Origin of the sequence: Streptomyces sp. NPDC006551, assembly GCF_040611675.1 — a bacterium.
GTDB lineage: Bacteria > Actinomycetota > Actinomycetes > Streptomycetales > Streptomycetaceae > Streptomyces.
The window spans coordinates 1-43,583 of record NZ_JBEXOT010000054.1 but is presented as its reverse complement, the minus strand read 5'-3'; the positions used below and the strand labels follow the sequence as shown (position 1 = coordinate 43,583).

The window sequence follows — 43,583 nt, the reverse complement described above, 5'->3', positions numbered from 1 at the left end:
TCGGTGGGGGGTTGTCTATTTCTCTTTCACCCCCCCCCCGGGGGTGGCCCTTCCACCCCCCCCCCCCCCCCCCACCGGCATATCCGCTTACGTTCTTCCCGCTGAAGCGTCGCCGGACCGAAGGCGGCGGCCGTCAAGGGAGATCGGGGGTGCACTCATGCGGATCGGACTGCTCACGGAGGGTGGCTACCCGTACGCCACGGGTGAGTCCAGGCTCTGGTGCGACCGGCTCGTGCGCGGGCTCGCCCCGCACGAGTTCGAGCTCTACGCCCTCAGCCGCAGCGCCCGCCAGGAGGACGGCGGCTGGGTCGACCTGCCCCCGCACGTCCGGCGCGTCCGCACCGCGCCCCTATGGGCCCCCGAGGACGACGGCCACAGTTACGGACGGCGCGACCGGCGGCTCTTCGAGGAACACTTCCGCGCCCTCGCCACCGGCCTCTGCGCCGAGCCGGACGACGGGGACGAGAACGGCGAGGAGTGCGCGGACGACTTCGCCGAAGGGCTCTACGGCCTCGCCGAACTCGCCCGCGAGCGCGGCGGACTCCACGCCGCCCTCCGCTCCGAACTCGCCGTCCGCACCCTCGAGTCCGCCTGCCGAGCCCCCGGCGCACGCCGCACCGTGGCCGCCGCCACCGTCCCGGACCACCTCGCCTTCGTGGACCAGCTGGAGCGCGCCCTGCGCCCGCTCTCGCTCGACTGGTACGGCGACGACGGGCTCGGCGCGGTCGACCTCTGCCACGCCGCCTCCGGCGGGACCGCGGCGCTGCCCGGCCTGTTGGCCAAACGCTTCTTCGGCACCCCGCTGCTGGTCACGGAGTACGGCGTACAACTGCGTGCGCACTACCTCACGGCGCCCGACGCGCCGCTCTCCGCGCCCGTCCGCGCCCTGCTCGCCGCCTTCCAGGGCCGGCTCGCCTCCGAGATCTACCGCCAGGCCGCGCTCCTCACGCCCGGCAACACCCACGCCCGCCGCTGGCAGGAGAGGTGCGGGGCCGACCGCGCCAAGATCCGCACGGTCTACCCCGGCATGGAGGCGGAGCGGTTCGCCGAGGTCGGTGAGGACGAGGAGAGCGGCGACCCGGCCACGCTCGTCTGGGTCGGCCGGGTCGAACCCGCCAAGGACCTGATCGCGCTGCTGCACGCCTTCGCCGAGGTGCGCAAGGCGCAGCCCGACGCCCGGCTGCGGATCATCGCCGCGCCGGTGCGGGAAGCGGGCGCCGAGGCGTACCTCGCGCACTGCAGGGGGCTCGCGGCCCAGCTCTTCCCCGACGAGGCCGCCGGGGCGCACGCCGTCGGCGAGAACCCGGTCGCCTTCGAGGAGATCGGCGGCCCGGAGGCGCCGACGCTCGCCGACGCGTACGGGGCGGGCGCGGTCGTGGTGCTCTCCAGCGTCGTCGAGGGCTTTCCGATCAGCCTGGTCGAGGCGATGTTCTGCGCCCGGGCGACGGTCTCGACGGACGTCGGCGCGGTCGTCGAGGTCATCGGCGGCACAGGGCTCGTCGTACCCCCGCGCAATCCGCGGGCGCTCGCCGACGCCTGCCTCGCGCTCCTGCGCGACCCGGAGCGCCGCTACCGCCTGGGCGCCGCCGCGCGCGCCCGCGCGCTCGAACTCTTCACGGTCGAGCAGAACCTGGCGGCGTTCCGCGGCATGTACCTGGAGCTCCTCTCCCACGCCCCGGTGCGCCGCCGCGCCGACGAGGGCGTTCCCTTCGGACACCCGGCGGAGGCGTACGTCCCCGGTGTCTGGGCGGATCAGCCGGTGACCGCGACCGCCGGCGCGGGAGACCACGATGCCTGAAGGAGGCACCCCCATGCGCGGCCCCGCCGCCCCCACGAGCCCCGGACCCTGGGACTCCCACTCCGAGGCGCTGCTCGAGGCGAAGGCCCTGACGACCGAGGAGCCGTCCGCCCCACAGGCCGACGGGCTCTCCAGGGGTCCGGCGGACTCCGCCACCCGCCCGCGGGCCGATGTCGCTCCCAGGCCCGCCCGGCGCGGGCCCGCCGACCCGGTCAAGGCGCTCATGCACCGGCATCGGGAGCTGTGCGAGCGGGCCGTCGACGCCTTGGAGATCGCGGCCGGGCTCGAGGCCCACGGAGTCACCGACCGGACCGCCGCGCGGTTCCGGCACCGGGACGTCTTCTCGCTCGCCGAGGAGCTGTACGTGCGCGTGCCCCGGGGCGGCGAGCCGCCCGCGCGCCCCGCGCGGGAGACCGGCGTGCGCGCCGGCTGGGCGGGGTGGACGCTGCGCGCCCTCGCGCCCGGGGCCGTCGCCGCCCTCGCCGCCGCAGGACTCGCTCTCACCGAAGGACCCGTGCGCCTCGCCGTCGGCGCGGCCGGGGTCCTCGGCCTGGCCGTCGCGCTCGCCGTCGCCGTCCGGCGCGGCCCCCTGCGCGCCGCCGGCCGCACCGTCCCCGCCGCCCGCGTCTGGACCCTCTGGCTCCTCGCGTACGCCGTCGGCGGGGACGGTCTTCTCCACGAGACGCTGACCGGCGGGCCCGACGAGACCTGGGACCTCACCCCCGGCCCGCTCGTCGGGCTCGCCCTCGCGGTCGCCCCCGGCGCCTGGTGCGCCCACCTCTTCGCCACCCGGGCCCGGCGCAGGCTCGCCGCCAGCCGGGGCCTGGAGGAGTTCGCCGCCGGCACGCGCCCCCTCCTGGTCGTCACCGTCGCGCTCCACACGGCCGCCGTGGCCGCCCTGCTGAGCCTGACCGGCTTCGCCTACGGCGCCCTCGCCCTCGGTGTCCTGCTGCTGCTCGCCCGGCTGCTCACCGTCCACGGCTTCCCGGAGGCCGCCGCGAACGGCCTCGCCGCCGCCTGCGCCGCGGAGGCGTTCGCCGTCGCGACCGTCCTGGCCGCGCGGATCCCCGGCCTCGACGTCCTCGCGGAGCCCGTCCGCACCCTCGTCGACCACTGGGGCCCCGGCGCCCTCCCCACCCTCGTCTGCGGCGCCGCGGCCGCGGGCCTCCTGGCCCGCGCCACCGTCGCCCTCTCGCGGGCCTCGGCCCATGCCACCCCCTAGCGCAGGCCCCGCTCGCCGATCTCCCCGATCGGCACGACCCCAGAACCCCGGCGCACCCGCGGAGCCGACGCCGCGGGCGCGCCCACCGCGCAGGACCCTCATCCCAAGGAGACGAAAGAGACATGACCTCCCAACACCCAGCAACGGCCGGTCGGCACGAAGGGGCCGCACGATGAGGGTGCTGCTGCTCGGAGCCAATGGATTCATCGGCCGTTTCGTCGCCGACCGGCTGCTCGCCGACCCGGCCGTCCACCTCACCGCCCTCGGGCGCGGCGACGACGCCGACGTACGGTTCGACCTCGCCGGCGGCAGCCCCGGCGCCCTGACCCGGTTCCTGGACGCCGTCCACCCGGGTGTCGTCGTGAACTGCGCCGGCGCCACCCGCGGCGGCGCCCGCGACCTGACCCGGCACAACACCGTCGCCGTCGCCACCGTCTGCGAGGCCCTGCGCCGCAGCGGCTGCGGCGCCCGGCTGGTCCAGCTCGGCTGCGCCTCCGAGTACGGGCCCTCGCAGCCCGGCTCGTCCACCGCCGAGGACGCCGTGCCCCGCCCCGGCGGCCCGTACGGCGTCTCCAAGCTCGCCGCGACCGAGCTGGTCCTCGGTTCCGGACTCGACGCCGTGGTGCTGCGGGTGTTCTCCCCGGTCGGCCCGGGCACCCCCGCGGGCTCCCCGCTCGGCCGCCTCGCCGAGGCCATGCGCCGGGCCATGCAGGCCGGCGACGGCGAGCTCAAGCTCAGCGGCCTCGGCGTGCAGCGCGACTTCGTCGACGTACGGGATGTGGCCCGCGCCGTCCACGCGGCCTCGCTCTCCGCCGCCCAGGGCGTCGTCAACATCGGCACCGGACGGGCGGTCAAACTCCGCGACGCCGCCGCCGTCCTCGCCCGGGTCGCCGGATACGCCGGAACCCTGCACGAACTCGACGGACCGCCGCAGCGGCCGGTCATCGGCGCGCCCCGCACCGAGACCATCGCCGAACAGCTGGCCGCCGCGCCCTACCCGTACCCCGACGGCTGTGGCGGCTGGCAGCAGGCCGACGTCCGCACCGCCCGCGACCGGCTCGGCTGGCGGCCGCGGATCAATCTCGAAGAGTCCCTCGCCGACATCTGGATGGAGGCGGCATGCCGCATCTGACGACGGGCACGACCGGGGCCGTACGGGAGATGGGCGTCGGCGTCCCCGGTTACGCCCATCCGCTGCTGGCCCCTGTGGAATGGGCCGAACTGACCCGCCCCGGCACCCCTCTGCACTGGGCCGTACTGAACGTCGCCCAGGGCCCCGGGGCCCGCCCCGACCCGCACTGCCTGGAAGCGGCCGGCAGGCTGCGGAACGCCGGGGTCAAGGTGCTCGGGCATCTGGACCTCCGCCACGGTTCCCGGGCCTTCGGCGAGATCGTCTCGGACGCCCACCGCTTCCTCGACTGGTACAAGGTCGACGGCTTCTACCTGGACCGCTGTCCCACGGACCGGGCGGACCTGCCCGAGGTGCGGCGGGTCGCGGCCACGCTGGAGGCGGTGCTCGACGGCGAGGCGCATCTCGTCCTGGGCCATGGCACCCAGCCGTACCCCGGCTATGCCGACGTCGCCGACCAGCTGGTCACCTTCTCCGGCCCCTGGGCGGATTACCGCTGGTCACAGGTGTCCGAGTGGACCGCCGACCATCCGCCGGAGAAGTTCGTCCATCTCGTCCACGGAGTGCCGCGCGGCCATCTCGACGAGGCGATGCGGATCGCCCGCTGGCAGGGCGCCGGGACGATCTTCTTCACCGACCGCGGTGGGCGGTCCGGACAAAACGACCCATTCCAAACACTGCCCGGCTACTGGGACGAAATCGTCTCGCGCATTGGACCAGGTGTCTCGGAATGAGAAGGGGCGTGGCAGTGTTACGGGGAGAACAACCGTACTGACATACCGACCAACGGAGCCCCCGTGTCGCTGCCACCCCTGGTCGAGCCGGCTGCCGAGCTCACCGTAGACGAGGTCCGCAGGTACTCCCGCCACCTGATCATCCCGGATGTCGGGATGGACGGGCAGAAGCGGCTGAAGAACGCCAAGGTGCTGTGTGTGGGCGCCGGTGGCCTCGGTTCGCCGGCCCTGATGTACCTCGCCGCGGCCGGCGTCGGCACGCTCGGCATCGTGGAGTTCGACGAGGTCGACGAGTCGAACCTGCAGCGTCAGATCATCCACAGCCAGGCGGACATCGGCCGGTCCAAGGCGGAGTCCGCGAAGGACTCGGTCCTCGGCATCAACCCGTACGTGAACGTGATCCTCCACGAAGAGCGGCTCGAGGCCGACAACGTGATGGACATCTTCAGCCAGTACGACCTGATCGTCGACGGCACCGACAACTTCGCCACGCGCTACCTGGTCAACGACGCCTGCGTACTGCTCAACAAGCCGTACGTCTGGGGTTCGATCTACCGCTTCGACGGCCAGGCCTCCGTCTTCTGGTCCGAGTACGGCCCCTGCTACCGCTGCCTCTACCCGGAGCCCCCGCCGCCGGGCATGGTCCCCTCCTGCGCCGAGGGCGGCGTCCTGGGCGTGCTCTGCGCGTCCATCGGCTCCATCCAGGTCACCGAGGCCATCAAGGTCCTCGCCGGTGTCGGCGACCCGCTGGTCGGCCGGCTGATGATCTACGACGCCCTGGAGATGCAGTACCGCCAGGTCAAGGTCCGCAAGGACCCGAACTGCGCCGTCTGCGGCGAGAACCCGACCGTCACCGAGCTCATCGACTACGAAGCCTTCTGCGGCGTCGTGTCCGAGGAGGCCCAGGAGGCGGCGCTCGGCTCGACGATCACTCCCAAGCAGCTCAAGGAGTGGATCGACGAGGGCGAGAACATCGACATCATCGATGTCCGGGAGATCAACGAGTACGAGATCGTCTCGATCCCCGGCGCGCGTCTGATCCCGAAGAACGAGTTCCTGATGGGCAACGCCCTCCAGGACCTGCCGCAGGACAAGCGGATCGTCCTGCATTGCAAGACGGGTGTACGCAGTGCGGAAGTCCTCGCGGTGCTCAAGTCCGCGGGCTTCGCGGACGCGGTGCACGTCGGCGGCGGCGTGATCGGCTGGGTCCACCAGATCGAGCCCGAGAAGCCGGTCTACTAGACCCGGAGAAGTGAGAAGGGCCCGGACCTGACATCAGGTCCGGGCCCTTCCTTTCTCCCACACGTCCTACGAGCAGGTCTTCCCGTACGCCGGGACCTTGCCGTCCAGCAGATACGCGTCGATCGTCTTCGTCACGCAGGACCCCGTGCCGTAGGCCCCGTGCCCCTCGCCCTTGTTGGTGACGAGGACGCCCACGCCCGTGCCCAGCTCCTTCGCCATCCGCTCGGCTCCCTCGTACGGCGTCGCAGGGTCACCCGTCGTGCCGACCACGAGGATCGGACCCGCGCCGGGCGCGCTCACGTCCATGTCGGTTCCCTCGCCCTTCACCGGCCAGCTCGCGCACCAGCCGGCCGTGTCCCAGGCCAGGAGCGGTCCGAAGACCGGCGACACCTCGCGGAACTCGGGAAGCAGCGCCCGCGCCTGTGCGACGGTCGGCCGTGCGGAGGAGTCGGCGCACGAGATCGCGCGCTGGGAGTGCGACTGGGTGGAGTAGTGCCCGGACTCGTCGCGGTCGTTGTACCAGTCCGCGAGCTGGAGGAGTTCGTCGCCGGACCCCTTCTCGGCCTGCTTCAGCGCCGACGTCAGCATGGGCCAGTTGCCCTTGGAGTAGAGCGTGATCGCGATGCCGGTGACCGCGAGACCCTCGGTCAGGCGGCGCTCACCGACCGGCAGCGGGCGGGCGTCGAGCCTCTTCAGCAGAGCGGCGATCCGCTGGGTGCCGGCCCTCGGGTCCTCACCCGTGCTCTTCAGATAGTTGTCCAGGGCCCGCTGGAAGCCCATCGCCTGGTTGCGCGCATGGCCCGCGGTGTCGGCGGTCGGGTCGACGACGGCGTCCAGAACGGTCCGGCCCACGTGGGACGGGAACAGGTGCGCGTAGGCGCCGCCGAGCTGCGTCCCGTACGAGATGCCGAAGTAGTTGAGCTTCGCGTCCCCCAGGACCTGCCGGATCAGATCGAGGTCGCGGGCCGTGTTGGAGGTCGTGGTGTGCCCGATGACCTTGCCCGAGCGGCGGGCGCAGCCGGCCCCGAAGGCGGCGCCGTCCCGCATGAAGGCGGCCTCCTCGGCCCCGGTGTCCGGAGACGGGTCCCACCGGGTCTCGGCCTCGGCCTGCTCCTTGTCGTCCCGGCACACGACACCGGCGCTGCGTCCGACGCCGCGCGGGTCGAAGCCGACCAGGTCGTAACTCCGGTTGAGCCCGCCGTACTCGGAGGCCGCGCGGGGGAGGATGTCGACACCGGAGGCGCCCGGGCCGCCGAAGTTGAAGAGGAGCGAGCCGATCCGGTCGCCCTTGGAGCGGGCCTCCTTGCGGATCAGCGCGATGGGGATCGTCTCACCGGAGGGCTTCGTGTAGTCGAGGGGCACCTTCACGGTCGCGCAGCGCCAGTCGGAGCCGGGCCTCTCGCCGCCCTCGGGGGCGGCGCAGGACTTCCAGTCGGGGCGCTGGGAGGTGAGCGAGGCGGGGAGGGCGGAGGACGAGTCCGGGGACGTGGCGCCGTCGGCGGACGGGGTCGTAGCGGGGGTGTCGGTGGTGGCTCCGGGGCTCGTGCAGCCGGCGACCAGCAGCCCGGTGACGGCAAGGACCGCCACCCGTATCCGTATGGACATGATCAACAAACCCCCGCGATCCAGGCCGGAAAACCGCCATCCTAGGCGTCGGTCCGTCCGCTACTTGCAGACGGTCCCCGAGGCCGGGACCTTGCCTTGCAGGAAGTACGCGTCGACCGCGCCCTGCACGCATTTGTCGCCGCTGTTGTAGGCGCCGTGGCGCGTGCCCTCGTACGTCAGCTCCACGCCGACGCCCTTGCCCAGCGCGTTCACCATCGCGCGGGCACCCGCGTACGGCGTCGCCGGATCGCCGGTGGTGCCCACCACGAGGATGGGGGCCGAGCCGGGGGCGGAGACGTCCGGGTGGTCCCAGGTGCCGGGGATCGGCCACTGCGAGCAGTTGGCCAGGGCCCAGCCCATGGAGTCGCCGAAGACGGGCGATGCCTCGCGGAACTCGGGGAGCCGCTCCTTGGCCTGTCCCAGGGTGTAGCGCTCCTTGAAGTCCACGCAGTTGATGGCCGTGTTCGCCGCCTGGATGTTGTTGTACCGGCCGTTCTGGTCCCGCCCGTTCATCGAGTCGGAGAGCGCGAGCAGCAGGCCGCCGTCGCCGCCGTCGGCCGCCTCCAGACCCTGTTCCAGGTACTGCCAGTACTCCTCGGTGTAGAGGGCCTGCACGATGCCGTTGGTGGCGAGGCTCTGGGTGAGCTTGCGCTCCCCGATGCCCCGGATCGGCTTCTTGTCGAGTTCGGCGAGGAGTCCGGTGATGAACGACTCGATCTCGGCCACGTTCGAGCCGGGCAGGGCGCACGCGTCGCCGCGGTCCACGCAGTCCTTCGCGAAGTTGTCGAGCGCGAGCTGGAAGCCCTTGGCCTGGCCGAGGGCGCCCGCCTCGGTGCCGGCGGTCGGGTCGACGACGGCGTCGAACAGGGCGCGGCCGACGTTCTTCGGGAACAGATGGGCGTACACCCCGCCCAGTTCCGTTCCGTAGGAGATGCCGAAGTAGTGGAACTTTTCGTCGCCGAGCACCTGGCGCATCAGGTCCATGTCCCGGGCGGCGTTCGCGGTGCCGACATGGGGGAGCAAGGCGCCGGACTCTCTCTCGCAGCCGCTCGCGTACTTCTTCTGCGCGTCGGAGAGGGTCCGTTCCTCGGCGGTGTCGTCGGGTGTGAAGTCCAGGGAGTAGTAGGCGTCCAGTTCCCGGTCGGTCGCGCACTCGACGCCCTGGCTCCGGCCGACGCCCCGGGGGTCGAAGGAGACCAGGTCGTAGCGGGAACGGAGGTTCTCGTAGGCCGGGGCGAAGGACGGCAGACCGGTGAGGCCGGAGCCGCCGGGGCCGCCGAAGTTGTAGATGAGCGAGCCGATCCGGTTGCTCCGGTCGCGGGCCCGGGCGCGGATCAGGGCGAGCTCGATGGTCTCGCCGTCGGGCTCGGCGTAGTCGAGGGGCGCTTCCATGAAGGCGCACTCCCAGGAGGCGCCCCCGGGGAGGGGCGAGGGGCTGGTGCCGCCGCCCCCGGTGGCGGGTCGACAAGGTCCCCACTCCAGCTGCTGCGACGCGAACCGGGCGAGCCCGGTGGTGGTGGGCGTCTCCGGCGCGGCGGCCTCGTCCCCGCCGTCCGTGCAGCCGGCGGCGAGCAGCACGGCGGAGACGGTGAACAGGGCGGCACGCTGCGCGGCGGAGATCGGCATACAGCCATCGTGTGCCGGGCGCGGCCGCCCCGCGCGGGCGCATGGGCCACGCGGGTGGCGGTACGGGAGGGGCGGGGAGGCGCTCCAGGGCTGGGCCCCGGGGGCGCGGTCCCGCTCGGGCCCTGGTGTCCCGCCCGGGCCCGGGCCGCGTCCGGGTGCGGTGCTCGCCGACCTGACGGGCACGACCGTCCAGCCCTGGCCGGCCACTGTCCGCAGCAGCGTTCCCGCCGAGGCCCCGCCCGGCCCGGTGCCCCGTCCGGCCCTTAGAGCGCGCCCCGCTTCGTCAGCCAGTTGAAGCAGAGCCAGCCCGGCAGGACGGGCAGCCACAGCGTCAGCAGGCGGTAGAGCAGCACCGCCGGGGTCGCGACCTCCAGCGGGAGGCCGACCGCCACCAGGCCGAACGTCAGCGCGCCCTCGACCGCGCCGACACCGCCCGGCGTCGGCGCCGCCGAGCCGAGCGCGTTGCCGGCGAGGAAGACGACCGCCACGCTCGCGTAGCTGATCCCCTGGCTGTCGTGTCCGAACGCGCGGATCGAGGCGTCGAGGCAGAGCACGAAGAAACCGGTCAGGAGCAGCATGCCGCCGATGCCCGTGATCAGTTTCATCGGCCGCTGCAGCACGTCCAGCATGCGCGGCACCACACCCGCGAAGAGCGACCGCAGCCGGGTCGAGACGAACTTCCGCATGAACGGGATCGCGGTGACCACGAGGACCAGGACCGCCACCGTCAGCAGACCGGCGATGACCGTCCTCGACGGGGTGAAGGACTGAGACTTCTCCGTACCGGTCAGATAGCCGAAGGCGAGCAGCAGCATGATGTGCGCCCCCAGGCCGAACAGCTGCGAGGCGCCGACGCTCGCCACCGCGAGCCCCGGTCGCACTCCCGAGCGCTGGAGGAACCGGGTGTTCAGCGCGACACCGCCCACCGCCGCCGGGGCGACGATCTTCACGAACGAGCCGGCGACCTGCGCGACCACCGTCCGCCAGAACCCCACCCGTTCCGGTACGAAGCCGAGCAGGCTCATCGCCGCCGCCACATAGCTCAGCGCCGAGAACAGCACCGCCGCCGCCACCCAGCGCCAGTCGGCCTGGCTGATGGTGGACAGCGGCGTACGGGCGATCTGCGAGAGCAGGAAGTACGCGGCGACGGCGCCGGCGATCAGACTCACCAGGGTGCGCGGCTTGATCCGCTCCAGGCGGACCGGCTCGACGGGCGCCTGAGGCCGGATCAGCAGCACCTGCTGGCGGATCTGCGCGAGGAGATCCTCCTCGCGGGCCTCGTCGAGCGCCTCGCCGAGGGCCCGCTTCTCGGCCTGCTTCTCCGCCCTCTCGATCCTCCGGTCCGACTTGCGGTCGATCTTCGCCTCGCCCTCGGCGGTGGCGGCCTCCACGCGCTCCCGCTTCGCCGCCTCCGAGGCTTCGAGGACGGCCTCGCGCTCCCGCTTCGACCGGTCCCTGGCCATTTTCCGGAGCGTCGCGCGCGTGGAGCGGCTCAGCGCGATCGGCTGGAGGAGGGGGAGACAGTCGGCGATCGCGTCCGGGCCGAGGACCTCCACGGCCGTGGCCACCGCCCGCTCGGCGCCGATCCGCAGACCGAGGGTGGTGAGCAGCTGGGCGATGTCCATCCGCAGGACCAGATCGCCCGCGGCGATCTCACCGCCCCGCAGATCCGTCAGGATCACCTTGCCGGAACGATCCACCAGAATCGCGTCCCCCGCGAGCCTCCGGTGCGCGATCCGGCGTGACTGCAGGGCCCGTACCTGATGCCAGGCGCTGCGCACCAGCTCGTCGGTGATCTCCTTGTCCTCCAGCGAGTCCAGGGTCCGGCCACCCAGGTGCTCGTACACGAGCATCACGGCGTCGGGGCCGAGCTCGGAGGTGGCGATCAGCTTCGGCGCGTTGGCGCCGGCGGCGATCGCCGCGTACGCGAGGAGGGCCTCCTGCTCCAGCGCCTGGCGCAGCGAGACGATCGAGCGGCGGGTGGTGATGGCGCGCAGCGTCAGCCGGCGCCACGCGCGGTAGAAGAACCCGTGCGCCTGCTGCTCGCGGTCGACGACCGTGACGTCGAGCGGCGGTCCGTCCTCCAGCGTCACGATGTAGCGGCGGCCCCGGTCGCCGGTGTCCGCGGAGTCCGGGACGCCCTCCGCGCGCATGGCCGTGACCGGCCGGAAGCCGACCCTGCGCAGGCCGGCGAGCAGTGTCTGGCCGGTGGGCCGGACGTTGGGGGAGCCGACCGCGTACAGCGTTCCGTACGCCACGGTCCAGCCGATGAGGACGGTCAGGATGATGGAGAAGGCGGTGGTGTAGCCGGCCACCAGCATCGTGAACGCGTCGAGCAGCAGGACCGCCCACAGCACCACCCGCCAGCGGGGCCTGCGGGCCATGCCGACCGCGGTCATGTACGCGATGACGGGCGCGAGGTAGTTGTGCACCGGGTCGGTGAGACCGCCCCCGGCCTGCGGCTGGGTGAGCGCGTCCTGGATGGTGCCGGGCGCGGCCTTGGCGACCCAGAGGTCCGTGGCGAGGGTGACACCGTGGGCGAGGACGGCGGCGAGGACGCCGTCGGCGATCCGCAGCCCGTCGCGTTTGATCAGCCGCTCGATGGCGAAGGCGACCGGTACGAGCAGCACGGCGATGCTGGAGACCAGGCCGGCGATCTTGACGAAGAGGTCGGGGGCGCCGCCCGCGCCCTTGTTGATGTCCTGCTCCAGGCCGGAGGTGGTGCCGTGGGCGAAGGCGGCGATGGCGATGACGACGGCGATGGCGAGGACACCGACGAGGAGCCGCATGAGGTCGGAGGGCCGGTGCACACGCGCGGCGAGCAGGGGCTCGTCGACGGAGACGCGTTCGCTGGGTTCTCCGTCGGAGGCGGGCACGCCGGGGTGAGCCCCCTCCTCCGGAGGCTGAGCGTCGTGCCCCATCACCATGTCCGTCTCTGCTTGTGCCACTTTTACCACTTGCGCGGCTTGTCCGTCTTGTTCGTTCCGGGCGTCCCGGTCGCCGTGCTCGACTCGGTGCTCTTGTCGCCCTTGGTCTCGTATCACCAGTCACCGCCCGCACGATGGTGGCACGAAGCGGGGCCCGACGGAGGCATCAGGGGGTTGTCGGTGCGGTGAGGCAGGATGGTCCGGATGAGCGCCGAGGAACCTGAGGATCTTCCCGCGGAGCCTCCCGCGGAACCCGCCGCGGAACTTCCCCCGTACGCGGAACGGGTGCTGGACGTCGCCGAGCTGATCCCGCCGGGCCGGGTGATGACCTACGGCGACGTGGCCGAATGGCTGGACGAGGGCGGGCCACGCCAGGTCGGCCGCGTGATGGCCCTGTACGGCGGTGCGGTGCCGTGGTGGCGCGTCGTGCGCGCCGACGGCACGCTGCTGCCCGGCCACGAGCTGCGCGCGCTCGGCCACTACCGCGACGAGGGGACGCCGCTGCGCGAGGCGGGGCGCGCCGCCGAGGGGCATCTGCCGAAGCTCGACATGCGGCGGGCGCGGTGGGATGGCGGACCTCACACGTGACAGCTTCTGCCAGGGCACGACCGGGCCGGCGGCAGCAGGGCCGTACGGAGTACGACTCGGACGCCGTTCGTATCCCGTAACGTCGTCGTTCGTCCCGTACGGGTCTCCCTTCAGCACCAGCACACCATCCACCAGGACCGGCGATCCACGTGAGTACCTCCTCCACCACCCGACGTACGCGGCGGGCCCACGGCGCGTACCGGCTGGTGCGTACCGCGCCGGCCCCGGTGGATCCCCCTCTGCTGGACGCAGCACAGCGGGAAGTGGTTGACCACGCCGGCGGACCTCTGCTCGTCCTGGCCGGACCGGGCACCGGGAAGACGACGACCTTGGTGGAGGCGGTCGCGGCCCGCATCGAGAAGGGAGCGGACCCGGAGCGGATCCTGGTCCTCACCTTCAGCCGCAAGGCGGCGGTGGAACTGCGCGACCGGATGGCGGCGCGACTCGGGGGCGCTCGGCCGCCGCAGGCGACGACCTTCCACTCGTACTGCTACGCCCTGATCCGCGCCCATCAGGACGCCGACCTGTTCGCGGAGCCGCTGCGCCTGCTGTCGGGACCCGAGCAGGATCTCGCGGTACGGGAGCTGCTCGCGGGCCAGATCGACTTGGAGAAGGCGGGCCTGGGCCGGGTCCGATGGCCCGACGAACTGCGGGCCTGCCTGACGACACGCGGCTTCGCCGACGAGGTGAGGGCCGTCCTCGCGCGCTCCCGGGAGCTCGGGCTCTCGCCCGGGGCGCTCGGGGAGTTCGCCCAGCGGGTCGGGCGGCCGGACTGGAAGGCGGCGGCCGGGTTCCTCGCGGAGTACCTGGACGTCCTGGATCTGCAGGGGGTCCTCGACTACACGGAGCTGGTGCACCGAGCGGTCCTGCTCGCGGAGCGCGTGACGCTGCCCGAGTACGACGCGGTCTTCGTCGACGAGTACCAGGACACCGACCCGGCACAGGTCCGTCTCCTCGAAGCCCTGGCGGGCGGTTCGACAGGGGCCGCCCGAAGGGCGTCCGTGAGGGGCGGTGGTCGGGCGACGGGCGGGCGCACGGTGGTCGCCTTCGGCGACCCCGACCAGTCGATCTACGCGTTCCGGGGAGCCGACGTCAACGGCATCCTGGACTTCCCCGACACCTTCCGCGGGCCGGACGGCCGGCCCGCGGACGTCCGAGTCCTGACCACCTCCCGCCGCTCCGGCGCCGGCCTGCTGGCGGCGACCCGGCTCCTCACCCAGCGCATGCCCCTGCCCCGGCTGCCCGCCGACAAGGTGCGCGCCCACCGCGACCTGGCGGCGGTGCGGGGCGGGGGGCGCGTGGAGACGTACACCTACCCGACCGCCTCCACCGAGCTCGACAACATCGCCGACCTCCTGCGCCGGGCCCACCTCGAAGACGGCGTCCCCTGGCACGCCATGGCCGTCCTCGTCCGCGCCCGCACTCCGATCCCGGTCCTGCGCCGCGCCCTGACCTCGGCGGGCGTCCCCCTCGAAACCGACAGCGCCGACACCCCCCTCCGCCATGAACCGGCGGTCGCCCCCCTCCTGCTGGCCCTCCGCGCGGCGGCGACGGCGACCCCGACGGAGAACGAGCGGGCGGACGGTGTCCCCGAAGGGGACGGGGAGGCCGAGACGGCGACGGAGAGCGGTGGGGCCGCCGGTGGGGCCGCCGCCGGTGGGACCGCCGGGGCCGGCCACGGCGGTTCGGTCGCCGCGGGCTGGCTCGATGCCGAGACCGCGCTCGCCCTGCTCGGCTCGCCGCTCGCCGGGATGGACCCCGCCGACCTCCGGCGGCTCGGGCGGGCCCTGCGCGACGAGGAGCGGGCCGGCGGCAACAACGTGCCGCCCCCCTCCGACGTGCTGCTCACCCGTGCCCTCGCCGAGCCCGAGCGGCTCGCTGCCCACGACCAGTCCTACGCCCGGGGCGCCAAGCGCCTCGGCGACCTCCTGAGGCAGGCCCGCGCCCGCCTCGCCGCCGGCGGCACCGCCGAAGAGGCCCTCTGGCTCCTGTGGAACGGCACCCCCTGGCCCGGCCGCCTCGAGCGCGCCGCCCTGCGCGGCGGCGCCGCCGGGCGCAACGCCGACCGCGACCTCGACGCCGTCTGCGCCCTGTTCGAGGCCGCCGCCCGCGCCGAGGACCGCGTCGGCGGCCGCGGCGCCCTCAACTTCCTCGAAGAGCTCGACGCCCAGGACATCGCCGCCGACACCCTCTCCAAGCGGCAAGCCCGCCCCGACGCCGTCCGTCTCATGACCGCCCACCGCTCCAAGGGCCTGGAGTGGAGCCTGGTCGTCGTCCCCGGCGTCCAGGAGGGCCTCTGGCCCGATCTGCGCCGCCGCGGCTCCCTCCTGGAAGCCGACCGCATCGGCCGCGACGGCCTCGCCGAACCCCTCACCCCCGGCGCCCTCCTCGCCGAGGAGCGCCGCCTCTTCTACGTCGCCGCCACCCGCGCCCGCGACCGCCTGGTCGTCACCGCCGTCAAGGCCCCCGCCGAGGACGGCGACCAGCCCTCCCGCTTCCTCACCGAACTCGGCACCGAACCCAAGGACGTCGCCGGCCGCCCCCGCCGCCCCCTCGCCGTCGCCGCGCTCGTCGCCGAACTCCGCGCCACGACCGTCGACCCGGCCGCCTCCGACGCGCTCCGCACCGCCGCCGCCGAACGCCTCGCCCACCTCGCCGCCCTCACCGACGACGACGGGCAGCCGCTGGTGCCGGCCGCGCACCCGGACCGCTGGTGGGGCCTGTTCGAGCCGACGCACAGCACCGTCCCCCTCCGCGACCGAGACCGCCCCGTCACCCTCTCCGGCTCCGCGCTCGACCAGCTCGCCAACACCTGCGCCCTCCAGTGGTTCCTCGGCCGCGAGGTCAAGGCGGACGCACCCGCCACCGCCGCCCAGGGCTTCGGCAACGTCGTCCACGTCCTCGCCGACGAGGTCGCCTCCGGCCGCACGCCCGCCGACCTCGACGTCCTGATGGCACGCCTCGACTCCGTCTGGGACGGCCTCGCCTTCGACGCCCCCTGGAAGTCCGCCCAGGAGAAGGAGCACGCGCGCGTGGCGCTGGAAAGGTTCCTGCGCTGGCACGTCATGGACCGCGGCGGCCGCACCCCGGCCGCCACCGAGCACGACTTCGACGTCACCCTCGAAGCCGGTGAGTACGAGGTCCGGATCCGCGGCTCCATGGACCGTGTCGAGGCCGACGAGCACGGCCGTGCCTACGTCGTCGACTTCAAGACCGGCAAGTCCGCCCCCACCCGTGACGAGGTGGCCCACCACCCCCAGCTCGCCGTCTACCAGCTCGCGGTACGCGAAGGAGCCGTCGACGAGGTCTTCGACGGCCGCCGCCCGTCCCCCGGCGGCGCCGAACTCGTACAGCTGCGCCAGCCGGCCCCCAAGAAGGAGGGCGGAGACGCGCTGCCCAAGATCCAGGCGCAGGAGCCCCTGGCGGGGGAGTGGGTCGGCGACCTGCTGGCCACCGCGGCCGGCCGCGTCCTGGACGAGCGCTTCACCCCCTCCACCGGCCAGCACTGCACCCACTGCGCTTTCCGCGCCTCGTGCAGCGCCCAGCCGGAGGGCCGCCACATCGTCGAGTGAGCCACGGCACGGCACGCCCCGGCGGACCGGCGGACAGGACCCGAATGGAGTAGCGGGAGCGCGCCCGGCGGTCCAGGCTGGTACGTGGGGCACACGCGAGGAGGGCCCTATGCGATCCCATCGGAAGCTCCGGGCCGCGACCGTCGTCTGCGCGGCCGTGATCGCGGGCGCCGCTCCGGCCGGGTGGGCCGCGGCGACCCCCGCGCCCTCGGACGTACGGATCGTGGCCGTCGCGCCGTCGCCCGACCCGTTCAGAGGTCTGAGCGCCGATGAGATCGGCGACCGGGCCGTCACCGCCACCCAGTCCGCGACCTCCCTGCGGATGGCCGGCCGGGTCACGTCGGACGGACAGCCGGTGGACATCGACCTCGCGCTCAACGACAAGAACGAGTGCACGGGACAGATGAAGATCAAGGGAGGCACCGCCGACCTGCGGCAGGCCGCCAAGATCACGTACTTGAAGGGCGACGAGCCCTTCTGGCGTGCCTCGACGGCCTCCCAGGGGTTGCCGCAGCAGCGGGTCGACGCCACCGTCGAACTTCTGAAGGACCGCTGGCTGAAGATCACTCCGGGGCAGGAGGGCAGCAGCGACCTGAGCGGGGTCTGTGACCTCAAGAAGCTGCTCGACGACATGGGCGACGACGCCTCCGAACGCAAGGGGCTGACCAGAGGGCCGGACGCCGAGGTCGACGGGACCCCCGTCGCCACGGTCCTGAAGAAGAAGCCCGGCGGGGAGACGACCACGGTGTCCGTCTCCCAGGAGGGCAAGCCCCACATCCTCAAGATGGTCAAGACGGGCGGCGACGAGCCGGGGTCGATCGTCCTCTCCGACTACGACAAGCCCGTGAAGGTCGTCGTACCGCCGGCGAACGAGACGCTGGACGTCTCCAAGCTGAACCCGAGCACCGGGCTGAACGCCTCGACCTGAACGCCTCCGCCCGGACACCTCCGCCCGAACGCCTCCGCCCGGACACCTCCGCCCGGACACCTCCGCCTGCTCGGCAGCCCTCGGCCGCCGCCGCCCGGGCGGGGCTGTCGGTGGTCCCGGTTAGCCTCTCTGGGGTGACCGCACGCATCACCGACCCCGAGCAGCTCAAGGAGCTCCTCGGCATCCCGTTCACCCCGGAGCAGACGGCCTGCATCATCGCGCCGCCCGCCCCGCAGGTCATCGTGGCCGGAGCCGGTTCCGGCAAGACGACGGTGATGGCCGCCCGGGTGGTCTGGCTGGTCGGCACGGGCCAGGTCGCCCCCGAACAGGTCCTCGGCCTCACGTTCACCAACAAGGCCGCCGGCGAACTCGCCGAACGGGTCCGAACCGCCCTCGTCCGCGCCGGCGTCACCGACCCCCACGCGATCGACCCCGACCATCCCCCCGGCGAGCCCCGCATCTCCACGTACCACGCCTTCGCCGGGCAGCTGCTCACCGACCACGGCCTGCGGCTCGGCCTGGAGCCCACCTCCCGACTGCTCGCCGACGCCACCCGGTACCAGCTCGCCGCGCGCGTGCTGCGCGAAGCCCCCGGCCCGTACCCCGCCCTGACGAAGTCGTTCCCGACCCTCGTCAGCGATCTCCTCGCCCTCGACGCCGAGCTGTCCGAGCACCTCGTCCGTCCGCGGGACCTGGAGGCGTACGACTCCGAGCTCCTCGACGCACTCGCCCGCGCCAAGCTCTCCAACGCCGACCTGCGCAAGGTCCCCGAGACCGCCGCCGCCCGCCGCGAGCTGCTCGACCTCGTCGTCCGCTACCGCGCCGCCAAACGCTCCCGCGACCTGCTCGACTTCGGCGACCAGATCGCCCTCTCCGCCGAACTCGCCACCACCCGCCCCGAGGTCGGCGCCCTCCTCCGGGACGAGTTCCGGGTGGTTCTCCTCGACGAGTACCAGGACACCTCCGTCGCCCAGCGGCTGCTGCTCTCCGGCCTCTTCGGCGGAGGGACCGGACACGCCGTGACCGCCGTCGGCGACCCCTGCCAGGCGATCTACGGCTGGCGCGGAGCGTCCGTCGCCAACCTCGACGACTTCCCCGCCCACTTCCCGTACGCGGACGGCACCCCCGCCACCCGCCACGCCCTCTCCGAGAACCGGCGCAGCGGCGGCCGTCTGCTCGACCTCGCCAACGGGCTCGCCGCACCTCTGCGCGCCATGCACGCGGGCGTGGAGGCGCTGCGTCCGGCACCCGGCGCGGAGGGCGACGGCACAGTGCGCATCGCGCTGCTGCCCACGCACGCCGAGGAGATCGACTGGCTCGCCGACTCCCTCGCCCACCTCGTCCGCACCGGCAGGGAACCGGGCGAGATCGCCGTCCTGTGCCGTACGGCGACCGACTTCCCCGCGATCCAGGCCGCCCTGGTCGCCCGCGACGTCCCCGTCGAGGTCGTCGGCCTCTCCGGGCTCCTGCACCTGCCCGAGATCGCCGACCTGGTCGCTGTGTGCGAGGTCCTCCAGGACCCCGGTGCCAACGCCTCCCTCGTCCGCCTTCTCACCGGCCCCCGCTGGCGCATCGGCCCGCGCGACCTGGCTCTCCTCGGCCGCCGCGCCCGGCTCCTCGTGCACCGCGAACGCGCCGGCGACGCCGCCGACGACGACCGGCGGCTCGCCGCCGCGGTCGAGGGCGTCGACCCGGCCGAGGTCATCTCGCTCGCCGACGCGCTCGACACCTTCCTGGACTCCGGAGGCGAGGACGACGGCCTGCCGTTCTCGGCCGAGGCCCGCGTCCGCTTCGCCCGCCTCGCCACCGAGCTGCGCGGTCTGCGCTCCTCGCTCGCCGACCCCTTGATGGACGTCCTGCACCGGATCCTCGCCACCACCGGCCTTGAGGTCGAACTCTCCGCCTCACCGCACGCGCTCGCCGCCCGCCGCCGCGAGACCCTCTCCCACTTCCTCGACATAGCGGCTGGCTTCGCCTCCCTGGACGGCGAGGCGACCCTGCTGGCCTTCCTCGGCTTCCTGCGTACGGCCGCGCAGTACGAGAAGGGCCTCGACAACGCGCTCCCGGGCGGCGAGAACACGGTCAAGGTCCTCACGGCGCACAAGTCGAAGGGCCTCGAATGGGACGTGGTGGCGGTGCCGGGCCTGGTCGCCTCCCAGTTCCCCAGCGGCAGGTCCCGCGAATCATGGACCTCGCAGCCGCAGGTGCTCCCGCACGCCCTGCGCGGCGACGCCGCCACCCTGCCGGACGTGGACAGCTGGGACGCCGCCGCCCTCAAGACCTTCAAGGAGCGGATGCGGGACCACCAGCACACCGAGGAGCTCCGCCTCGGCTATGTGACCTTCACCCGCCCCCGCTCCCTCCTCCTCGGCTCCGCCCACTGGTGGGGCCCGGCCCAGAAGAAGCCGCGCGGCCCTTCGGACTTCCTCACCGCCCTGTACGACCACTGCGCGGCCGGCTTCGGCGAGATCGAGGCCTGGGCCGACGAACCGGAGAAGGACGCCGAGAACCCCGCGCTGAAGGAAGACACCGCCGACCAGGCCTGGCCCCTCCCGCTCGACCCGACCTCCCTGGAACGCCGCCGCGAGGCGGCGCAGCACGTCCGCACCCTCTTGCGGGCGACTGTTCCGCAGGGCGGAACGTACGCGCTGCCCGCCCAAGGGCCCGCACCCCAGGACCCCGACGAGCCCTGGCCCGACGCCGAGCCCCCCTGGGACGAGGACCCCTTCTGGCACGAGGAGCCCCCTGCGGACGAGGTCCCCGCCCCCCGGGTACCCCTGGACGACGCCCACGACGACCTCACCCCCGAAGACGCCCGCACCCTCGCCTCCTGGGACCGTGACCTCACCGCTCTCACCACCGAGCTCCGTCGCGCCCGCGCCACCACCCGCGACGTCCTGCTGCCCGCCTACCTCTCCGCCTCCCAGGTCCTCCGCCTCGCCGCCGATCCCGACGGCTTCGCCCACGACCTGGCCCGGCCCATGCCCCGCCCCCCGCAGCCCGCGGCCCGCCGCGGCACCCGCTTCCACGCGTGGGTGGAGTCCCGGTTCGAGGAGCTGCCGCTCCCCCTGCTCGGTCCCGACGAGCTCCCCGGCGGCGAGGACTTCGCCGGCGAGCCCGAGATCGTCGACGAGCGGGACCTCGACGCCCTCAAGGAGGCCTTCGCCCTCACCCCGTACGCCCGCCGCACCCCGTACCGCGTCGAGGTCCCCGTCCATCTCTCCCTCGCGGGACGGGTGATCCGGGGCAGGATCGACGCCGTCTACCGGGACCCGGACTCCGGTGCGTACGAGATCGTCGACTGGAAGACCAGCCACCTCCGTACCGCCGACCCCCTCCAGCTCGCGATCTACCGTCTCGCCTGGGCCGAACAGCACGGCCTCCCCGTCGACGAGGTGGAGGCCGCCTTCGTCTACGTCCGCACCGGAGAGGTCGTACGGCCCCGCCGCCTCCCCGGCCGTGCCGAGCTCGAGGACATCCTGCTCGGCAGACGGGAGGAGGGACCTGAGGACGGACCGCCGGACCGGCGCGCTCCGGGCGCCGGATAGGCTCAGGAGCATGAGCTACACCCCGGACAGCGCCGTCCAGACCGCACGTACCCAGGCCGTACGCACGTACATCCAGCGGCACCGCGCCGCCTTCCTCGACGACCTCGCCGAGTGGCTGCGCATCCCGTCCGTGTCGGCGCAGCCCGAGCGTGCCGCGGACGTACGGCGCAGCGCCGACTGGCTCGCGGCCAAGCTGACGGAGACGGGATTCACGACGGTCGAGGTCTGGGAGACCGACGGCGCGCCCGCCGTCTTCGCCGAATGGCACTCAGGGGACGCCGACGCCCCCACCGTGCTCGTCTACGGCCACCACGACGTCCAGCCCGCCGCCCGGGAGGACGGCTGGGACACCGACCCGTTCGAGCCTTACATCACCGACGGCCGGATGTACGCGCGCGGTGCCGCCGACGACAAGGGCCAGGTCTTCTTCCACACCCTCGGCGTCCGCGCCCACCTCGCGGCGACCGGCCGCACCACTCCCGCCGTCAACCTCAAGCTGATCGTCGAGGGCGAGGAGGAGTCCGGTTCCCCGCACTTCCGCGACCTCGTCGAGTCCCACGCGGACCGGCTCGCCGCCGATGTCGTGATCGTCTCCGACACCGGCATGTGGTCCGAGGACACCCCGACCGTCTGCACCGGCATGCGCGGCGTCGCGGACTGCGAGATCCAGCTGTACGGCCCCGACCAGGACATCCACTCCGGGTCTTTCGGCGGAGCCGTGCCGAACCCGGCCACCGTCGCAGGCCGGATCGTCGCCGCGCTCCACGACGAGAACGAGCGCGTCGCCGTTCCCGGCTTCTACGACGGCGTCACCGAGCTCTCCGACGCCGAGCGCGCCCTCATCGCCGAGCTGCCCTTCGACGAGGACGGCTGGCTGCGCACCGCCAAGTCGCACGGCACCCTCGGCGAGTCGGGCTTCAGCACCCTGGAGCGGGTCTGGGCCCGCCCCACCGCCGAGGTCAACGGCATCGGCGGCGGCTACCAAGGCCCCGGCGGCAAGACGATCGTCCCCGCCTCCGCCCAGCTGAAGCTCTCCTTCCGGCTGGTCGCCGGCCAGGACCCGGCCAAGATCGAGCTCGCCGTGCGCGACTGGCTCGCCGCCCAGGTCCCCCAGGGCATCCGGTACGAGATCGTCTTCGGCGCCCCGACCCGGCCCTGCCTGACCCCGCTCGACCACCCGGCCCTGCGGTCGGTCGCCCGGGCCATGAGCCTGGCCTTCGACGGAGCCAAGATCCGTTACACCCGTGAGGGCGGCTCAGGCCCCGCCGCCGACCTCCAGGACGTCCTGGGCGCGCCGGTGCTGTTCCTCGGCATCTCGGTACCGTCCGACGGCTGGCACGCCCCCAACGAGAAGGTCGAGCTCGGCCTCCTCATGAAGGGCGTCGAGACCACCGCTCATCTGTGGGGCGACCTGCCCGCTGCCGTCCCGGCAGCCGCCCCGCAGCGCTGAACGCTGAACCCACACACCTGATCCGGGGGAGTTGGAAGCACCTGTGAGCAGCATGAAGTACGAGTCAACGGACCGTCCGATCGGGCTCACCGCCCCGAGCGGCATCGACCGCGCGGCCCACCACCGCCTCGACGAGGCATGGCTGGCCGCCGCCTGGAGCCACCCCACGACCCGCGTCTTCGTCGTCTCCGGCGGCCAGGTGCTGATCGACGAGCCCGCAGACAGCGCTGACGGCCGCACCGAGCTCGTCATGACCCCGGCCTTTGAGGCTCCGGTCACCGAGACCCACCGCTATTTCCTGGGCACCGACGCCGAGGGCGTCTCCTACTTCGCCCTCCAGAAGGACTCCCTGCCCGGCCGCATGGACCAGTCCGCCCGCCCGGCCGGTCTGCGTGAGGCCGGTCTGCTGCTCTCGCCCCGCGACGCGGGCCTCATGGTGCACGCCGTCGCCCTCGAGAACTGGCAGCGCCTCCACCGCTTCTGCTCCCGCTGCGGCGAGCGCACGGTCATCGCGGCCGCCGGTCACATCCGCCGTTGCCAGGCCTGCGGCGCCGAGCACTACCCGCGCACCGACCCCGCCGTGATCATGCTGGTCACGGACGAGGAGGACCGCGCGCTCCTCGGCCGCCAGGTCCACTGGCCCGAGGGCCGCTTCTCGACCCTGGCGGGCTTCGTCGAGCCCGGCGAGTCCATCGAGCAGTCGGTGGCGCGCGAGGTCTTCGAGGAGGCGGGCGTCACGGTCGGCGAGGTCGAGTACATCGCCAGCCAGCCGTGGCCCTTCCCGTCGAGCCTGATGCTGGGCTTCTTCGCGCGCGCCACCTCCTCGGAGATCACCGTGGACGGCGAGGAGATCCAGGAGGCCCGCTGGTTCTCCCGCGAGGACCTGACCGCCGCCTTCGAGTCGGGCGAGGTCCTGCCTCCGTACGGCATCTCGATCGCGTCCCGTCTGATCGAGCTCTGGTACGGCAAGCCGCTGCCGAAGCCCGGCGACGTGGTCTGACCGGGCTCCATGGCCGAAAAGAGCCCCCTGCCGGCACTGCCGGGAGGGGGCTCTTCCACGCGGTCGCGGAGCCGGTCGGCTCAGACGCCGACCTTCTGCTTGACCTGCGCGAGCGACGGGTTCGTCAGCGTCGTACCGTCCGGGAAGAGGACGGTCGGCACGGTCTGGTTGCCTCCGTTGGCCTTCTCCACGAACGCGGCCGACTCCGGGTCCTGCTCGATGTTGATCTCCGTGTACGCGATGCCTTCGCGGTCCATCTGGCTCTTCAGCCGACGGCAGTAGCCGCACCACGTGGTGCTGTACATCGTCACAGTGCCCTGCATGGCCTGGCGCTCCTCTGTTCGCGGGTGGGTCCGAGGAAAGGAACGTACGCGCCCGCGCCTCCATTCCCGTATTCGTACGACCGGTGCCCTTCGCCTGTGGACAACCCGCCGCACCCACCCCACCGAACCTGGCAGCATGGCGGGGTGACAGCAGCAACGCACTCCTCTCTCTTCCCGCGGGTCCCCGAGTCGGCCGACGCGGTGCTCGACGGGCTCGACCCCGAGCAGCGCGAGGTCGCCCTCGCCCTGCACGGCCCGGTGTGCGTGCTGGCGGGAGCCGGCACGGGCAAGACGCGGGCCATCACCCACCGCATCGCCTACGGCGTGCGGGCGGGGATACTCCAGCCCGGCAGTGTGCTGGCCGTCACGTTCACCAACCGGGCAGCCGGCGAGATGCGCGGCCGTCTGCGCGAGCTCGGCGCGGGCGGCGTCCAGGCCCGCACGTTCCACTCCGCGGCGCTGCGCCAGCTCCAGTACTTCTGGCCGAAAGTCGTCGGTGGCGATCTTCCCCGACTCCTGGAGCGCAAGATCCAGCTCGTCGCCGAGGCCGCCGCACGCTGCCGCGTCCGGCTCGACCGCAACGAGCTGCGCGATGTCACGGGCGAGATCGAGTGGGCCAAGGTCACGCAGACCGTCCCCGCCGACTATCCGGCGGCCGTCGCCAAGTCGGTCCGCGACGCACCCCGGGACCCGGCCGAGATCGGCCAGATCTACGCGATGTACGAGCAGCTCAAGCGCGACCGCTCGGTGATCGACTTCGAGGACGTGCTGCTGCTCACCGTCGGCATCCTCCAGGACCGTCACGACATCGCCGACCAGATCCGCCGCCAGTACCAGCACTTCGTCGTGGACGAGTACCAGGACGTCTCCCCGCTCCAGCAGCGGCTGCTCGACCTCTGGCTCGGCGACCGCGACAGCCTCTGTGTCGTCGGCGACGCCAGCCAGACCATCTACTCCTTCACCGGCGCCACCCCCGACCACCTGCTGAACTTCCGCACCCGGCACCCGAACGCCACCGTGGTGAAGCTGGTCCGCGACTACCGCTCCACCCCCCAGGTCGTCCACCTCGCCAACGGACTGCTCAGCCAGGCCCGCGGCCGCGCCGCCGAGCACCGCCTGGAACTGATCTCCCAACGCGATCCCGGCCCCGAGCCCGCCTACACCGAGTACGCCGACGAACCCGCGGAGGCCGAGGGCACCGCCCGCCGCATCCGCGACCTGATCGCCGCCGGCGTCCCGGCCGGCGAGATCGCCGTGCTCTACCGCATCAACGCCCAGTCCGAGGTCTACGAACAGGCCCTCGCCGACGCAGGGGTGCCGTACCAGCTGCGCGGCGCCGAGCGGTTCTTCGAACGCCAGGAGGTCCGCGAGGCGGGCATCGCCCTGCGCGGCGCCGCCCGGGCCGGGGGCAACGACTCCCTCCTCGACGACGCCGAGGACCTGCCCTCCCAGGTCCGGGCGGTGCTCTCCACCAAGGGCTGGACCACCGAACCGCCCGCCGGCTCGGGCGCCGTCCGCGACCGCTGGGAATCGCTCGCCGCCCTGGTCCGCCTCGCCGAGGACTTCGCCCGCGCCAAGCCCGGCGCCACCCTCTCCGACCTGGTCGCCGAGCTCGACGAGCGGGCCGCCGCCCAGCACGCCCCCACCGTCCAGGGCGTCACCCTCGCCTCCCTGCACGCCGCCAAGGGCCTGGAGTGGGACGCGGTCTTCCTGGTCGGCCTCACCGAGGGCATGATGCCGATCACGTACGCCAAGACCGACGAGCAGATCGAGGAGGAGCGCCGGCTCCTGTACGTCGGGGTCACCCGCGCCCGGCTCCACCTCTCGCTGTCCTGGGCGCTCTCCCGCTCCCCGGGCGGCCGCGCCTCCCGGCGCCCCACCCGCTTCCTCAAGGGGCTGCGACCCGGCTCCGGCCCCCTCGGCGCCGCCGGCGCGGGTGGCGGCGGCTCCGTCGAACGGGGGAGCGGCGGCGGCCGGCGCAAGCGCCGGGGCCCGGTGCGGTGCCGGGTCTGCGGCGCCACGCTCACCGAGGCCGGCGAGATGAAGCTGACACGCTGCGAGGACTGCCCCTCCGACATGGACGAGGCCCTGTACGAGCGGTTGCGCGAGTGGCGGTCCGACCAGGCCAAGCAGCTCGGGCAGCCCGCGTACTGCGTGTTCACCGACAAGACGCTGATGGCGATCGCCGAGTGCGTGCCCTCCACCGACGGCGAGCTGGCCTCCATCTCCGGGGTCGGCGCCCGCAAGCTGGACCGGTTCGGTGCCGACGTCCTGGCCCTCTGCGCGGGCGAAGAGCCAGGTGAGGAGCCTGGAGGGGACGACGAGGAGCAGTGATGAAAACTCGTCGAAAAAATAGTTTGCGCCCGCCCCGTCAAGCCCCATAGGTTCTTAACCACGGAAACAGCGGCTTCTTCGAAGCCCTGTCTTCGTGCTGTACTTATCCGAATACACGAGGGCCCGGCTCACCCCGAGCCCTCCGAGACGCCGAGAGGAGGCGATTCCAGTGATCAGCATCAACCACAACATCAGCAGCAACGTCAGCTTCGTCGTCACCGACAAAATGATCGATCGCTCGGTCGTCTCCGCATGCTCGCTCGGCCTCTCCGGTTCGGCGTTCATGGGCAGCGGTCTCCCTGGCACCGGTCTGTCCGGTGCCGGCATGGCCGGCGCCCCGGCCCTTCGGCCGGCGGCCGTCCTGGCGGGTCTTCCCGTCATGGAGCGCATCGAGCGACCGACCAAGGCACTGGAAGCAGGAGTAGCAGCAGCCCAGGCGAAGGCCTATGGCTTTGCGGCGACCGGTGCCGAAACCAAGCAGCAGACGACGCAGCACCACACGATGTGGGCCTTCCGTGGGCTCGAACCCTGGAGTGATCCAGCCTGATCCTCGATCAGGCCGGCGCCTTCAGGGCCGCGGAACCCCACCCGGGATCCGCGGCCCTTCTGTTTGTCCCCGAACGGGGCTGACAGAGCGAAGGGGCCTCGGGACAAAGCAAGACCCGGTACCAGCCGAAACCCCGGCCAACAGGCCGGAACAACAGACGAGGAAAAACAACCGTGCAACTCGAAGCGCACGCCCCGTCCGTACCGCCTTCCGAAACGATCCCCCCGCCCGGCCTCACGGAGGACTCCACCTTGACCCCCCTCACCACGCTCTCCGCGCTCGACGACGCCATCGAGAACCTCGGCGTACCCGTCCCCTGCCGCTCGTACGACCCGGAGGTCTTCTTCGCCGAGTCCCCGGCCGACGTCGAGTACGCGAAGTCCCTCTGCCGCACCTGCCCGCTGATGGAGGCCTGCCTCGCCGGCGCGAAGGAGCGGCGTGAGCCGTGGGGCGTCTGGGGTGGAGAGCTCTTCGTCCAGGGCGTCGTCGTCGCCCGCAAGCGGCCGCGTGGCCGCCCGCGCAAGAACCCGGTCGCGGCATGAACGTCACCGGAACCATCGACCGACCCCTCACGCACGATCCCCAGAAGCAGGCCCCGATGACCTCTTCCACGAGCGAGCCGTCCGGCTCCGCTACCCCAGACGTTTCCACCACCGGCGCGAACGCCTCGCGTCAGAACAGGACCCGTGAGATGCAACTCATCCCAGAAGCCCTGGCTCGTGCTCATATGCACGACCTCATGCGGGAAGCCGACGCGGAACGCCAGGCCCTGCGCCTGGTCGCCGCCCGGCGGATGCAGCGGCGAGCCGAGCGTGTCTCGCTGCGCGCCCGGCGCGCGCTGGCCATGGCCGTCATGCACTGACCCGAAGAACCCTCGCGGGGGCCGGTCCGAACGGACCGGCCCCCGCGGTGCGTTGCCCTGCGACCGGCTCCCCGTCCGACTATCGTCACCAGCGTGAACGACGCCCGGACACCCGAGGAGCCCATCGTGTGCGCCCGCTGCGGCAAGACCGCCGAGGAGCTCCCGGTGACCTGGTCCTGCTCCGTGGAGGACGGCGCCCGTCGCTACCTCTGCGACAGCTGCGCCCGCGAGAACATCCGATCCATCGAGGGCCGTCTCGACTCCACCTGGTGGTGACGGCCCCGTCGCTCACTCCTCCGCGAGGAAGCCGGGCAGCCACTCCTCCAGCTCGTCGCGCATCCGGACCGTCGCGTTCAGCTGGCAGAGCACACCGATCGTGCTCAGGGTCACACGGTGTATCAGCAGGTACGACGGCGGCAGATTGAGCTGCTTGCCCAACTGGTGTGCCGGGGAACGAAGGTCGGCGATGCGCGCGGCCTGCGCCCTCATCCAGCCCCGGGAGAAGCCGAAGGCGTCCGCGTCCGCGGGCTCGATGATCGGCAGGAGGTACTCGAGCACGGCGTCCGGGTCGAGCTCGATGGACTCCTTGACGAACCCCTCCCCACGGAGCAGTTCGTAGACCCCCTCCGCATCGCCCTCCAGCGCCATCCGCAGACACCTGCCGATCGTCACCGGAAGCCCGCCCGGCAGCCGGTCCACCGTGCCGAAGTCCAGGACCCCGAGCCGCCAGCTCTCCGGACCGGCCTCGTCCTCGTCGTCCGTCCCGCCGGGCAGCAGCCGGAAGTTGCCCGGATGCGGATCGGCGTGGAGCAGCCCCGTGCGAGCCGGACCCGAGAAGAGGAAGCGGGCCAGAAGCTGACCGGCCCGGTCCCGCTGCTCCTGCGTGCCGTCCGCGATCACCTCGGACAGCGGGATCCCGTCGATCCACTCCGTCACCAGGACCTGCTCCGACTGGTGCACCACCCCGGGCACCACCACATCCGGATCGTCGGCGAACTGCTCCGCGTGCTCCCGCTGGGCCCGCGCCTCCAGGCCGTAGTCCAGCTCCTCGGCCACCCGGTCGCGCATCTCCGTGATCAGCGGCTTGATGTCCATGCCGGGGACCAGCGGGCCGAGGAGCCGCGCGAACCGGCTCAACTGCGCCAGATCCGAGAGCAGCGCGTCGCCCGCCCCCGGATACTGCACCTTCACCGCGACCTCACGGCCGTCGTGCCACACCGCCCGGTGCACCTGCCCGATCGAGGCGGCCGCCGCGGGCTTGTCCTCGAACTCCAGGAACAGCTCCCGCCACTCCTCCCCGAGCCGTTCCTCCAGGACTCCGTGGACCGTCCGTGTCGGCATCGGAGGCGCGGCCTCCTGAAGCTTGGTGAGCGCCGCCCGGTAAGGGCCCGCCACCTCCTCGGGGAGCGCCGACTCGAAGACGGAGAGCGCCTGCCCGAGCTTCATGGCCCCTCCCTTCAGCTCGCCCAGGACCTTGAAGAGCTGGTCGGCCGTGCGCTGTTGCAGCTCGCGGGCGACGATCTCCGCGGACTTGCCGCCGATCCGCTTGCCCAGGCCCCACGTGGCCCGTCCGGCGAAGCCCAGGGGCAACGCGGCCAACTTGGCGGTCCGGGTGACCGCCTTCCGGGGAAGATCAGACATGCGCCCCTCCAAATCCCAGACCGCCGTGCCGCGCAGGGCGGTTACCCCGCCATTGTGTCCTGTGGCATCCCGGCCTCCGAGGCGCGCACCCCTTCTCTGTTACGTACGGCCCCGCACGGGCACGAAGGGTGCGGTCTCAACCGCTCCACGCGCCACTCGAGAAGCGGCAGCGACGCCTCCCACCGTGCCCCCGTGCTCGCCGGCAACTCGCCGTCCAGGAAGGCCAGCGCATGGGCGGCGGCCAGTCCCGCCACGGCCGTCGCCAGTCCGAGATCGCAGGCCGGCAGCGGTTGGGGCGCGCCCGAGCGCCACTGCGCCAGCATCCGGGGCCAGACCGGTTCGCGGTCCGTCCGTTCTTCCTGCACGCATCGCGCGCACGCCGTGCCGCCCGGCAGCACCAGCGGTCCGACCACACCGGTGGCCTCCAGCACGCCCGCGTAGAGATGAGGAGTGCCGGTGGTGATCCAGTCCTCGGCGGACAGCGGGTCGGGGACATAGGCGCCGAGGCCGTCCCGAGGTGTCACCACGACGAGGGAGAGGCCGGGTTCGCTTCCGCCGTCCTCCGGCGCGGGAAGTGCGGCTCGTGCCGCCCGGCCGCCCGGGGCCCAGCTCCGCACGAGCCGGCGGGCCGCCACGGCCCGGCGCTCGCCGACCGCCTCGGCGGGCAACCCGGCCGGCGACACCTCCCACGGCTCCACCGACCCGGAGTCCAGCACCTCCACGCGGCCCACTCCGGAGGCCGAGAGCAGCGCCGCGACCGCCGCGCCGACCCGGCCCGCGCCCCGGACCTGGACGCGCAGGGCCCGTCGCGCGGCCAGCCGCCGCGCCGCCCCGTCCGGTGCCGGATCGACCACGGAGAGCGACGCGAGGTCGGCTCGCAGCGGGTCGAGCGCGGGATCCGACCGCCCGGGTGCGCCGGGTTTGCCCGGCCGGCTCGCCGAGGCGTCCGCGATCAGCCCGGCGTCCGCCAGCCGGCCGAGCAGGGCCTCCAGCTGCCCGTCCGGCAACCCCAGTGCCCGAGCCTCCGCCCGCAGCAGTTCCATGCCGCGGGTGCCGTCGAGCAGCCCGAGCAGACTGCCGGTGGTCGTGTCGAGCGGCCCCACCAGCACCGCGTGCGCGGATGTGGTCCCGAACTGCACACACTGCAGATTCCGCCAGGCGCGTCGCAGCGCCGGTTTCACCATCGGATGCATATCCGCCCCCGTGATCTTGCTCCGTGATCCTGTTCCGTGATCTCGACGTCAGAATGCCCGCGAGCCGAAGCGGACGCCGAAAGTTGTCCACAGGGTCGGTGTGTCAATCATTCGAATAGGGCACGGTGCGACAGGATCACGGCCGAACCGATCCCGAGGCGGGACTTCCCCCGCTGACAGCGGGTAACGTCGGGCGCGTGCCCGCCGACCCACAGCGCAGCGTGACAAGCAAACCGCCCCGCGGCTCGGGGACCAGTGCGGTCGAGGTCCGCAGAAGCTCCCGGCGGAACAGAACCGTCTCCGCCTACCGCGAGGGCGACCGGACCATCGTGCTCATCCCGGCTCGGATGTCCGAGGCCGAGGAGCAACGCTGGGTGTCGGTCATGCTGGACAAACTCGCCGCCCAGGAGAGCAAGCGCGTCCTCGGCGACGCCGAACTGACCGAGCGCGCCGAGCGGTTGTCGGAGCAGTACTTCAACGGCAGGGCGCGTCCCGCGTCCGTGCGCTGGGTGACCAACCAGAACACCCGCTGGGGCTCCTGCACCCCTTCGGAGGGCAGTATCCGGCTGTCGCACCGGCTGCAGGGCATGCCCGAGTACGTCGTCGACTACGTGCTCGTCCATGAGCTGGCCCACCTCCTGGTGCCCGGCCACGGACCCCGGTTCTGGCGGCTCCTGGAGGCGTATCCGCGCACCGAGCGGGCCCGGGGCTATCTCGAAGGCGTCGTCGCCGCCGAACGGCTGCCGCATCTGCCGACCGCTCGCGAGGAGTGACCGCTCCGAATCTGTACCGAATGTGTACCGACTTGGCTCAATGTCGGATACAGCCGTTAGCCTGGCGCGACGCATTCACATTTCGGGATGGGGGACGGTCGTTACGCATGGCCAGGGAATTCCAACGCGGCCACAAGGCCAAGATCAGTGATCTGACACCGGGGACCGATCTGTACGTGGGCGTGCAGATCGCGGGGCCCGGGCTGACCTTCGACATCAGCTGCTTCGGTCTCGACGCGAACGAGCAGCTCTCGGACGACCGGTACTTCATCTTCTTCAACCAGCCGAAGTCGCCCGAGGAGTCCATCCAGCTCCTCGGCGCGCAGTCCGGCGACACCGAGTCCTTCCGCGTCACACTCGACCGCCTCCCGGCGAACATCCACAAGCTGTCGTTCACCGCGACGATCGACGGCGCCGGCCAGATGTCGCAGATCGGCCCCGGCTACATCCGGATCGTGGCGGGCGGCGAAGAGGTCGTCCGGTACGCCTTCACGGGCGCGGAGTTCTCCACCGAGCGCGCCGTGATGCTCGGCGACTTCTACCTCAAGGACGTATGGCGGTTCGCCGCGGTCGGCCAGGGCTTCGACGGTGGTCTGGAGGCGCTGCTGAGGAACTTCGGCGGTGAGGTCGCCGAGGAGGAGCCGGCCGCGCAGCAGCCGCAGGGCGCGGCCCCCGGCTTCGCCCCTCCGCCGCAGGCTGCCGCCCCGCCCGGCTTCGGCGCGCCCACGGCGCCGCCCGCGCCCCAGGTCCCCCAGCCCGCCCCGGCGTTCGGCGCGCCCGCGCCCGCTCCGGCGCCGGCTCCGCAGGCCCCGGTCCAGCCGGTGTACGCGGCACCCGCGGCGGCGCCGCCCACCGCCCCGCCGCCGGCGCCCTCGCCGTACGGCCAGCCGCAGCCGCCGCAGTTCGGACAGGTCCCGGGCCAGGTCCCGCCGCCCGGCGCGCCCGCCCCGTACGGCCAGCCCGCGCCCGCCCCGTACGGCCAACCCGCGCCCGCCGCGTACGGCCAGCCCGCCTTCGGTCAGCAGCCCCCCATGGGCATGCCCCCGGCCGGTATGGGCGTCCCCCAGGGCGCCCCGGCAGCCGGCGCCGGACTCGCCGCCGCGCTCCAGCCGTACAAGGAGACGGCGACCGGCGCGCGTTGGACCCCGCAGAACCAGCAGCTCATGCGGGTCGACCTGGCCATGGGCGGCGTGCCCGTCCTCGCCCGGCAGGGCAGCATGGTCATGTACCAGGGCAAGGTCGAGTTCAGCCACAAGGGAGCCGGCTTCACCGGCCGGATCGTCGGCAACGCCACCGGCCAGGAGATGCAGCTGATGCGCTGCACCGGCCGCGGCCAGGTCTTCCTCGCCGAGGAAGGCGCCCATCTGCACCCCATCGAGCTCCAGGGCGACGGAATCTGCGTCTCCGCGGAGAACGTCCTCGCGTTCGACGAGTCGCTGCAGTTCGAGATCCGCCGGATCGAGGGCCACGGCATCCCCGGCGGCGCCCTGTTCACCATGCAGTTCCAGGGCACCGGCACGGTCGTCGTGAAGACCCACGGCATTCCCGTGGTGCTGCCCGTCACGCCGACCACTTTCGCCGACTGCAACGCCGTCGTCGCCTGGTCGTCCGCGTCGCAGGTGATCCTCTCCAGCCAGGTCCGGCTGCGCCGCAACGCGTACCCGGGTCACAGCGGGGAGACCGTGAACCTCCAGTTCCGGGGTGCCCCCGGCAACTTCATCGTCGTCCAGCCGTACGAGGTCTGAGGGAGCCCGAAGAATGAACCAGCAACTCGCGGGCTTCGCCCCGACCCCGATGGCGGCCCGGATGGAGAACCACGGCCGCACCATGCTCAAGGTCGCCATGGCCTCCGGCCAGGACCTGTACGCCCGAACCGGCTCGATGGTCGCCTACGAGGGCTTCATCACCTACGAGCCCAACCCGCCCGCCGTCCGCCAGGTCGCGCAGCAGTGGATGACCGGCGAGGGCGCGCCCATCATGAAGTGCTCCGGCGACGGACTGCTGTACCTCGCCGACTACGGCGCGGACGTCGTCGTCATCAATCTCGACAACGACTCCCTGTCCGTCAACGGCACCAACGTCCTCGCCTTCGACGCCCACCTCCAGTGGGGCGTGGAAAAGGTCAAGGGGCTGGCCAAGTTCGCCGGTCAGGGCCTGTTCAACGTCGAGATCGCGGGCACCGGATGGGTCGCCCTGACCTCGCGCGGCACCCCGATCGTCGTCGACTGCGGCCGCGGCGAGGACGAGACGTACGTCGACCCCGACGCGCTCGTCGCCTGGTCGCCCGCGCTCAAGGTCAAGGGCAAGCGCAGCTTCAAGGCCTCCTCCCTGATCGGGCGGGGCAGCGGCGAGGCGTACCAGATGGCCTTCTCCGGCCAGGGCATCGTCGTCGTACAGCCGAGCGAGGACAGCACCGACCGCCTGCGGATCCGGGGCTGAGGGGGAGCGAGAACACACCATGCAGAGCCCGCTTTTCAACTACGCCGAGCAGCAGAGCCAGGAACGGTACGTCATCCAGAACCCGCAGCTGCTGCGGGTGGCGCTCACCGGCCAGGACGACATCCTCGCCCGCAAGGGCGCCATGGTCGCCTACCAGGGGCTCGTCGACTTCGACGGCGAGTACCAGACGTCCACCCAGCGCCGGGCCCGCGCCAGGACCGGTGAGGGCCTCGACCTGATGCGCTGCTCCGGTCAGGGCACGGTCTACTTCGCCAACCTCGCCCAGTACATCCACGTCGTGGAGGTCGAGCAGGAGGGCATGACCGTCGACAGCGCCTATGTGCTGGCGCTGGACTCGACCCTGCACACCGAGGTCATCGCCGTGGACAGCCAGTACGGCATCTCCGGCTCCGGCAAGTACCAGCTCAACATCTCCGGCCGTGGCAAGGTCGCCCTGATGACCTCCGGTCAGCCGCTGATGATGCAGGTCACGCCCGAGAAGTATGTCAACGTCGACGCGGACGCGATCGTCGCCTGGTCCACCGGGCTGCGGGTGCAGATGCAGGCACAGACGACGAACTCCAACGTCCGCCGCCGCCGCGGCAACACGGGCGAGGGCTGGGAACTCAGCTTCCTCGGCCAGGGATACGCCCTGGTCCAGCCCAGCGAGGTCATGCCGCCGCAGAACGCCGCCATCGGCCAGGGCCTCGCGGCCCAATTCGGCGCCGGGCAGCACGGCTCGCACGCGCAGAACCAGAACAACGCCTGGAACTGAGCCGGTGCGTGAGTAAGGGGCGGTCGCCCTGGTGACCGCCCCTTACCGCTGCCTACGCGAGCCGGGCGCGGGTCCGCTCCGTCAGCCGTACCACCGACTCGTCGGCCACGCCCGCCACCTCGTCGTAGGTGTACCAGCGCAGGTCCAGCGACTCGTCGCTGATCGCCTCCACCGCGCCGGCCGGAGCCAGCGCGGCGTACTGCACGTCCAGGTGCCAGTGGCAGGGCGCCGGAATCGGATGCCGGTCCAGACGCACCGGACCGCCGGAGAGCAGGGTCAGACCGGCGATCCCCGACTCCTCGGCCGCCTCGCGCAGCGCCGCCTCCGCCACCGTCGCGTCACCCGGCTCGCAGTGGCCGCCCATCTGCAGCCACATGCCGAGCTTCTTGTGCAGCGTGAGGAGGACCCGGCCGCGCTCAGGGTCGACGACCAGCGCGCTGGCCGTCAGATGCCCCGCCCCGCATGCCTTCCACATACCGTCCGGATGGGCGTCCAGGTGATCCAGATAGATCTGGCGCAGCTCTTCCTGTTCGCCGTTCGCCTCGTACGTCTTCAGTACGAGCACGGCGTCGTCGTGCAGACTCACTTGTCGTCTTCGCTCTCGTCGTCGCCGTCACGCCTGTCGGCCGCCTCGCCCAGCATCTTGTCCAGCTCGGAGAAGTCCAGCTGTTCGCGGTGGACGAAGCCGTCGGGGTCGTCCAGGTCGGACGCCGTCGGCAGCATGTCCGGGTGCCCCCACAGGTCGTCGCGACCGTCGACACCCCGCGCGTCCGTGAGCGAGGCCCACAGCCGGGAAGCGTCCCGCAGTCGGCGCGGACGCAGTTCGAGCCCGATCAGAGTGGCGAAGGTCTGCTCGGCGGGGCCACCGCTCGCCCGGCGCCGGCGCAGCGTCTCGCGCAGCGCGTCCGCCGAGGTCAGCCGGGACTTGGCGGCCTCGTGGACCACCGCGTCGACCCAGCCCTCGACCAGCGCGAGCGCCGTCTCCAGACGGGCCAGGGCGGCCTTCTGCTCCGGGGTGTCCTCGGGCTGGAACATGCCCTGCTGGAGGGCCTCCTGCAGTTGCTCCGGGTGCGTCGGGTCCAGCTGGCCGACCGCGTCCTCCAACTTGGAGGTGTCGACCTTGATCCCGCGGGCGTACCCCTCGACCGCGCCGAACAGATGCGCCCGCAGCCACGGCACATGGGCGAAGAGCCGCTGGTGGGCCGCCTCGCGCAGCGCCAGATACAGCCGCACCTCGTCCTTCGGCACGCCCAGGTCCTTGCCGAGGGCCTCGATGTTCAGCGGCAGCAGCGCCGCCTTGCCGGCCGGACCCAGCGGCAGACCGACATCCGTCGACCCGACGACCTCGCCCGCCAGCGCGCCCACGGCCTGACCGATCTGCTGGCCGAACATGGCACCGCCCATGGAGCGCATCATGCCGATCAGCGGGCCCGCCATGGCCTGCATCTCCTCGGGCAGCACATCGCCCATCGCCGCGCCGACCCGCTCCGCGACCGGGTCGACCAACTGCTGCCACGCGGGCAGCGTCGCCTCGACCCATTCGGCGCGGCTCCACGCCACGGCCGTGCTCGCCCCGGAGGGCAGCGACGTCACACCGTCGAGCCACAGGTCGGCGAGGCGCACGGCCTCCTCCACGGCGGCCTTGTCCGCCTGACCCACGCTGGCGTCCTTCGTGCCGTCCGCGGTGCCCTGTGCGACGACCTGGCGGGCGATCTGCTTGGCCATGTCCCAGTTGACGGGACCGCCCTCATAGCTGAGCATCTGGCCGAGCTGCTGGAAGGCCGCGCCCAGGTCGTTGGGGTTCAGCGAGCCGAACATCGCCGCGAACGGATTGTCACCGCCCGGGCCGCCGGGAAGACCGCCGAAACCGAACGGATTGGCACCGAACGGGTTGCCGCCGCCCTGGCCACCGGACCCCTGGCCACCTCCGGCGGGGTCCTTCTTCTTGCCCTCGTCGCCGTTCTCCGGCTCCTCCGGCGGAAGGCCGAATCCGAATGGGGTGTCACTCACAGGTTTCCTCGGCTCGTAGGGCCGCCGGCTTCCTGCCGACGGCGACTGCCCGTCTCTCCACACCACCAGCGTAGACATCCGGGCCGGATATGGGCTCGGTGCTCCGCCGGGCCGTGGCCTGCGGCAGGATGGACGCCACCTGGTACGTACGCGTCATTCGGGTACGTACTGAAGACAACCGCTGGAGACGCCCGGTGAGTTCCCCAGATCCTCAGGTTCGCGGAGCGCGAAACCACTCAACCCGGTCCGCCGGACGTGGCCCCGTCGTCGCGGTCACCGGCGCCGCCTCCGGGGTCGGTGACCTGCTGACCAGACGTCTGGCCGCGTCGGACGAGATCAAGCGGGTCGTCGCGATCGACGAGCGGCGCGGCGAGGTCCCCGAGGCGCAGTGGCACATCCTCGACGTCCGCGACCCGGCCATCGCCGAGAAGCTGAAGGGCGCCGACGTGGTCGTGCACCTCGCGGTCGACCTCGACCTGGAGTCGGACGCCGCCGCCCGTACCGCCTACAACGTGCGCGGCGCGCAGACCGTCCTCACGGCCGCCGCCGCGGCGGGCGTCCACCGGGTGGTGCTGTGCACCTCCGCCATGGTCTACGGCGCCCTGCCCGACAACGACATCCCGCTCTCCGAGGACGCCGAGCTGCGCGCGACCGCCGAGGCCACCGGCGTCGGCGACATGCTCGAGATCGAGCGGCTCGGCCGCCGCGCGCCCCGCGCCCACCCCGGCCTCAACGTCACGGTCGTCAGACCCGCCGTCCTGGTCGGCGGTACGGACACGGCGCTGACCCGCTACTTCGAGTCGCCCCGGCTGCTCGTCGTCGCCGGGTCCCGCCCCACGTGGCAGTTCTGCCATGTCGAGGACCTGGTCAGCGCGCTGGAGTACGCGGCGCTCGGCAAGGTCGACGGGGAGTTCGCGGTCGGCTGCGACGGCTGGCTGGAACAGGAGGAGGTCGAGGAGCTCTCCGGGATCCGGCGCATGGAGCTGCCCTCCGCCGTCGCCCTGGGCGCCGCCGCCCGGCTGCACCGGATCGGGCTCACCCCGTCCCCGGCCGGGGACCTCGCGTACACGATGCATCCATGGGTGGTGAGCGTCGGCAGGCTGCACGACGCGGGCTGGCGGCCGAAGTGGACCAACGAGGAGGTGCTCGCCGCGCTCCTGGAGGAGGTCGAGGGCCGGCACACGGTCGCCGGGCGGCGGCTCGGCCGCAAGGACGCGACGGCGGCGGGCGCGGCCGGCGCGACGGTGGCGCTGCTCGGCACGGCGGCACTGGTACGGCAGATGCGGAAGCGGCGGGGCCTGTAGGACCCTCCGAGGGACGGACCGGACAGCCGGTCGAAACCGCTATTCCGGGATGTCCGTGCGGTACGGCACCATGGGCACCATGGCACGCACCCCTGACCACCCCGGCGAGCAGGCCGCCGCCGACCCGATCAAGCTGCTCGCGATCCGCGACACCCCGCTCTCGGTCGACGAGGTCTTCCGGGCCGTCGGCGACGACGCGGCCGGAGGCACCACCCTGTTCGTGGGCACCGTGCGCAACCACGACAGCGGCGCGGACGTCGACGCCCTGGGCTACTCCTGCCATCCCACGGCCGAGGCCGAGATGCGCCGGGTCGCCGAGAAGGTCGTGGCCGACTACCCGGTCCGCGCCCTGGCCGCCGTCCACCGCGTGGGCGATCTGCGCATCGGCGACCTCGCGGTCGTCGTCGCCGTCTCCTGCCCGCACCGCGGCGAGGCGTTCGAGGCCTGCCGCAAGCTGATCGACGACCTCAAGCACGAGGTCCCGATCTGGAAGCACCAGAAATTCTCGGACGGCACCGAGGAGTGGGTGGGCGCCTGCTAGGTCGTGTCCGCAAGGTCTCGCCCAGCCCGGCCCTGATCCCGCGCACAGGACCGAGCCCCTGGCAAGCGACGCGCCGACGTCCAGTAGTCGAACGCCCGATTTGCGTAACCGGCCCCCCGGCAGCAGCGTTGGAACAGCAGATCGTTAGTCTGCTGATCGGCCGTCGGCCGTTTTGCGGTCGCTCATGGGGATGGGAGGTCGGGATGACAGCGCTCGCCTGGTTGCTGATTCCACTTTTCGCAGTCGTCGGCGCGGCGATATGGGGAAGCTGGGCCCAGAGGAACAAGACCATCGGGGACGTCGCCGAGCTCGCCGGCTACGCACGGTTCAGGGACGCCATGGAGCGGTCCCGTTCCGCCGCCGACCGGGAGCTGACCGAGATGACGTCGTCGTCGCCGGGTTCACCCGTACGCAGTAGCCACGTCTCCGGCTGATTCCCTCCCCGCCGGCCGCCTCGTACGGACCCGCCCCACAGGTGCGCTCACAGACCGGTCCCGTACTGTCGTTCCATGCCACGCCGCACTGCGACGATGCTCGCCTCCACCCTCGTCCTGATCACCCTGCTCTGTGTGGGCGTCTTCGTCCGGGTGCCGTACGCGGAGATGAGCCCGGGCCCCACGGTGAACACCCTCGGCGACGCCCGCGGAGAGCCCGTGCTGCAGATCTCGGGTCGTCAGACGTACCCCACCACCGGGCATCTCAACATGACGACGGTCCGTGTCACCAGTGCGGACTACCGGATGAACGTGGTCGAGGCGGTCTACGGCTGGCTGGCCCATGACAACGTCGTGGTGCCAAAGGAGACGCTCTACCCGGACGGCAAGACCGAGGAGGAGTCGAGCCAGGAGAACGCCGAGGAGTTCAGCCAGTCCCAGGAGAGCGCGAAGGTCGCCGCCCTCGGTGAGCTGGGCATCCCGGTGACCACCCGGGTCGTCGTCGCCTCCGTCGTGAAGGACAGCCCGGCGCAGGGGGTCCTGCACGCCGGTGACGTCATCAGGGCCGTCGACGGCGTTCCGGTGAAGGAGCCCGGTGACGTCGCCGAGCAGGTGACCAAGCGCAAGCCGGGCGAGAAGGTCGAGTTCACGATCGTCCCCGCCAAGGAGGCGGCCGCGGCCGAGAAGGCCGGGAAGGAGCCGACCGCCACCCGGAAGGCCACGATCACCACCGTGAAGTCGAAGGAGGGCGACCGGGCCATCGTCGGCATCCAGGCCGGTACGGACCACGTCTTCCCGTTCACCATCGACATCAAGCTCGCCGACGTCGGCGGCCCCAGCGCGGGCCTGATGTTCGCGCTCGGCATCGTCGACAAGCTCACCCCCGGGAGCCTGACCGACGGCAAGTTCGTCGCCGGCACCGGCACCATCGACGAGAAGGGCAAGGTGGGCCCGATCGGCGGCATCGACATGAAGCTGGTCGGCGCCCGCAAGGCCGGCGCCCAGTACTTCCTCACCCCGGCCGACAACTGCGAGTCCGCCGCCTCCGACACCCCCGACGGCCTCACGCTGATCAAGGTGAACACCATCGACGACGCGACGGCGTCGCTGGAGAAGCTCCGCAACGGCGACACCCGGAACCTGCCCAGCTGCTCCAAGAGCTGAGCCGCGGCACCACGCGCGCGTGGGGGGGCGTCACGGTCGACGACCGGGGCGCCCCCACCCTGTAGGGCTCAGCCCTCGAAGGTCGCCGCCAGCGCGTCCGCGAGTCCGGGCACCAGGTCCGCGCCGGTCAGCACCTCGTTCGGCGAGTCCTTCTCGCGCAGCCGGATCGCCGCCTCGCGTGCTCCGTCGCGCAGCACCGCCACGGTCATCCGGACCTCCTGACGGTCGGGGTGCCGGGCCACCCACTTCGCCAGACCGGCTTCGTCGAGACCGTCCGGCACGGACGCCTCGGCCGACGGCGGCAGCATCAGGCGCTCCACGGTCAGCGCGCAGCCGGCCACCGCGTCGGGCCAGGCGATCGTGCCGAGGAACTCGTCGAGGGGCTTCCCTGCGGGCAGCTCCTCCTGCTCGATGGGGGTGTAAGCGGCGACTTCACCGCCTTCGAGGCCGAGCTGGGAGGCGAGCCCCGGCTCCTGGGCGCGCAGCTTGGCGGTGTCGACGAGGGCGAAGAGCCGGGCCGGCCGGTCCCAGCCGAGGCCTGAGGCGTACTCGTCGATCTCGAGCACCGCGCGGGTGAGGGGACTCGCGGCCATGGGGGTGCCGGAGGGGGAAACGTTGGACATGGATGACATCCTGCCTCCTCATGCCCCGAAGACGGGAACTAGGTAAAGCCTCAGTAAGTTGCATCAGTGGGCTCTACGATCGCGGGGCCTGCTTATCGACGCATCAACCTCGAGGGGCGCACGTTGGCTTTCCAGATGCCGGACCGCGGAGGCGGCGGAGGCCCGTCCGGGCCAAGGATCAGAGTCGGCCGGCCGTCCCGGCGGGCCCGCACCCTGCTCATGACACTGGGCGTGCTGGCCGTCCTGGCCATGGCGTTCGTCATGTTCGCCGGGTTCTGGACGGACTGGCTCTGGTACCGCTCGGTCGCGTACTCGTCCGTGTTCACCACCACCCTGTGGACCAAGATCGGCCTGTTCGTGGTCTTCGGTCTGCTCATGAGCCTCGCCGTCGGCCTGAACATCTGGCTGGCGCACCGGCTGCGGCCGCCGCTGAGCGCGATGTCGCTGGAGCAGCAGAGCCTCGACCGGTACCGGATGGGCCTGGCTCCCTACAAGAAGTGGGTGCTCCTCGCGATCGCCGCCCTGGTGGGCCTGATCGCCGGTGCCTCGGCCTCCGGACAGTGGCGGACCTGGCTGCTGTGGGTGAACGGCGTCCCGTTCGGGCAGAAGGACCCGCAGTTCCGGCTGGACGTGTCGTTCTTCGCCTTCGACCTGCCCTGGTACCGCTTCCTGCTCGCCTTCGGCTTCGCCGCGACCGTGCTCTCGCTGGTCGCCGCCGCGCTGACCCACTATCTGTACGGCGGACTGCGCGTCACCAGCCCCGGCGCGCGCGCCACCGCCGCCGCGACCGGCCACCTGTCGGTGCTGCTCGGCGTCTTCGTGTCGCTGAAGGCCGTGGCGTACTGGCTCGACCGGTACGGCCTCGCCGTGAAGTCCAGCGACTTCAAGGCGGCCGGCAACTGGACGGGTCTGCGGTACGTCGACGCCAACGCCTATCTGCCGGCGAAGACGATCCTCTTCTGCATCGCGGCGATCTGCGCCGTGCTGTTCTTCGCGACGCTCTGGCGGCGCACCTGGCAGCTGCCGGTGATCGGCTTCGGTCTGATGGTGCTCTCGGCGATCCTGATCGGCGGCCTGTACCCGGCCATCGTGCAGAAGTTCCAGGTCCAGCCGAACGAGCAGGCCAAGGAAGCGCCGTACATCCAGAAGAACATCGACGCGACGCGCAAGGCGTACGACATCGACCAGACGAAGCCGGAGAACTACTCCGGCAAGTCCACGGTCAAGGACAAGGACAAGCTCCGCTCGGACTCCGACACGGCGGCGAGCTACCGCGTCCTCGACCCGAACATCGTGTCGCCGACGTTCCAGCAGCTGGAGCAGAAGCGGAAGTACTACCAGTTCCCGACCACGCTCGACATCGACCGCTACCAGGGCAAGGACACCGTCGTCGGCCTGCGTGAGCTGAACATCAAGGGCATCCCGAAGCGGAACTGGATCAACGACCACTTCACGTACACCCACGGCTTCGGCGCCATCATGGCCACGGGCACCCAGACGGACGCCAACGGCTCCCCGATCTTCACCGAGTCCGGGCTGCCGACCACGGGCGAGCTCGGCACGTACCAGCAGCGGATCTACTACGGCGAGAAGACGGACCAGTACTCCATCGTCGGTGGCCCGCAGAAGGAGCTGGACTACGAGGAGAACGGCGAGAAGACCACCAGCTACGAAGGCAAGAGCGGGGTCAACCTCTCCAACGCCTTCAACCGCGCCGCCTACGCCGTCGCCTTCAGCGAGCCGCAGATCCTCTACTCGGGAGCCATCGGCGAGGGCTCGCGGATCCTCTACAACCGCACGCCCAAGGAGCGCGTCGAGGCGGTCGCGCCATGGCTGACCATCGACGGTGACGCCTACCCGGCGGTCGTCGGTGGCCGGATCCAGTGGATCGTCGACGCGTACACGACCACCAACGGCTACCCGTACGCGTCGCGTACGACGCTGGGGGAGACCACGGCCGACGCGCTGACGGTCGGCAACCAGCAGCGCGCGGTGGTCGCCCAGCAGAACCAGGTCAACTACATCCGCAACTCGGTGAAGGCCACCGTCGACGCCTACGACGGCACGGTGACCCTCTACCAGTGGGACAAGGAGGACCCGGTCCTCAAGACCTGGATGAAGGCGTTCCCGGACACCGTGGAGCCGCGTGAGGCGATCAAGCCGGAACTGATGCAGCACCTGCGCTACCCGCAGGACATGTTCAAGGTCCAGCGCGAGCTGCTCACCCGGTACCACGTCACCAACCCGGCGCAGTTCTACAGCGGCTCGGACGCCTGGCAGGTGCCGGACGACCCGACCACCAAGGAGGGCAACGCCGTCCCGCCGTACTACCTGAGCATGAAGATGCCCGGGGATGCGGACCAGCGGTTCTCGCTCACGACGACGTTCACCCCGAACGGGCGGCCCAACCTGGGCGGCTTCATGGCGGTCGACGCCGAGGCCGGCAGCAAGGACTACGGCCGCATAAAGCTGCTGAGGGTGACCTCCGAAGTGCCGGGCCCGGCCCAGGTGCAGAGCAAGCTCAACGGTCTGCCGGAAGTGGCCCAGTTCGTCCGGGACATGAGAGGCGCCGACTCCGACATCCAGTACGGCAATCTCCTCACCGTGCCGCTGGACGGAGGCTTCCTCTACGTCGAGCCGGTGTACGCCCAGGGCCGCAACGCGCTCTACCCGCTGCTGAAGAAGGTCGCGGTGTCGTACGTGGACGCCGATCAGCCGGACGGTGACACCACCAAGGACACCACGGTGTTCGAGAACAACCTCACCGAGGCGCTGAACAAGGTCTTCGGAGTCGAGGGTGTGACGCCGCCCCAGCCGGAGCAGCCGGGGACGACCCCGCCGACGACGCCGAGCACGAACGACGAGGCGCTGAAGAAGGCGATCGCCGACGCGCAGAAGGCGTACGACGACGGAGAGGCCGCACTGGCGAAGCAGGACTGGGCGGCCTACGGCAAGGCCCAGGACGCCCTCCAGAAGGCGCTCCAGCGTGCCGCGGAGGCCGGCGCCAAGCTGAAGTCGGAGGAGAAGCCGGCGGACCAGAAGCCGGCCGACAAGCCGGCGGGCCAGAAGCCGGCGGCTGACGCCCCCAGGCCGGGGACGACACCGTCCAGCAGCGCGAGCCCGCCGAGCGGCTGAGAGGCCTGGTCAGGCACCACCCCGCGTCGTGATACCTTTGAGGAACAACGACGCGGGGTGGAGCAGCTCGGTAGCTCGCTGGGCTCATAACCCAGAGGTCGCAGGTTCAAATCCTG

The 43,583-nt window shown here is 72.0% G+C and carries 34 protein-coding genes; 25 read left to right on the top strand and 9 right to left on the bottom strand.

Translation table 11 applies throughout. From position 1 onward, the window contains the following. Window positions 1-157: 157 nt before the first annotated feature. From ABZY12_RS30795 to moeZ, 5 genes are all read left to right on the top strand, one after another. On the top strand, window positions 158-1,798 hold the full coding sequence (locus tag ABZY12_RS30795) for a DUF3492 domain-containing protein (RefSeq protein ID WP_356896082.1): 1,641 nt from the start codon (window positions 158-160) through the stop codon (window positions 1,796-1,798). Window positions 1,799-1,811: 13 nt separating this feature from the next. After that, complete coding sequence (locus tag ABZY12_RS30790) at window positions 1,812-3,020, top strand: hypothetical protein (protein WP_356896080.1); 1,209 nt, start codon at window positions 1,812-1,814, stop codon at window positions 3,018-3,020. A gap of 172 nt (window positions 3,021-3,192) precedes the next feature. Beyond that, window positions 3,193-4,152 carry an NAD-dependent epimerase/dehydratase family protein gene (locus ABZY12_RS30785; protein ID WP_356896078.1) on the top strand — a complete coding sequence of 320 codons (960 nt, stop codon included), beginning with the start codon at window positions 3,193-3,195 and terminating at the stop codon, window positions 4,150-4,152. Continuing rightward, entirely contained in the window at window positions 4,140-4,883 is a 744-nt protein-coding gene (locus tag ABZY12_RS30780; protein WP_356896076.1) for a spherulation-specific family 4 protein, read from the top strand. The genes ABZY12_RS30785 and ABZY12_RS30780 overlap by 13 nt, the downstream gene beginning before the upstream one ends. 63 nt (window positions 4,884-4,946) lie before the next feature. Further along, on the top strand, window positions 4,947-6,125 hold the full coding sequence (moeZ, locus tag ABZY12_RS30775) for an adenylyltransferase/sulfurtransferase MoeZ (protein WP_356896074.1): 1,179 nt from the start codon (window positions 4,947-4,949) through the stop codon (window positions 6,123-6,125). Window positions 6,126-6,191: 66 nt separating this feature from the next. On the opposite strand, the gene ABZY12_RS30770 is transcribed toward moeZ, so the two are convergent. The 3 genes from ABZY12_RS30770 to ABZY12_RS30760 form a co-directional block, all read right to left on the bottom strand. Continuing rightward, entirely contained in the window at window positions 6,192-7,730 is a 1,539-nt protein-coding gene (locus ABZY12_RS30770; RefSeq protein WP_356896072.1) for an alpha/beta hydrolase, read from the bottom strand. A 60-nt stretch (window positions 7,731-7,790) separates the two neighbouring features. Then, the gene (locus ABZY12_RS30765; protein ID WP_356896070.1) at window positions 7,791-9,356 is read right to left on the bottom strand and encodes an alpha/beta hydrolase; all 1,566 of its coding nucleotides are present in this window, start codon (window positions 9,354-9,356) and stop codon (window positions 7,791-7,793) included. Between the two features lie 263 nt (window positions 9,357-9,619). Continuing rightward, window positions 9,620-12,283 carry a flippase-like domain-containing protein gene (locus ABZY12_RS30760; RefSeq protein ID WP_356896088.1) on the bottom strand — a complete coding sequence of 888 codons (2,664 nt, stop codon included), beginning with the start codon at window positions 12,281-12,283 and terminating at the stop codon, window positions 9,620-9,622. Between the two features lie 204 nt (window positions 12,284-12,487). Between ABZY12_RS30760 and ABZY12_RS30755 the strand changes: the two genes are divergently transcribed. The 6 genes from ABZY12_RS30755 (at window position 12,488) to nudC (ending at window position 23,369) form a co-directional block, all read left to right on the top strand. Then, complete coding sequence (locus ABZY12_RS30755; RefSeq protein ID WP_356896068.1) at window positions 12,488-12,871, top strand: MGMT family protein; 384 nt, start codon at window positions 12,488-12,490, stop codon at window positions 12,869-12,871. A 149-nt stretch (window positions 12,872-13,020) separates the two neighbouring features. Next, complete coding sequence (locus ABZY12_RS30750; protein ID WP_356896066.1) at window positions 13,021-16,443, top strand: ATP-dependent DNA helicase; 3,423 nt, start codon at window positions 13,021-13,023, stop codon at window positions 16,441-16,443. A gap of 109 nt (window positions 16,444-16,552) precedes the next feature. After that, on the top strand, window positions 16,553-17,371 hold the full coding sequence (locus tag ABZY12_RS30745) for a hypothetical protein (RefSeq protein ID WP_356896064.1): 819 nt from the start codon (window positions 16,553-16,555) through the stop codon (window positions 17,369-17,371). A 134-nt stretch (window positions 17,372-17,505) separates the two neighbouring features. Next, window positions 17,506-20,919 carry an ATP-dependent DNA helicase gene (locus tag ABZY12_RS30740; RefSeq protein ID WP_356896062.1) on the top strand — a complete coding sequence of 1,138 codons (3,414 nt, stop codon included), beginning with the start codon at window positions 17,506-17,508 and terminating at the stop codon, window positions 20,917-20,919. 10 nt (window positions 20,920-20,929) lie between these two features. Beyond that, on the top strand, window positions 20,930-22,369 hold the full coding sequence (locus ABZY12_RS30735; RefSeq protein ID WP_356896060.1) for a dipeptidase: 1,440 nt from the start codon (window positions 20,930-20,932) through the stop codon (window positions 22,367-22,369). A gap of 52 nt (window positions 22,370-22,421) precedes the next feature. Beyond that, entirely contained in the window at window positions 22,422-23,369 is a 948-nt protein-coding gene (gene nudC / locus ABZY12_RS30730) for an NAD(+) diphosphatase (RefSeq protein ID WP_356896086.1), read from the top strand. A gap of 80 nt (window positions 23,370-23,449) precedes the next feature. Here nudC and ABZY12_RS30725 read toward each other — a convergent pair whose 3' ends face one another. Continuing rightward, window positions 23,450-23,692: a mycoredoxin gene (locus ABZY12_RS30725; protein ID WP_356896058.1), complete on the bottom strand. Its 243-nt coding sequence runs from the start codon at window positions 23,690-23,692 to the stop codon at window positions 23,450-23,452. Window positions 23,693-23,836: 144 nt separating this feature from the next. Between ABZY12_RS30725 and ABZY12_RS30720 the strand changes: the two genes are divergently transcribed. The 5 genes from ABZY12_RS30720 (at window position 23,837) to ABZY12_RS30700 (ending at window position 27,711) form a co-directional block, all read left to right on the top strand. Then, window positions 23,837-26,026, top strand: coding sequence for an ATP-dependent DNA helicase UvrD2 (locus ABZY12_RS30720; RefSeq protein WP_356896057.1), 2,190 nt, complete (start codon window positions 23,837-23,839; stop codon window positions 26,024-26,026). 226 nt (window positions 26,027-26,252) lie between these two features. After that, complete coding sequence (locus tag ABZY12_RS30715) at window positions 26,253-26,573, top strand: hypothetical protein (RefSeq protein WP_356896084.1); 321 nt, start codon at window positions 26,253-26,255, stop codon at window positions 26,571-26,573. 173 nt (window positions 26,574-26,746) lie between these two features. Continuing rightward, entirely contained in the window at window positions 26,747-27,115 is a 369-nt protein-coding gene (locus tag ABZY12_RS30710; protein ID WP_356896055.1) for a WhiB family transcriptional regulator, read from the top strand. After that, window positions 27,112-27,435, top strand: coding sequence for a hypothetical protein (locus tag ABZY12_RS30705; protein ID WP_356896053.1), 324 nt, complete (start codon window positions 27,112-27,114; stop codon window positions 27,433-27,435). The genes ABZY12_RS30710 and ABZY12_RS30705 overlap by 4 nt, the downstream gene beginning before the upstream one ends. A 93-nt stretch (window positions 27,436-27,528) precedes the next feature. Continuing rightward, on the top strand, window positions 27,529-27,711 hold the full coding sequence (locus tag ABZY12_RS30700) for a hypothetical protein (RefSeq protein ID WP_356896051.1): 183 nt from the start codon (window positions 27,529-27,531) through the stop codon (window positions 27,709-27,711). A gap of 12 nt (window positions 27,712-27,723) precedes the next feature. Here the strand turns inward: ABZY12_RS30700 and ABZY12_RS30695 are convergent, their stop codons facing one another. Both ABZY12_RS30695 and ABZY12_RS30690 read right to left on the bottom strand, forming a co-directional pair. Next, window positions 27,724-29,076 carry an AarF/ABC1/UbiB kinase family protein gene (locus tag ABZY12_RS30695; RefSeq protein ID WP_356896049.1) on the bottom strand — a complete coding sequence of 451 codons (1,353 nt, stop codon included), beginning with the start codon at window positions 29,074-29,076 and terminating at the stop codon, window positions 27,724-27,726. 41 nt (window positions 29,077-29,117) lie between these two features. Then, window positions 29,118-30,269 (bottom strand): TOMM precursor leader peptide-binding protein, encoded by a 1,152-nt coding sequence (locus ABZY12_RS30690; protein ID WP_356896047.1) that lies wholly within the window; start codon window positions 30,267-30,269, stop codon window positions 29,118-29,120. Between the two features lie 197 nt (window positions 30,270-30,466). On the opposite strand from ABZY12_RS30690, the gene ABZY12_RS30685 reads away from it, so the two are divergent. The 4 genes from ABZY12_RS30685 to ABZY12_RS30670 all read left to right on the top strand — a co-directional run bounded on the left by ABZY12_RS30685 (window position 30,467) and on the right by ABZY12_RS30670 (window position 34,256). Then, a complete protein-coding gene (locus ABZY12_RS30685) occupies window positions 30,467-31,042 on the top strand; it encodes a M48 family metallopeptidase (protein WP_356896045.1) in 576 nt (191 codons plus the stop codon). Between the two features lie 107 nt (window positions 31,043-31,149). Beyond that, window positions 31,150-32,787 carry a TerD family protein gene (locus ABZY12_RS30680; protein WP_356896043.1) on the top strand — a complete coding sequence of 546 codons (1,638 nt, stop codon included), beginning with the start codon at window positions 31,150-31,152 and terminating at the stop codon, window positions 32,785-32,787. A 13-nt stretch (window positions 32,788-32,800) separates the two neighbouring features. Next, window positions 32,801-33,481 (top strand): AIM24 family protein, encoded by a 681-nt coding sequence (locus ABZY12_RS30675; protein WP_356896041.1) that lies wholly within the window; start codon window positions 32,801-32,803, stop codon window positions 33,479-33,481. A 19-nt stretch (window positions 33,482-33,500) separates the two neighbouring features. After that, window positions 33,501-34,256 (top strand): AIM24 family protein, encoded by a 756-nt coding sequence (locus ABZY12_RS30670; protein ID WP_356896039.1) that lies wholly within the window; start codon window positions 33,501-33,503, stop codon window positions 34,254-34,256. A gap of 52 nt (window positions 34,257-34,308) precedes the next feature. On the opposite strand, the gene ABZY12_RS30665 is transcribed toward ABZY12_RS30670, so the two are convergent. Both ABZY12_RS30665 and ABZY12_RS30660 read right to left on the bottom strand, forming a co-directional pair. After that, on the bottom strand, window positions 34,309-34,842 hold the full coding sequence (locus ABZY12_RS30665) for an NUDIX hydrolase (RefSeq protein WP_356896037.1): 534 nt from the start codon (window positions 34,840-34,842) through the stop codon (window positions 34,309-34,311). Continuing rightward, a complete protein-coding gene (locus ABZY12_RS30660; RefSeq protein WP_356896035.1) occupies window positions 34,839-36,266 on the bottom strand; it encodes a zinc-dependent metalloprotease in 1,428 nt (475 codons plus the stop codon). Before ABZY12_RS30660 ends, ABZY12_RS30665 begins: the two co-directional genes overlap by 4 nt. Before the next feature lie 194 nt (window positions 36,267-36,460). Here ABZY12_RS30660 and ABZY12_RS30655 point away from each other — a divergent pair, with 194 nt between their 5' ends. The 4 genes from ABZY12_RS30655 (at window position 36,461) to ABZY12_RS30640 (ending at window position 39,709) form a co-directional block, all read left to right on the top strand. After that, window positions 36,461-37,570, top strand: coding sequence for an SDR family oxidoreductase (locus ABZY12_RS30655; protein WP_356896033.1), 1,110 nt, complete (start codon window positions 36,461-36,463; stop codon window positions 37,568-37,570). Between the two features lie 79 nt (window positions 37,571-37,649). Continuing rightward, entirely contained in the window at window positions 37,650-38,111 is a 462-nt protein-coding gene (locus ABZY12_RS30650) for a molybdenum cofactor biosynthesis protein MoaE (RefSeq protein ID WP_356896031.1), read from the top strand. 203 nt (window positions 38,112-38,314) lie between these two features. Next, window positions 38,315-38,545, top strand: a complete 231-nt coding sequence (locus ABZY12_RS30645) for a hypothetical protein (RefSeq protein WP_356896029.1) — start codon at window positions 38,315-38,317, stop codon at window positions 38,543-38,545. A 75-nt stretch (window positions 38,546-38,620) separates the two neighbouring features. After that, window positions 38,621-39,709, top strand: coding sequence for a PDZ domain-containing protein (locus ABZY12_RS30640; RefSeq protein ID WP_356896027.1), 1,089 nt, complete (start codon window positions 38,621-38,623; stop codon window positions 39,707-39,709). A 68-nt stretch (window positions 39,710-39,777) separates the two neighbouring features. On the opposite strand, the gene ABZY12_RS30635 is transcribed toward ABZY12_RS30640, so the two are convergent. After that, window positions 39,778-40,332: a PPA1309 family protein gene (locus ABZY12_RS30635; protein ID WP_356896025.1), complete on the bottom strand. Its 555-nt coding sequence runs from the start codon at window positions 40,330-40,332 to the stop codon at window positions 39,778-39,780. A gap of 135 nt (window positions 40,333-40,467) precedes the next feature. Here ABZY12_RS30635 and ABZY12_RS30630 point away from each other — a divergent pair, with 135 nt between their 5' ends. Further along, the gene (locus ABZY12_RS30630; RefSeq protein WP_356896023.1) at window positions 40,468-43,467 is read left to right on the top strand and encodes a UPF0182 family protein; all 3,000 of its coding nucleotides are present in this window, start codon (window positions 40,468-40,470) and stop codon (window positions 43,465-43,467) included. The last annotated feature ends 116 nt before the right edge of the window (window positions 43,468-43,583 follow it).

Excerpts from the sequence above, each read along its gene's own strand:
- ABZY12_RS30795 (WP_356896082.1), top strand. The coding sequence starts at position 158 with ATGCGGATCGGACTGCTCACGGAGGGTGGCTACCCGTACGCCACGGGT.
- ABZY12_RS30790 (WP_356896080.1), top strand. The coding sequence starts at position 1,812 with ATGCGCGGCCCCGCCGCCCCCACGAGCCCCGGACCCTGGGACTCCCAC.
- ABZY12_RS30785 (WP_356896078.1), top strand. The coding sequence starts at position 3,193 with ATGAGGGTGCTGCTGCTCGGAGCCAATGGATTCATCGGCCGTTTCGTC.
- ABZY12_RS30780 (WP_356896076.1), top strand. The coding sequence starts at position 4,140 with ATGCCGCATCTGACGACGGGCACGACCGGGGCCGTACGGGAGATGGGC.
- ABZY12_RS30770 (WP_356896072.1), bottom strand. The coding sequence starts at position 7,730 with ATGTCCATACGGATACGGGTGGCGGTCCTTGCCGTCACCGGGCTGCTG.
- ABZY12_RS30765 (WP_356896070.1), bottom strand. The coding sequence starts at position 9,356 with ATGCCGATCTCCGCCGCGCAGCGTGCCGCCCTGTTCACCGTCTCCGCC.
- ABZY12_RS30760 (WP_356896088.1), bottom strand. The coding sequence starts at position 12,283 with ATGGTGATGGGGCACGACGCTCAGCCTCCGGAGGAGGGGGCTCACCCC.
- ABZY12_RS30755 (WP_356896068.1), top strand. The coding sequence starts at position 12,488 with ATGAGCGCCGAGGAACCTGAGGATCTTCCCGCGGAGCCTCCCGCGGAA.
- ABZY12_RS30745 (WP_356896064.1), top strand. The coding sequence starts at position 16,553 with ATGCGATCCCATCGGAAGCTCCGGGCCGCGACCGTCGTCTGCGCGGCC.
- ABZY12_RS30735 (WP_356896060.1), top strand. The coding sequence starts at position 20,930 with ATGAGCTACACCCCGGACAGCGCCGTCCAGACCGCACGTACCCAGGCC.
- nudC (WP_356896086.1), top strand. The coding sequence starts at position 22,422 with ATGAAGTACGAGTCAACGGACCGTCCGATCGGGCTCACCGCCCCGAGC.
- ABZY12_RS30725 (WP_356896058.1), bottom strand. The coding sequence starts at position 23,692 with ATGCAGGGCACTGTGACGATGTACAGCACCACGTGGTGCGGCTACTGC.
- ABZY12_RS30715 (WP_356896084.1), top strand. The coding sequence starts at position 26,253 with ATGATCGATCGCTCGGTCGTCTCCGCATGCTCGCTCGGCCTCTCCGGT.
- ABZY12_RS30705 (WP_356896053.1), top strand. The coding sequence starts at position 27,112 with ATGAACGTCACCGGAACCATCGACCGACCCCTCACGCACGATCCCCAG.
- ABZY12_RS30695 (WP_356896049.1), bottom strand. The coding sequence starts at position 29,076 with ATGTCTGATCTTCCCCGGAAGGCGGTCACCCGGACCGCCAAGTTGGCC.
- ABZY12_RS30690 (WP_356896047.1), bottom strand. The coding sequence starts at position 30,269 with ATGCATCCGATGGTGAAACCGGCGCTGCGACGCGCCTGGCGGAATCTG.
- ABZY12_RS30680 (WP_356896043.1), top strand. The coding sequence starts at position 31,150 with ATGGCCAGGGAATTCCAACGCGGCCACAAGGCCAAGATCAGTGATCTG.
- ABZY12_RS30675 (WP_356896041.1), top strand. The coding sequence starts at position 32,801 with ATGAACCAGCAACTCGCGGGCTTCGCCCCGACCCCGATGGCGGCCCGG.
- ABZY12_RS30670 (WP_356896039.1), top strand. The coding sequence starts at position 33,501 with ATGCAGAGCCCGCTTTTCAACTACGCCGAGCAGCAGAGCCAGGAACGG.
- ABZY12_RS30650 (WP_356896031.1), top strand. The coding sequence starts at position 37,650 with ATGGCACGCACCCCTGACCACCCCGGCGAGCAGGCCGCCGCCGACCCG.
- ABZY12_RS30645 (WP_356896029.1), top strand. The coding sequence starts at position 38,315 with ATGACAGCGCTCGCCTGGTTGCTGATTCCACTTTTCGCAGTCGTCGGC.
- ABZY12_RS30640 (WP_356896027.1), top strand. The coding sequence starts at position 38,621 with ATGCCACGCCGCACTGCGACGATGCTCGCCTCCACCCTCGTCCTGATC.
- ABZY12_RS30635 (WP_356896025.1), bottom strand. The coding sequence starts at position 40,332 with ATGTCCAACGTTTCCCCCTCCGGCACCCCCATGGCCGCGAGTCCCCTC.
- ABZY12_RS30630 (WP_356896023.1), top strand. The coding sequence starts at position 40,468 with ATGCCGGACCGCGGAGGCGGCGGAGGCCCGTCCGGGCCAAGGATCAGA.